At 62.1% G+C, this 56478-nt stretch carries 55 protein-coding genes and 1 tRNA gene (2 of these 56 only partly in view); 39 read left to right on the top strand and 17 right to left on the bottom strand.

Annotated features, from left to right (window positions below):
* From HY30_RS14925 to HY30_RS14900, 6 genes are all read left to right on the top strand, one after another.
* Positions 1-367 carry the 3' portion of a protein-L-isoaspartate O-methyltransferase family protein gene (locus HY30_RS14925; RefSeq protein ID WP_034742367.1) on the top strand. Its footprint begins 287 nt before the window's first position, so the window shows 367 of its 654 coding nt (coding positions 288-654); its start codon lies beyond the left edge, outside the window; its stop codon occupies positions 365-367.
* Between the two features lie 133 nt (positions 368-500).
* Positions 501-1805 carry a TolC family outer membrane protein gene (locus HY30_RS14920; RefSeq protein ID WP_081812271.1) on the top strand — a complete coding sequence of 435 codons (1305 nt, stop codon included), beginning with the start codon at positions 501-503 and terminating at the stop codon, positions 1803-1805.
* Between the two features lie 86 nt (positions 1806-1891).
* Positions 1892-2563: a DUF2497 domain-containing protein gene (locus tag HY30_RS14915; protein ID WP_034742364.1), complete on the top strand. Its 672-nt coding sequence runs from the start codon at positions 1892-1894 to the stop codon at positions 2561-2563.
* Between the two features lie 82 nt (positions 2564-2645).
* The gene (locus HY30_RS14910; protein WP_034742362.1) at positions 2646-5591 is read left to right on the top strand and encodes a valine--tRNA ligase; all 2946 of its coding nucleotides are present in this window, start codon (positions 2646-2648) and stop codon (positions 5589-5591) included.
* 40 nt (positions 5592-5631) lie between these two features.
* Complete coding sequence (locus HY30_RS14905) at positions 5632-6666, top strand: isoaspartyl peptidase/L-asparaginase family protein (RefSeq protein ID WP_034742359.1); 1035 nt, start codon at positions 5632-5634, stop codon at positions 6664-6666.
* Positions 6667-6689: 23 nt separating this feature from the next.
* On the top strand, positions 6690-7724 hold the full coding sequence (locus tag HY30_RS14900) for a DUF3137 domain-containing protein (RefSeq protein ID WP_051615534.1): 1035 nt from the start codon (positions 6690-6692) through the stop codon (positions 7722-7724).
* 11 nt (positions 7725-7735) lie between these two features.
* On the opposite strand, the gene HY30_RS14895 is transcribed toward HY30_RS14900, so the two are convergent.
* The gene (locus HY30_RS14895) at positions 7736-7966 is read right to left on the bottom strand and encodes a hypothetical protein (protein WP_034742356.1); all 231 of its coding nucleotides are present in this window, start codon (positions 7964-7966) and stop codon (positions 7736-7738) included.
* Between the two features lie 229 nt (positions 7967-8195).
* On the opposite strand from HY30_RS14895, the gene HY30_RS14890 reads away from it, so the two are divergent.
* Positions 8196-8573, top strand: a complete 378-nt coding sequence (locus HY30_RS14890; protein WP_155839355.1) for a hypothetical protein — start codon at positions 8196-8198, stop codon at positions 8571-8573.
* A gap of 3 nt (positions 8574-8576) precedes the next feature.
* Here HY30_RS14890 and xth read toward each other — a convergent pair whose 3' ends face one another.
* On the bottom strand, positions 8577-9353 hold the full coding sequence (gene xth / locus HY30_RS14885; protein WP_034742350.1) for an exodeoxyribonuclease III: 777 nt from the start codon (positions 9351-9353) through the stop codon (positions 8577-8579).
* A gap of 87 nt (positions 9354-9440) precedes the next feature.
* Between xth and HY30_RS14880 the strand changes: the two genes are divergently transcribed.
* The 10 genes from HY30_RS14880 to secF all read left to right on the top strand — a co-directional run bounded on the left by HY30_RS14880 (position 9441) and on the right by secF (position 17919).
* Positions 9441-9662: a twin-arginine translocase TatA/TatE family subunit gene (locus HY30_RS14880; protein ID WP_034742346.1), complete on the top strand. Its 222-nt coding sequence runs from the start codon at positions 9441-9443 to the stop codon at positions 9660-9662.
* A 22-nt stretch (positions 9663-9684) separates the two neighbouring features.
* Complete coding sequence (gene tatB / locus HY30_RS14875) at positions 9685-10110, top strand: Sec-independent protein translocase protein TatB (RefSeq protein WP_034742343.1); 426 nt, start codon at positions 9685-9687, stop codon at positions 10108-10110.
* The gene (gene tatC / locus HY30_RS14870; RefSeq protein WP_081812270.1) at positions 10107-10934 is read left to right on the top strand and encodes a twin-arginine translocase subunit TatC; all 828 of its coding nucleotides are present in this window, start codon (positions 10107-10109) and stop codon (positions 10932-10934) included. Before tatB ends, tatC begins: the two co-directional genes overlap by 4 nt.
* A gap of 89 nt (positions 10935-11023) precedes the next feature.
* Entirely contained in the window at positions 11024-11995 is a 972-nt protein-coding gene (locus tag HY30_RS14865; protein ID WP_034742340.1) for an NYN domain-containing protein, read from the top strand.
* 73 nt (positions 11996-12068) lie between these two features.
* Positions 12069-13367, top strand: a complete 1299-nt coding sequence (gene serS, locus HY30_RS14860; RefSeq protein ID WP_034742338.1) for a serine--tRNA ligase — start codon at positions 12069-12071, stop codon at positions 13365-13367.
* A complete protein-coding gene (gene surE / locus HY30_RS14855; protein ID WP_034742333.1) occupies positions 13364-14125 on the top strand; it encodes a 5'/3'-nucleotidase SurE in 762 nt (253 codons plus the stop codon). Before serS ends, surE begins: the two co-directional genes overlap by 4 nt.
* Complete coding sequence (locus HY30_RS14850; protein ID WP_034742330.1) at positions 14113-14766, top strand: protein-L-isoaspartate O-methyltransferase family protein; 654 nt, start codon at positions 14113-14115, stop codon at positions 14764-14766. The genes surE and HY30_RS14850 overlap by 13 nt, the downstream gene beginning before the upstream one ends.
* Positions 14767-14889: 123 nt before the next feature.
* Positions 14890-15261 carry a preprotein translocase subunit YajC gene (gene yajC, locus HY30_RS14845; RefSeq protein ID WP_051615533.1) on the top strand — a complete coding sequence of 124 codons (372 nt, stop codon included), beginning with the start codon at positions 14890-14892 and terminating at the stop codon, positions 15259-15261.
* Between the two features lie 42 nt (positions 15262-15303).
* Positions 15304-16911, top strand: coding sequence for a protein translocase subunit SecD (gene secD / locus HY30_RS14840; RefSeq protein ID WP_034742327.1), 1608 nt, complete (start codon positions 15304-15306; stop codon positions 16909-16911).
* A gap of 18 nt (positions 16912-16929) precedes the next feature.
* Positions 16930-17919, top strand: a complete 990-nt coding sequence (secF, locus tag HY30_RS14835; RefSeq protein WP_034742323.1) for a protein translocase subunit SecF — start codon at positions 16930-16932, stop codon at positions 17917-17919.
* On the opposite strand, the gene HY30_RS14830 is transcribed toward secF, so the two are convergent.
* Positions 17916-18479 carry an LOG family protein gene (locus HY30_RS14830; RefSeq protein ID WP_034742320.1) on the bottom strand — a complete coding sequence of 188 codons (564 nt, stop codon included), beginning with the start codon at positions 18477-18479 and terminating at the stop codon, positions 17916-17918. The genes secF and HY30_RS14830 overlap by 4 nt on opposite strands.
* Positions 18480-18603: 124 nt before the next feature.
* On the opposite strand from HY30_RS14830, the gene HY30_RS14825 reads away from it, so the two are divergent.
* Positions 18604-20451: an ABCB family ABC transporter ATP-binding protein/permease gene (locus HY30_RS14825; RefSeq protein WP_034742317.1), complete on the top strand. Its 1848-nt coding sequence runs from the start codon at positions 18604-18606 to the stop codon at positions 20449-20451.
* A gap of 28 nt (positions 20452-20479) precedes the next feature.
* Positions 20480-21367: a phosphatidylserine decarboxylase gene (locus HY30_RS14820; protein ID WP_034742314.1), complete on the top strand. Its 888-nt coding sequence runs from the start codon at positions 20480-20482 to the stop codon at positions 21365-21367.
* Here the strand turns inward: HY30_RS14820 and HY30_RS14815 are convergent.
* Entirely contained in the window at positions 21364-21570 is a 207-nt protein-coding gene (locus HY30_RS14815; RefSeq protein ID WP_206741481.1) for a DUF2842 domain-containing protein, read from the bottom strand. The genes HY30_RS14820 and HY30_RS14815 overlap by 4 nt on opposite strands.
* Positions 21571-21657: 87 nt before the next feature.
* Here HY30_RS14815 and HY30_RS14810 point away from each other — a divergent pair, with 87 nt between their 5' ends.
* On the top strand, positions 21658-22686 hold the full coding sequence (locus tag HY30_RS14810) for a COX15/CtaA family protein (protein WP_034742308.1): 1029 nt from the start codon (positions 21658-21660) through the stop codon (positions 22684-22686).
* Here HY30_RS14810 and HY30_RS14805 read toward each other — a convergent pair.
* Positions 22683-23618, bottom strand: a complete 936-nt coding sequence (locus tag HY30_RS14805) for a hypothetical protein (protein WP_155839354.1) — start codon at positions 23616-23618, stop codon at positions 22683-22685. The genes HY30_RS14810 and HY30_RS14805 overlap by 4 nt on opposite strands.
* A 68-nt stretch (positions 23619-23686) precedes the next feature.
* On the opposite strand from HY30_RS14805, the gene rplM reads away from it, so the two are divergent.
* From rplM to argC, 3 genes are all read left to right on the top strand, one after another.
* On the top strand, positions 23687-24151 hold the full coding sequence (rplM, locus tag HY30_RS14800; RefSeq protein WP_034742303.1) for a 50S ribosomal protein L13: 465 nt from the start codon (positions 23687-23689) through the stop codon (positions 24149-24151).
* Between the two features lie 3 nt (positions 24152-24154).
* Positions 24155-24640, top strand: a complete 486-nt coding sequence (rpsI, locus tag HY30_RS14795) for a 30S ribosomal protein S9 (RefSeq protein ID WP_034742301.1) — start codon at positions 24155-24157, stop codon at positions 24638-24640.
* An 82-nt stretch (positions 24641-24722) separates the two neighbouring features.
* The gene (gene argC / locus HY30_RS14790) at positions 24723-25670 is read left to right on the top strand and encodes an N-acetyl-gamma-glutamyl-phosphate reductase (protein WP_034742298.1); all 948 of its coding nucleotides are present in this window, start codon (positions 24723-24725) and stop codon (positions 25668-25670) included.
* A 6-nt stretch (positions 25671-25676) separates the two neighbouring features.
* On the opposite strand, the gene HY30_RS14785 is transcribed toward argC, so the two are convergent.
* Positions 25677-27506, bottom strand: a complete 1830-nt coding sequence (locus HY30_RS14785; protein WP_034742295.1) for a PHA/PHB synthase family protein — start codon at positions 27504-27506, stop codon at positions 25677-25679.
* Positions 27507-27577: 71 nt separating this feature from the next.
* Here HY30_RS14785 and HY30_RS14780 point away from each other — a divergent pair, with 71 nt between their 5' ends.
* A complete protein-coding gene (locus tag HY30_RS14780) occupies positions 27578-28012 on the top strand; it encodes a hypothetical protein (RefSeq protein WP_034742292.1) in 435 nt (144 codons plus the stop codon).
* The gene (locus tag HY30_RS14775) at positions 28009-29223 is read left to right on the top strand and encodes an LL-diaminopimelate aminotransferase (protein ID WP_034742289.1); all 1215 of its coding nucleotides are present in this window, start codon (positions 28009-28011) and stop codon (positions 29221-29223) included. The genes HY30_RS14780 and HY30_RS14775 overlap by 4 nt, the downstream gene beginning before the upstream one ends.
* 16 nt (positions 29224-29239) lie before the next feature.
* Here the strand turns inward: HY30_RS14775 and HY30_RS14770 are convergent, their stop codons facing one another.
* Positions 29240-29962 carry an alpha/beta fold hydrolase gene (locus HY30_RS14770; RefSeq protein WP_081812268.1) on the bottom strand — a complete coding sequence of 241 codons (723 nt, stop codon included), beginning with the start codon at positions 29960-29962 and terminating at the stop codon, positions 29240-29242.
* Positions 29963-29998: 36 nt separating this feature from the next.
* Here HY30_RS14770 and HY30_RS14765 point away from each other — a divergent pair, with 36 nt between their 5' ends.
* A complete protein-coding gene (locus HY30_RS14765) occupies positions 29999-30349 on the top strand; it encodes a MerR family transcriptional regulator (RefSeq protein WP_034742283.1) in 351 nt (116 codons plus the stop codon).
* A 9-nt stretch (positions 30350-30358) separates the two neighbouring features.
* Here HY30_RS14765 and HY30_RS14760 read toward each other — a convergent pair whose 3' ends face one another.
* A complete protein-coding gene (locus HY30_RS14760) occupies positions 30359-31234 on the bottom strand; it encodes a MaoC/PaaZ C-terminal domain-containing protein (RefSeq protein WP_034742280.1) in 876 nt (291 codons plus the stop codon).
* 157 nt (positions 31235-31391) lie between these two features.
* Here HY30_RS14760 and HY30_RS14755 point away from each other — a divergent pair, with 157 nt between their 5' ends.
* The 10 genes from HY30_RS14755 (at position 31392) to HY30_RS20065 (ending at position 40039) form a co-directional block, all read left to right on the top strand.
* Entirely contained in the window at positions 31392-32675 is a 1284-nt protein-coding gene (locus tag HY30_RS14755; protein WP_034742277.1) for a homoserine dehydrogenase, read from the top strand.
* A gap of 56 nt (positions 32676-32731) precedes the next feature.
* On the top strand, positions 32732-33685 hold the full coding sequence (gene glpX, locus HY30_RS14750; RefSeq protein ID WP_034742274.1) for a class II fructose-bisphosphatase: 954 nt from the start codon (positions 32732-32734) through the stop codon (positions 33683-33685).
* An 87-nt stretch (positions 33686-33772) separates the two neighbouring features.
* Positions 33773-35566 carry a single-stranded-DNA-specific exonuclease RecJ gene (gene recJ / locus HY30_RS14745; RefSeq protein ID WP_034742271.1) on the top strand — a complete coding sequence of 598 codons (1794 nt, stop codon included), beginning with the start codon at positions 33773-33775 and terminating at the stop codon, positions 35564-35566.
* Between the two features lie 79 nt (positions 35567-35645).
* Positions 35646-35720 (top strand) — tRNA-Glu (locus HY30_RS14740).
* 126 nt (positions 35721-35846) lie between these two features.
* Positions 35847-36377, top strand: a complete 531-nt coding sequence (locus HY30_RS14735; RefSeq protein ID WP_034742268.1) for a cold-shock protein — start codon at positions 35847-35849, stop codon at positions 36375-36377.
* Between the two features lie 57 nt (positions 36378-36434).
* Positions 36435-36890 (top strand): DUF192 domain-containing protein, encoded by a 456-nt coding sequence (locus tag HY30_RS14730; RefSeq protein ID WP_034742265.1) that lies wholly within the window; start codon positions 36435-36437, stop codon positions 36888-36890.
* Positions 36891-36903: 13 nt separating this feature from the next.
* Complete coding sequence (locus tag HY30_RS14725; protein WP_034742555.1) at positions 36904-37317, top strand: PaaI family thioesterase; 414 nt, start codon at positions 36904-36906, stop codon at positions 37315-37317.
* Positions 37318-37410: 93 nt separating this feature from the next.
* On the top strand, positions 37411-38826 hold the full coding sequence (locus HY30_RS14720) for a cytochrome ubiquinol oxidase subunit I (protein WP_034742262.1): 1416 nt from the start codon (positions 37411-37413) through the stop codon (positions 38824-38826).
* A 9-nt stretch (positions 38827-38835) separates the two neighbouring features.
* Positions 38836-39885: a cytochrome d ubiquinol oxidase subunit II gene (cydB, locus tag HY30_RS14715; protein ID WP_034742259.1), complete on the top strand. Its 1050-nt coding sequence runs from the start codon at positions 38836-38838 to the stop codon at positions 39883-39885.
* Entirely contained in the window at positions 39878-40039 is a 162-nt protein-coding gene (locus HY30_RS20065) for a DUF2474 domain-containing protein (protein ID WP_155839353.1), read from the top strand. Before cydB ends, HY30_RS20065 begins: the two co-directional genes overlap by 8 nt.
* Here the strand turns inward: HY30_RS20065 and HY30_RS14710 are convergent.
* On the bottom strand, positions 40029-41183 hold the full coding sequence (locus tag HY30_RS14710) for an alpha/beta hydrolase family protein (RefSeq protein ID WP_034742256.1): 1155 nt from the start codon (positions 41181-41183) through the stop codon (positions 40029-40031). The genes HY30_RS20065 and HY30_RS14710 overlap by 11 nt on opposite strands.
* A gap of 83 nt (positions 41184-41266) precedes the next feature.
* On the opposite strand from HY30_RS14710, the gene HY30_RS14705 reads away from it, so the two are divergent.
* A complete protein-coding gene (locus HY30_RS14705; protein ID WP_034742253.1) occupies positions 41267-41968 on the top strand; it encodes a VOC family protein in 702 nt (233 codons plus the stop codon).
* 103 nt (positions 41969-42071) lie between these two features.
* A complete protein-coding gene (locus HY30_RS14700; RefSeq protein ID WP_034742250.1) occupies positions 42072-42719 on the top strand; it encodes a hypothetical protein in 648 nt (215 codons plus the stop codon).
* On the opposite strand, the gene HY30_RS14695 is transcribed toward HY30_RS14700, so the two are convergent.
* The 4 genes from HY30_RS14695 to HY30_RS14680 form a co-directional block, all read right to left on the bottom strand.
* Entirely contained in the window at positions 42716-43882 is a 1167-nt protein-coding gene (locus HY30_RS14695; RefSeq protein ID WP_051615531.1) for a CaiB/BaiF CoA transferase family protein, read from the bottom strand. The two genes, HY30_RS14700 and HY30_RS14695, sit on opposite strands and share 4 nt — an antisense overlap.
* 49 nt (positions 43883-43931) lie before the next feature.
* The gene (locus tag HY30_RS14690) at positions 43932-45551 is read right to left on the bottom strand and encodes an acyl-CoA synthetase (protein WP_241765741.1); all 1620 of its coding nucleotides are present in this window, start codon (positions 45549-45551) and stop codon (positions 43932-43934) included.
* 99 nt (positions 45552-45650) lie between these two features.
* On the bottom strand, positions 45651-46436 hold the full coding sequence (locus tag HY30_RS14685; RefSeq protein WP_034742247.1) for an SDR family oxidoreductase: 786 nt from the start codon (positions 46434-46436) through the stop codon (positions 45651-45653).
* A 92-nt stretch (positions 46437-46528) separates the two neighbouring features.
* Positions 46529-48433: a CocE/NonD family hydrolase gene (locus HY30_RS14680; protein ID WP_162176957.1), complete on the bottom strand. Its 1905-nt coding sequence runs from the start codon at positions 48431-48433 to the stop codon at positions 46529-46531.
* Positions 48434-48574: 141 nt separating this feature from the next.
* Between HY30_RS14680 and HY30_RS14675 the strand changes: the two genes are divergently transcribed.
* On the top strand, positions 48575-49810 hold the full coding sequence (locus HY30_RS14675; RefSeq protein ID WP_034742244.1) for an acyl-CoA dehydrogenase family protein: 1236 nt from the start codon (positions 48575-48577) through the stop codon (positions 49808-49810).
* A gap of 18 nt (positions 49811-49828) precedes the next feature.
* Here HY30_RS14675 and HY30_RS14670 read toward each other — a convergent pair whose 3' ends face one another.
* From HY30_RS14670 to HY30_RS14655, 4 genes are all read right to left on the bottom strand, one after another.
* Positions 49829-51511, bottom strand: coding sequence for an alkaline phosphatase D family protein (locus tag HY30_RS14670; protein WP_034742241.1), 1683 nt, complete (start codon positions 51509-51511; stop codon positions 49829-49831).
* 104 nt (positions 51512-51615) lie between these two features.
* Positions 51616-53952, bottom strand: a complete 2337-nt coding sequence (locus tag HY30_RS14665) for a TonB-dependent receptor domain-containing protein (protein WP_034742238.1) — start codon at positions 53950-53952, stop codon at positions 51616-51618.
* Between the two features lie 228 nt (positions 53953-54180).
* A complete protein-coding gene (locus HY30_RS14660) occupies positions 54181-55539 on the bottom strand; it encodes a PepSY-associated TM helix domain-containing protein (protein WP_051615529.1) in 1359 nt (452 codons plus the stop codon).
* Between the two features lie 4 nt (positions 55540-55543).
* Positions 55544-56478: the 3' portion of a TonB-dependent receptor family protein gene (locus HY30_RS14655; RefSeq protein ID WP_034742541.1), read on the bottom strand. It continues 1072 nt past the right edge of the window; 935 of the gene's 2007 nt are visible here — the last part of the coding sequence; its start codon lies off the right edge, out of view; it ends in the stop codon at positions 55544-55546.

The following is a 56478-nucleotide window of genomic DNA, read 5'->3' as shown; positions in this document are numbered from 1 at the left end:
CCACCTGTCGGAAACCGTCATCGCACTTGAGGAAACGACCGAGCTGGTCGACGCCATGTCTGAACGCTTTGCGACGCTTGGCCTTGACCGCGCCGTGGCCGTTGAAGGCGGTATTGCGGCTGGCCTGCCTGACCAGGCGCCGTTCGACGTGATTTATGTGTGTGGCATGGTCGAAACCGTTCCGGACGCGTGGACAGCTCAACTGGCTGATGGCGGACGACTCGCGGCCGTTGTCATGGAGCGCGAAGGCCTTGGCCGCGCGAAAGTGTTCACGAAGGCGGGCGATACGGTTGCGGCGCGCGACGGTTTTGACGCCTTCCCGCCCAAGTTCGAGCAGTTCAACCGCAAGCAGGCCTTCGTTTTCTAGGCCGGACTGCGCTGATTGCCCGCATCACCAGAATTATATTCAGTGTTTAAGACTCCAGGAAAGTGAACAGTGTTCACTATCTTTGGGCGTCGCTATATGATGCTGCTGAAACCGGGTTATCAAGGAGCTCAGGATGCGTGTGAAGTATCGTTGCCTTATGGGTGCGGCGGTCGTTGCGATGATTGCCGGAAGCTCTGCATCAGCGGAAACGCTTGATCAGGCGATTGCCTCGGCCTTTGCGACGAACCCCCAGCTCGATATCCAGCGTTATGAGACCGATGTGGCACGCGAAAGCCTGGAGCAGGCCCGGTCCGGGCGGCGCACGACGGTGAACGTCGTTGGCAGCGCCGGTTATGAATATGTCGATACGACGTCGCCATTTGCCTTCGGGCTTGGCGACCGTCCGATTGCCAGCGCGCAGGTCCAGGCCGTGCAGCCGCTCTATACGGGCGGGCGTGTCAGTGCCGGGATCCGTCAGGCCAAAGCGGGAATCAGTGCGGCCAAGTCGCAATATGATGCCGCCCAGCAGGACATGATCCTGCAGGTCGTGACGGCCTATGTGGACGTGCGTCGCGACCGAGAGGCGGTTACGATTCGCAAGAACAATGTCGACGTCACCGGCGAGCAGGTCCGCGCCGCAGATGACCGATTCGAAGTGGGCGTTGTCACACGGACCGATGTCTCGCTGTCCAATGCGCGCCTTGAAGGGGCCCGTGCCGCGCTGGCCGGGGCCGAGGCGCAGCTTGAGGCGAGCGAAGCCAATTACCAGTTCCTCACCAGCCTGAAGCCGGGCGACCTGCCCCCGCCGCCACCCGTGCCGCCCCTGCCGGGTTCCATTGAAGAGGCCATTCAGATCGCGCTGGACGGCAATCCCGACATCCAGGCTGCCCGGCATTCCGAGCGCGCCGCGAACGAGGCTATTTCCGTCGCCAAGTCGCAGTACCGGCCACAGATCAACCTTGTCGGCACAGCCGGTGTCGAATCGACCTATGGCGATCCGGAGCAGCGCAACACGAGCGTTTCGGCCGTCGCGCAGGGCTCGATACCGATTCTCTCGGGTGGCCTGATCAAGAGCCAGGTCAGCGAAGCGCGCCTGCGCCGCGACCAGGCGCGCCAGCAGATCGACGTGCTTGAGCGCCAGGTTCGCGCACAGATCGCACAGGCCTGGTATGGCTATGATGCGTCGCTACGCTCGATTGAGGCCTCCAAGCGCCAGGTCGATGCGGCCGAAATTGCCTATGATGGCGCCAAGGAAGAACTCGCCGTTGGCGTTCGCACCACGCTGGACGTTCTGGACCAGGAACAACAGCTGTTCGAGGCGCGTCTGGCGCTCGTGCAGTCCGAGCGTGACGCGTATGTTGCCGCGTTTCGACTTCTGCGTGCGGCTGGCGAGCTGGACAAGCCGGTTCCCACTGGCGCCGCGCCGGAAATCGAATAAGGTTAACATCGTCAAGCGGTTGTTAACCGATACATCTTACCCATTAACCTGTACTGATTCTGATGGGTAAAGAGTAAGGGGCTGACATGGCCAACGAAGCGCACAAGGAACCGACGATGGAGGAAATCCTCGCGTCGATCCGCAAGATAATCTCAGAGGACGATGCCAGCACGGCCCGCCGTCCCGGTGCGCCGACTCCCGTTCGCGAGGAAGCACTCGAAGAAGCGGATGATGGCGGTTTCTCCGACATGACGTTCGACCCGGTTGAGGAAGATGCCGATGACAGCATCTTCGAGGCTGAGGAAGATGACACGTTCGTTCTCGAAGAGCCGGAACAGGTTGCCGAGGAAAGCGAGCCGGAGCCTGCCGATTCCTTCGAGGACCTGCTCAGCGCGGCCCGCTCTGTCGAAGAGCCTGAGCCGGCCCCCACGTTCCGTCATGAACCTGAACCCGAGCCGGAACCCATTCCGGCACCTGCCCCCCGTCAAAAAGCCTATGCTCCCGTGGAGAATGAAATGCCCGCCAGCGCCCGCTACCAGCAGACCGTCCTGACTGACGAGTCGACATCCGATGCCGCCGCCGGCGCGCTCGGCAAGCTGATCTCCCGGATGGATTTCGGCGGCGACAACACGATCGAGGGCCTCGTTCGTGAGCTGCTCAAGCCGATGATCAAGGACTGGCTCGACGCCAACCTGCCCGGCATTGTCGAGGAAAAGGTCGAAGCGGAAGTACAGCGCATCGCCCGCATGGCGCGCTAGCCTCTCCCGCCAAATTGTTTATAGGGAAGGGCGCGCTGCCACCGGCGCGCCCTTTTCTTTTGCCCTGGAATACGCCTGACCCATGCTCGACCAACGATTTGACCCCGCCGAAGCCGAAACACGCCTCTACAAGGCCTGGGAGGCGCGCGGATGCTTCAAGCCTTCGGGCGACACCAGCGCACAAGCCTATTCCATCGTTATCCCGCCGCCGAACGTCACCGGCGTGCTGCACATGGGCCACGCGCTGAACAATACGCTGCAGGACGTTCTGGTCCGCTTCGAGCGCATGCGCGGCAAGAACGTGCTCTGGCAGGCGGGCACCGACCATGCGGGCATCGCCACGCAGATGGTCGTCGAGCGCCAGCTGGCCGAGGCAGGCAATGAAAGCCGCCGCGAGATGGGCCGTGACGCCTTTGTTGATCGCGTCTGGGCGTGGAAAGAGGAATCCGGCGGTGCCATCGTTGGCCAGCTGAAGCGCCTTGGCGCCTCTTGCGACTGGTCGCGCCTCGCCTTCACGATGGGCGACCGGGCCGAGCCCGACAACAATATGATGCGCGCCGTCACCAAAGTGTTCGTCGAACTCTACAAGAAGGGCCTGATCTACCGCGACAAGCGCCTCGTGAACTGGGACCCGCATTTCCAGACGGCGATCTCGGACCTCGAAGTCGACCAGCGCGAAGTCAACGGCCATTACTGGCACCTGCGCTATCCGCTCGCAGACGGCGTGACCTATGAGCATCCCGTCAAGGACGAGGACGGAAACGTCACCGGCACCGAGACGCGCAACTATATCGTCGTCGCCACCTCGCGCCCTGAAACCATGCTTGGCGATACGGGCGTGGCCGTGCATCCGGATGACGAACGCTATGCGGGCCTCGTCGGCAAGTTCGTGGAGCTGCCCATCGTTGGCCGCCGCGTGCCGATCATCGCGGACGACTATGCGAACCCTGAAAAGGGCTCCGGCGCGGTGAAGATCACGCCTGCGCATGACTTCAACGATTTCGAAGTCGGCAAGCGCGCTGGACATACGCCGCTGAACATCCTGAACGCCACGGCGCACATCGTTGATGGCGCGGATGCGGACGCGGCTGGCATACCGGCGGACTATCGCGGGCTTGACCGGTTCGATGCACGCAAGAAAGTGGTGGAGACGTTCGAGGCGCTTGAAATGCTGCAGGAAATCGAGAACCTCAAGATCGAACAGCCCTTTGGCGACCGCTCCAACGTGGTCATCGAGCCGTGGATGACCGACCAGTGGTATGTCGACGCCAAGACCATGGCCCAGCCTGCCATCGCTGCGGTAAAAGAGGGCAAGACCCGTTTCGTGCCCGAGAACTGGGAAAAGACCTATTACAACTGGATGGACAACATCCAGCCATGGTGCGTCAGCCGCCAGCTCTGGTGGGGACACCGGATCCCGGCATGGTTTGGTCCAAACGGATCGATATTTGTTTGCAATACCGAGGGTGATGCTTGGGCTTCTTTGCTGCGGGAGGAAGAACGTCCATTTACTCAGGACCCATCGTCACGAGAAGTGACAATTCCCCACTCGGAACTGGCTTGGGTTCTTTCGAGATTCTCGCCATCGGCACGGTCGCTGCTTGAGGAAAACGAATCTGATCCCGATGCTTCGGATCCAACCGACCTCATGTTGAATTCTGCAATTCTACGATCGTCGGGGCGAATTGAGGAGTTTCGCAAAGAAGTGCTGAAACAGGACGAAGACGTCCTCGACACATGGTTCTCCTCCGCGCTCTGGCCGTTCTCGACCATGGGCTGGCCAGACAAGACGCCTGAGCTGGAAACCTTCTACCCGACTGCCACGCTCATCACGGCCTTCGACATCATCTTCTTCTGGGTTGCCCGGATGATGATGATGGGCATTGAGTTCATGGGCGAAGTTCCGTTCAAGGATGTCTATATCCACGCCCTCGTTCTCGACGAGAAGGGCCAGAAGATGTCCAAGTCCAAGGGCAACGTGATGGACCCGCTGGAACTGGTGAACGAATATGGCGCCGACGCGCTGCGCTTCACAATGGGCCGCATGGCCGGTCAGGGGCGCAATATCCGCCTCTCGAAACAGGCCGTCGAAAGCAACCGCAACTTCGCAACCAAGCTGTGGAACGCGGCGCGCTTTGCCGAGATGAACGAATGCGGCGCGCCGGGCGAGATCGATTTCGCCAAGGTGACGAGCCCCGTGAACCGCTGGGTTCTTGGCGAGCTTGACGCCTGCGAAGCCGAAGCCACGAAAGCCATTGAGGAATACCGTTTCAACGATGCGGCGGGCGCGCTCTACAAGTTCATCTGGAACGTACTGTGCGACTGGTATCTCGAACTCATCAAGCCGCTGCTGATGGGCATGGACGATACGGCCAAGCAGGAGACGCGCGACGTTTGCGGCTATGTGCTGGACGAGACGCTGAAACTGCTCCACCCGTTCATGCCGTTCGTGACGGAAGAGCTGTGGGAGCGCCGCGCCGCGGGCCGTGTGGACGAACAGGGTTTCCTGATGCTCCAGTCCTGGCCGCAATATGATATCGCGCGCGATGCGGGAGCCGATGACGAGATCCAGTGGGTGATCGACCTGATCACGGAAGTGCGCTCGCTGCGCAACGATCTTGGCGTGCCGGCAGGCTCGAAGATTCCGCTGTCGCTGGTCAATGCCGGGCCGGTCATCGAGGATCGCGCTTACCGACACGAAGATATCCTCAAACGCATCGCGCGCCTTGAAGACATTGTTGTCAGTGAGGCGGTTCCGGATGGCGCCGTCTCCACGGTTGTTGGCGAAACGGTCGTGGCGCTCGGTATTGCCGATCAGATCGACGTGGCCGAAGCGCGCAATCGGCTCGACAAGGAGATCGGCCAACTCGACAAGGATATCATGTCCACCGAGAAGAAGCTCGGCAACGAGGCCTTCGTTTCGAAAGCGCCGCCCGAGATCGTGGAAGAGAACCGCGAGCGTATCGTCGACTGGACGGGCCGCCGTGAAAAGCTCAAGGCCGCCCGCAAAAGCCTTGAAGACCTCTAGGTAATCAGTCCATCCTGCCTTCAGCAAACTGGAGGCGGCGATGACACTGAAATCCCTGACGATCCTGGCGGGTGCTGGCCTGTTCCTGGCGGCGTGTGCAACTCCGGTTGAACCTGAGCCCGTTGCGGCCCCCAAATGGCATCTTGCGATCCATGGCGGCGCAGGCGTGATCCTGCGCGAGAACATGACGCCGGAAGAAGAGGCGGCCTATACTGCGGGTCTCAACGCGGCGCTGGAAGCCGGGGCGGCCGTGCTGCGTGAAGGCGGCAGCGCGGTGGACGCGGTGCAGGCCGCTGTCATTCCGATGGAAAACAATCCGCTGTTCAATGCCGGTTATGGCGCCGTGTTCGCGGCCAATGGCACACATGAGCTGGACGCTTCGATCATGGACGGACGCGACCGTGATGCGGGCGCCGTCGCGGGCGTCATGCGGGTCAAGAACCCGATCCTCGCGGCGCGGGCCGTTATGGACAAGTCAGAGCATGTCATGTTCGCCGGGCCGGGCGCGGATGCCTTTGCTGACGGGCAGGGGCTTGAGATGGTTGTAAACACCTATTTCGACACTGACAGGCGGCGTGAGGCGCTGGACCGGCTGCTTGAAGCGCGGGAGGCCAAGCCGCTCGCCGCACTGCGCTCGGATGAAGAGCGCTTCGGTACGGTTGGCGCGGTGGCAATAGACAGCGAAGGCAATTTGGCGGCGGCGACCACGACGGGCGGCATGACAGCCAAAGCGCCGGGCCGTGTGGGCGATGCGCCGCTGATCGGTGCGGCGACCTATGCCGAGAATGGCGTCTGCGCCGTGTCAGCCACAGGCCATGGCGAGTACTTCATCCGCGTCGGTGTTGCCAAGACGATCTGCGACCGTGTGAAGTTCCGGGACGAACGAGTGGGGACAGCCGCTGGTGTGGCGCTAGGCGAAGTCGCTGCGCTGGGCGGCGATGGCGGCGTGATCGTTATCGATGGGGCCGGGAATGTGGACTTCGTATTCAACTCGGCCGGCATGTATCGCGGAGAGATCAGCCCCTCGGGATCATCAACGGCCATATTTCGTGATCCGCCAGCAGGAGACGAATAGATGCAGACGCGAAACGACGACCTATGACGGACGAGACACCTGACCTTCCCGGCGGCGAGCCGCCACGGGTGGATCCCGAAATCACGGTGGCCCTTGCCGGCCTGCCGGATGGCTTCCATCATTTCGGACAAGTCTTCCAGGACGAGATCCGCCCCGCGCTGCAGGCGCGTGAGGGTGACCGTCTGGCGGCCGTCGGCAAGGCGCGGCAGGCGCGCTATGTCGGCGGGGCGATCGGTGTCGTCGGCGTTTTGGTTGGGCTCTTTGTGGCCAAGATGCCATTTGTTGCATTCATCGCGGCCATTGTCGGGTTCGGCTATGTCTGGTGGGGCTCGCGGGACGTCACGCAACTCGCCAAGGAGGCCAAGACGCTTCTGGTCACGCCCGTCGCGCGCCAGTTCGAGCTCAGCTTCACGGCCGATCCCGGGCAGGTGGATGCGATCCACAAGCATCGGGAAATCGGTCTCGTGCCCAGCTGGGACAGGGCCAGCTATGAGGACCTGGTTACCGGTGCGCGCAAGGGCGTGGAGTTCGAGCTGTTCGAGGCGCACCTTGAAGAGCGGCGGCAGACAACCGATTCCAAGGGCCGTTCACGCACGCACTGGGTGACCGTGTTCAAGGGCCAGTGCCTGCGCTTCGAATTCGACAAGACCTTTTATGGTCGCACGCTGGTGACGCGCGATGCGGGATTCTTCAACCGGTTCGGCGGTGGCAAAGGCATGCAGCGCGCGAGCCTTGAGGATCCGGTCTTCGAGAAGATCTTTGAAGTCTACACGACAGATCAGGTCGAGAGCCGCTACTTGCTGACGCCCGACCTGATGCAGAAGCTGGTCGACATGGAGACGACTTTCCATGGCGGCAAACTGAAATGCTGCTTCGATGGCGGCGACATGTTCATCACGGTGCAGGGCGGCAACCTGTTCGAGCCGGGCACCATGTTCAAGCGCCTTGATGATCCCGACCGGGTGCGCGAGCTGCTGAGCGACTTCGCGGCCGTGTTCGACATCATCGACTCGGTCGTCGCCAACCGCCGCGCACAGGACCCGCGCGCAGGCGGCTGACGGTTGACCGGTCAGGCCACATGCGTGGCGGCTGTTCCAGTCGGGGCGTTTGCGTCCACGGGCAGGGCAGGGATGGTGAAGGCTGCCAGCATGGCGATGGGCAGGATCAGCGTCCATTTGGGGGCCCAGCGGGCGCGGCTCAGGTCAGCGGGTATTTCGAGCGGGGCGACAAGTTGATCCAGCGTGACAGCGACGTCCAGTGCGGGATGCTTTGAGGCGGTGTCGATCTTCGGGGCAGTCATTGGTCTATCTCCTGAATGTGCGCTATGTGAGCGAGCAATCACAAAATCATCTCGGAATGCGGCAAAAATACGGCGAAGTGAGCATTTGATCATTTTTAATTTGCGGCACGTGCCGTCGCTTGAACGATGGCGGAAATGGACCCAATTGGGGCCAGTCTGTGACGGCTTCATTCAGGTTTGCTTCAGTCGCCATCGGGCATTAGGCAGGAAAATGAAGAAGGACCCCGCCATGATCCGTTTGCTCCTTGCCTCGCTCGCTTTGACCGTTGCCACGCCGGCGGCCGCCGATTCGCTCTCGCCGAAGCAGGTGGAGCGCTGCAAGGCCATGCAGGTGACGCTGGCGCCGAAAAAGGCCGAGCTGGAAGAGGCGACGGCCAAGCGGGACGCACTCGCGGCCAAGGCCGAGGCGCTCGGCGAGGGATATGAAGACGCGCAGGTCATGCGCCTCGCTTCGGCGTCAAATGCCGAGGCCGCCGATTCTGCGAAGGCGGAGTTCGATGCCGCCAAGCGCGCCTTCGCGCAGGCGGAATTCGCGCTGCAGGCCAATGCGCGGCAGTTCAATCAGGACGTCGCTGACTACAACCAGTCCTGCACGCCTAAAAAATAGGCATCAGTCCTGAAAAATGCCGATCACGGGAACGTGGTCTGAAGGTTTTTCCAGCTCGCGCGCCTTGCGGTAAATCTCGACGCCGCTGAGGCGGTCTGCCGCCTGGGGCGAGCAGAGCAGGTGGTCAATCCGGATGCCGTGATCCTTCGGGAAGGCGCCGCCCTGATAATCCCAGAACGTATACTGGTGCGCACGTCCGTCGCACATGTCGAACACATCGGTCAGGCCGAGATTGCGCAGGCGCCGGAAGGCTTGCCGCGTTTCAGGCAGGGCGAGGGCGTCTTCGGCCCAGACCGTTTCGTCCCAGCTGTCATTGATACCGGGGATGACGTTGTAGTCGCCGCAGAGAACAAAGGCCTCTTCCTGCTTCAACAACTGGCGCGCATGGCCTTCAAGGGCCTCCATCCATTCCAGTTTATAGTCATATTTCACGCCCGGCGCAGGGTTGCCATTGGGCAGGTAGATTGCGCTCACGCGGATCGGCGTCTCGGCCATAACCAGCGCCTCAATATAGCGTGACTGGTCGTCTTCCATGGTCGAGAGACCCTTCTGGACGTCGTCCAGCGGGTATTTCGAGAGGATGGCGACGCCATTATAGGATTTCTGCCCGTGAACGGCGCAGGTCCACCCCAGTTCCTCAAGCTCCATATAGGGAAAGCCGTCAGTCTCACACTTGAGTTCCTGAAGGCAAACGACGTCACATTCGATTGCGCCCAGCACTTCCAGAACAGTGGAAAGGCGGGCCTTGATCGAGTTGACATTCCAGGTCGCGATACGCATGCCACTTCCTTTAACAGCTTCGCCCCATTGTTCCAGCAGGAACGGAGCGCTATGCTGCAATGCGAAACACCTAATCAGGAGGCCCCAATGGGCTCAGTCGGACCTCTCCAGATCGTTCTCGTCATCGTAGTGGCATTGCTGCTGTTCGGGGGGCGTGGACGGATTTCTTCCATCATGGGCGATATGGCCAAGGGTGTGAAATCGTTCCGCAAGGGTCTTGCGGATGATGATGAGCCCAAGGCCGTCGACAAGGATGACCTCGTCGACGTGACCCCGAAGAAGAAAGACGAGTCGAAAGTCTCGTCATAGTGTTCCTGGTGGAGGGCGCATAATGCTGCCCGGCGTCGGATTTTCCGAACTCCTTGTCCTGGCCCTTGCGGCGCTCATCATCGTGGGCCCGAAGGACCTGCCCTTGATGATGCGGAAGGTTGGCCAGATGGTCGGCAAGGGCCGTGCCATGGCGCGTGAATTCCAGGCAGCATTCGAAGACATTGCCCGCCAGAGCGAGCTGGAAGAGCTGCGCAAGGAAATCGAAGATCTCAAGCGCACCAACATGATGACCGAGGCGCAGGCCGACCTCGCCAATATGGAAGGCGAGATCAATTCCGCCGTCATGAAGAAGACAATGGCCGAGGAAAAGGCCGCGGCTGAGGGTGCTGCAAAGCCTGCTGCACCAGCCCCCGAAGCGGCCGAGGCAACGGCGGAATCTGCATCGCCTGAAGCGCCTGCGCCCAAGTCCAAGGACGATGCTGCGTGAACACCACCCCGCCCAAGGACGAACAGCCTGAAATCCTGGATGATGAAGTTGAGGCGAGCCGCGCCCCGCTGCTCGAGCACCTGTCCGAGCTGCGCTCCCGCCTGATCATTTCGCTGAGCGTGCTGGCCATCGCCTCGCTTGGCTGCTTCTTCGTCGCCCAGCCGATCTATGACTTCCTGCTCGCGCCCTTTGCCGCCAAGGCCGAAGCGCTGCGCGGCGCGCCGCTGGAACTGATCTTCACGGCGCCGATGGAATTCTTCTTCGCCAAGGTGAAGCTCGCCTTGTTTGCGGGCATCTTCCTGTCCTTCCCCGTCATCGCCTGGCAGATTTACGCCTTCGTTGCGCCAGGCCTCTACAAGAACGAGCGGGGCGCTTTCTGGCCCTTCCTCGTCTTTGCGCCGTTGCTGTTCACTGCTGGCGCGGCCTTTGTCTATGTGCTCATGCTGCCCATGCTGGCGCGCTTCTCGATCTCGCAGGAGCAGATCAACAGCGGCGTCGCGACGATCAAGCTGCTGCCCAAGGTCTCGGAATACCTGTCGCTGGTTATGGCCCTGATGCTGGCCTTCGGCATCTCGTTCCAGCTGCCGGTGATCCTCACGCTGCTGGCCAAGATCGGGCTCGTTTCCGCGCAGACGCTGATCAGTGGCCGCAAGTATGCCATCGTCATCATCCTCCTGTTCTCGGCGGTGTTCACGCCGCCGGATGTGATCTCCCAGCTCCTGCTCACGGGGCCGGTCTATTTCCTGTATGAGATATCGATCTTCTGCGTGAAGCTGATCGAGAAGAAACAGGCCGAACTGGACGCCGACTCTCCCGCTGAATAGTTAATTTTGGTGCGGTGCAAGGTTGCTTTCCGACCTCGGATGTAGAACATCTGTCACTCGCTCCGTCCGCGAATCAGGGAGAAACCCTTTTGTCACGCGTTAACAGCGTCCTGCTTGTCGATTTCGACAATATCCACGCTGCGACGGGCGAGGCCTTCACCGAAAAAGTGGCGAACTGGGTACTCTGGCTGGAGGATGGCGCGCTGTCGCACCGCCAGAAACGGCGCAAGTTCCTGAGCAAGCGTGTCTACTGGAACCTGCAGCACGATATACACAGGCAGACATTCGAGGCCGCCGGTTTCGAAGCCTTCAACTGCCGGGCCTTCGCCAAGAACAAGATCAATTCCGGCAAGAGTTCGGCCGATATCGTGCTGACTATGGATGCGGTCGAGATGGCCCTGCAGCGCAAGGGTCTCGAGGAAATCATCGTTCTGACGACCGACTCCGATTTCGTGCCTGTGGTGAATCGTATCCAGTCTCCCCGGTTGCGTGTCGTTGTCGGCGGCAAGGAAACCGACCCGACTTACGACCTGTACAGCCAGCATGCCGATGCGGTTGTGCACATGTCGGCGCTAAAGGCCGCATGCGACTATGAGCGCACCAAGCGCAAATGGTATCGCTTCCGCAGTCCGCCGCCCGAAGTGCCCGAACCGCGCCTGGTTCACGAGCGTCGCTCGCCCCTGATGATGCGGGTGCGCAGTGCTGTGCGCGACGAAATGGATTCGCGCAGCGACGAGCCCCGGTCGGACGACGCGCACCCGCACCTTACCCGCGCTGCGGAACTCGTCATGCAGCTCGGCGCCCGCACGCCGGATCAGCCCATCGCGCGGGAGAAGATCATCAAGGCCCTCGGCGCCATTCCGGATTTCACGCCAACGCCTCAGAAGGGCAAACCGGCCTGGTTCGGCCTGCGCAATTTTGCCGTGATGATGATGCGGCTGCGCGCCCTTGAGCCCTGCATTGAGGTGCGCCCGCAAAAGCGCAACGGCACGCAGGTCATCTGCCGCATGCCTGACAAGGCCGTGAAGTCGGCCGTGACACAGGCCGAAGCGCGCGCCTGAGACCACTTCGAGCAGTGGACGCCGCGCGCCGCGCGCATTAGAGCGAGTGGCAAAGCCAACTCAGGACCGATCCATGTTCGATATCCGTGCCATCCGAGACAATCCGGACGCTTTCCGCGCCGCCTGGAACCGCCGCAAGCCGGGCCTTGGCGACTCGGTCGCCGAAATCCTCCGGCACGACTCGGCGCTGCGCAAGGCGGTGACCGACAAGCAGGATGCCGAGAAGGTCCGCAACGAGAATTCCAAGCTCATCGGCCGCGCCAAGGCGGAGAAGAACGAGGAAGAGGCCGCCCGCCTGATGGCGCTGGTCGCCGAGGCCAAGAGCACGATTGAAACGGCCGGTGAACAGGAAGCCGCCGCCAAGGCGCTGCTCGACGATCTGCTGATGGGCCTGCCCAACCTGCCGCTGGCCGAGGTGCCGGAAGGCAGCGACGAAGAGGGCAATGAGGAACAGCACCGCTGGGGCGATCCTGCGCGCATCAACAACCCGAAAGACCATGCCGATCTCGGCGAGGCGCTGAAGAGTGATCTCGGTTTCTCGCAGATGGATTTCGACAGCGCCGTGAAGATGAGCGGCGCCCGCTTCGTCGCCCTGCGCGGCAAGCTCGCCCGGATGGAACGCGCGCTGGCCGCGTTCATGCTCGACCTGCAGACGGAGGAGCATGGCTATGAGGAAGTGAGCCCGCCGCTATTGGTGAAAGATGATGCCCTTGTCGGTACGGGACAGCTACCGAAGTTCGCTGAAGATCTCTTCAAGACAACGCTGGACCATTACCTCATCCCCACCGCCGAAGTCCCGCTCACAAACCTTGTCCGCGAACAAATCCTAGACGCATCCCGTCTTCCCCTCCGCTTCACCGCGCACACGCCTTGCTTCCGTTCGGAAGCGGGTAGTGCGGGGCGCGATACGAAGGGCATGATCCGGCTGCACCAGTTCAACAAGGTCGAACTCGTCTCCATCGTGGAGAACGAAGAGGCGGGCCTCGAAGAGCTGGAACGCATGACCGGCTGCGCCGAGGAAGTGCTGAAGCGCCTGAACCTGCCGTTCCGCCGCATGCTGCTCTGCACCGGCGATATGGGGGCAGGGGCCCGCAAGACCTATGACCTCGAAGTCTGGATCCCCAGCCAGAACACCTATCGCGAGATCAGCTCGTGCTCCTATTGCGGCGACTTCCAGGCCCGCCGCATGGACGCGCGTTTCCGTAAGGAAGTCGGCGCCAAGCCCGAATTCGTCCACACGCTCAACGGCTCCGGCCTCGCCGTCGGCCGCACGCTGGTCGCCGTCATCGAGAACTACCAGAATGAAGACGGCTCCATCACGGTGCCGGACGTGCTGCGCCCCTACATGGGCGGGCTGGAGGTGATTTCGTGAGAATCCTCCTCACCAACGATGATGGCATCAACGCGCCGGGCCTGTCGGTGCTTGAAGACATTGCCAAGGAACTCAGCGACGATATCTGGATCGCCGCGCCGGAAGAGGAACAGTCCGGCAAGGGCCGCGCCATTTCGCTGACCCAGCCCGTGCGCGTGCGAAAGGTTGGCGCCAAGGCGTGGGCGATTGCCGGCACGCCGTCCGACTGCGTGCTGCTAGCAACGCAGGACCTGATGCCCGATGCGCCGCACCTTGTGCTCTCCGGCGTCAATCGCGGCCAGAACATTGCCGAGGACACGAGCTTTTCCGGCACGATTGCGGCCGCCATGTTCGGCATGCAGCTGGGCATTCCGTCCATCGCGCTTAGCCAGGCGCAAAGCTTCCGGGAGCGTGGTTCACTGCCCTGGGATACGGCGCGCGCATGGGGCGCCAGGACACTGAAGCCGCTGCTCGCGCAACCCTGGCCGAAGGACGTCGTCATCAACGTCAACTTCCCCGACCGCGAGCCGGAGGACGTGGCGGGCATCCAGATCACCCGTCAGGGCTTCCGGGACGAGAGCATTATCCATACCGACCGCCGCGAAGATCTGCGCGGAAACGACTATTACTGGATCGGCCACAAGGCGAGGCTGTCCAAGCCCGATAATGGCACGGACCTGCGTGCCATATATGACGGCTATGTCTCCGTATCGCCGCTGCATGTGGACCTGACACATGAGGCCTATCTCACGAAACTCCGCGAGACATGGCAGAGCTGATCGCCGATCCCTTCCGGGCCGCGCGCCTCGTGTTGCACCTGCGCCAGGAGGGCATCACCGACGATGGCGTGCTTAAGGCCATGGAGACGATCGATCGCGGCGCTTTTGTAGACACACCCGGCCTCGACAAGCTCGCCTTTGAGGATTGTATCCTGCCGATTCCGTGTGGGCAGATCATTCCACGCCCAGCTGTGACCGGCCAGCTGCTGCAGGCGCTACAGATTCGCCAGATGCGGGAAGCCCGTATCCTGCTGATCGGCATGGGCAGTGGCTACACGGCCGCGCTGGCGGCGCAGCTCGGCGCGGATGTCTTTGCGATGGATCGCTTTCGCCGCCTCTGCGACGCGGCGCGCATGCGGATGCTGGACCTCGGCCTCGGCAATGTGGCCGTGCGGCATGGCGATGGTCTGGCCGGCTGGCCTGAGCGGGGCCCTTATGACCGGATTCTCCTGACAGGTGCCGTGGACGAAGTGCCGGATGTCCTGTTGCAGCAGCTGGCCAAGGGCGGTGTGCTGATCGCGCCCTATGACACGGCCGACGGTCAGGTCCTGTTGCGCATGGGTGCGGACGGCTCTCAGGAGCGGCTTGCCATCGCCCACCCGCTCGCGCCGCTGATGGAGGGGCGCTCGCGGGCGCTCTAGGACAGATTCGCGCGACCTGCAGGGCTTGTTTGCCAAGGCTTGCGGCCACAGCTATAGGGGCATGACTTTCGCGGGTGCCTGTGGGCGCCATTGCGGACAAGGGTTACAGGGAGTTGGACCATCATGCTGAACAAATTCGCCGCGGCTGCCGTAGTTTTCGCGGGCCTGTCCCTGCCGGCCCTCGCGCAGGCCACACCGCCAGCCGCAGGCCCAGGTGTCCTGACGCAGGTCATGTTCTTCCTGCCACTGATCCTGATTTTCTACTTCCTCCTGATCCGCCCGCAGCAGCAGCGTGCCAAGAAGCACAAGCTGATGATCGAAGCCGTCAAGCGCGGCGACACGGTGATCACCTCGGGCGGCCTGATCGGCAAGGTGGTCAAGGTCGGGGAGACGGAAGTTTCGCTTGAACTGGCCGAAAACGTCCGCGTCCGCGTGATCAAGGCCATGGTTGTTGACGTGAAGGGCAAGAACGAGCCCGTTGCTGCCAACGACTAGGCCGCCGCTTTCCGGCTGTTTTACCGTCTCAAGGACTAGACCATGCTTCAGTTTCCAGCCTGGAAAATCTGCCTGATCCTCGGCATCATGTTGTGGGGCACGATGATGGCGCTGCCCAATGTCGTGAACATGTCCGGCGCGCCTGCCGGTGTCCCCAAGCAGGGCGTCAATCTCGGGCTCGATCTTCAGGGCGGCGTGTATCTCATGATGGAGATCAACCCGGACGAAGTGGTCGCCAACCGGCTGGAAGTGTTCGCCATCGATGTGCGCAATGCGCTCGGCAACAAGGATGGCAAGCCGCTGATCGGGCACCTGTCCACGGTCGAAGGTCGCACGCTGAATATCGAACTCACCCGCCCGGATGCCGACGGCAAGTTCCCGATGGACGAGGCGCTCACACGCATTCGCAAACTGAACAGCAGCGTTGAAGGCGCCATTGGCGGCGCCAAGACCTATGAGGTTGAGCCTGCGGGTCCGGCGCTGATCAAGGTCACGGTGCCGGCAACGGCCGAAGAAGCGCTGATGAAAGACGCCTTGGCCAAGACGATGACCATCGTGCGTCGCCGCGTTGACCCGGAAGGCGTCAGTGAAATCTCGATCACACCGCAGGGTAATAGCCGGATTATCCTGGAAGCTCCCGGTGAACCCGACGCGACCCGCCTGAAAAACCTGCTCAGCCGTGACGGCAAGATGACATTCAACCTGGTCGAAAGCAGCCCTTCGGCGATTGCCGCGGCTGAAAAGGGCGTTGTGAAGCCGGGCTATCGCCTGCTCAGCGGCCCGCAGACAGGCCAGCTCCTCGTCCGCAACATTCCTGAAGTGACCGGCGCTGATATCGCCACGGCCAGCCAGGGCTACGATGACGGCAACCGTCCGCAGATCAATTTCCGCCTGAATGGCAATGGCGCGGCGAAGTTCTACCAGACCACCCGCAACAATTCCGGCAAGCTGTTCGCCATTGTGCTCGACGATACGATCATGTCTGCGCCCCGCATCAACGAGCCGATCCCGGGCGGCAGCGTTCGCATCACCGGCGATTTCACGCTGGAAGAAGCGCAGGATCTCGCCGCCATCATCGAAGCCGGCGAAATGCCTGCCAAGGTCCAGTTTCTCGACCAGCGCACGGTCAGCGCCACGCTGGGGCAGGACTCAATCCGCGCCGGTATCCGGGCCTCGCTGATCGGTCTGGCCCTCGTCGCCATTTTCATGATCCTGGCCTACGGCCTGATGGGCATCTTCGCCGTCGGCTCGCTCGCTGCCAACATCATCCTGATTGTCGGCGCACTGTCCGGCCTTGGGGCGACGCTGACCCTGCCGGGTATCGCGGGTATCATTCTCACTATCGGTATGGCCGTGGACGCCAACGTGCTCGTGTTCGAACGCATCCGGGAAGAACAACGCGCAGGCCGCTCGCCGCTGACGGCCGTACAGGCGGGTTATGAACGCGCCCTGTCGACCATCCTCGATGCCAACATCACGACCTTCATTGCGGCTGCAATCCTTTACCTCCTCGGTTCGGGCCCGGTGAAGGGCTTCGCAGTGACGCTGGCCATCGGTATCGTCACCTCCGTGTTCACCGCATTCGTGCTGACACGCTGGTTCACGGTCATGTGGCTCAAGGGCTTCAAGCCCAAGAAATTCGCGCTTTAGGCGGACAGGAGAGAGACAATGCTACTCAGATACTGGCCTGAAAGCACGAACATCAAGTTCATGAGCCTGCGCATGGGCGGTGCGCTCCTGTCGGTGATCATGATCACGGCGTCGATCTTCTTCCTCGCCTCACGTGGCCTGAACCTTGGCGTCGACTTCGCCGGCGGCACCGTCATGGAACTGCAGCAGACCGAGACCGTCACGGTTGAGTCCGTGCGCGCAGCCATGCCCTTCAATGCGGAAGTGAACACCGCTGTGGGCACAGATGCCCGCCCCATCGTGGTGGTGAAGTTCGGTGCGGCAGATCCCGCACAGCTCGGTGACGAGTTTGCCAATCTGGCTCCTGCCGCACAGGCAGAGCGTGCCCAGCAGGTGACGAACGACATTGTCGCCAGGACGCTGAAAGACAAGCTCGGCCTGACGGATTCGGATTTCCTGCGCGACGATTCCGTCGGCCCGAAAGTCTCCGGCGAACTCTTCCGCTCAGGCATCATGGCGCTGGTCGTCGCGCTTGGCCTGATGCTCGCCTACATCTGGTTCCGGTTCGAGTGGCAGTTTTCGGTCGGCGCCGTTGCAGCACTGGCGCACGACGTCATCATCACGCTCGGCGTGTTCTCGTTGCTTCAACTTGAGTTCAACCTGACCACGATCGCGGCCCTGCTGACCATTATCGGTTACTCGATGAACGACACGGTCGTCGTGTTCGACCGGGTGCGCGAAGAGCGTCGCAAGTACAAGAAGATGCCCGACCGGCAAGTCATCGACCAGTCGCTGAACTCCACCCTGTCGCGGACGCTGCTGACCTCGGGCACGACACTGCTCGCCCTGTTCGCCATCTTCTTCCTTGGCGGCCCGGTCCTGCGCGGCATGAGCTTCGCGCTGATCTGGGGCATCTTTATCGGTACTTACTCGTCCATCTTCATCGCGTCCGCGATCGTGTTGTCGCTTGGCATGGACCTGAACAAGAAGCCGGCTGAGGAAGTCACCGGCTTTCAGGGCATACGCTAGACGTCGATAACCACCACGCGGTCGTCGAGGGCAGCAATGGCTGTCTGGGGTGAGTCCGAGTGAACGAGCAGCGACCGGAAGCTTTCCGGCGTGAACCCGCCGTCGATGATCTTTTCCATCAGGTCGAAGAAGGGCTCCCAGAACCCGTCTTCATCAAGGAAGGCCATTGGCTTCTGGTGCAGGCCAAGGCGCGCCCATGACAGGATCTCGACGGCTTCTTCCAGCGTGCCGATGCCGCCCGGAAGAACGATAAACGCGTCCGATTCGTCAAACATCATCTGCTTGCGCGTGTGCATGTCCTCGACAATGCGGTGCTCCACGTCTTCGAAGATACGCTCTTTCTGCAGCAGGAAGCGGGGCATGATGCCCAGCACTTCGCCAGCTGATTCGTGGGCCGCGCGGGCGCACGCACCCATCAGGCCGACGCCACCGCCGCCGTAAACCAGGCGGATGTCTCGCTTGGCAAGTTCCCGGCCAAGCTCAACGGCCAGCGCAATATATCCAGGGCTTACGGCATCCGACGCGCCGCAATAGACGCAGATCGATTTCAACTTCTTCATGGCAAATCCGGCTCTTTTCTCGACGCGCAGAGATAACGACTGAGGCGCCCGGGCGCCAGTTCCAATGTCTGTGCGGTTTCGGGAAGCGCATTTGGCGTTTTGTCTTCAACCGATTCCGCCCCATATGGCGCCAATGAGCCCTCCCACAGATACACAAGCCAATCATGACAAGATCGACAGTGCCGACGGCGGTATTGGCGTATCGATCCTGCGAATCCTGAAACTGCTCGGCCGGTCGGAGCTGGCCAAGTGGCGTCCTGTCATGGCCATCGCCGTGATCGTCACGTTGGCCGCTTCCGTGCTTGAGGTTGTCTCGCCACTCGTCCTTGGCCACGCGATCAACCGCGCCGCACCTGAGGGCGGTGAGCCACCGGCCTTTGCGGCCGCTGCGATGTGGCTAACCATCGGCATAAGCGTGCGATTCCTTGCTGCCGCTCTGCCGCAGATGCGGGACTTCCTGTTCGCGCCGGTCAGCCAGGATGCTCAGCGCGTCGCCAGTGTCGATGCCTTCGGCCATGCCCAGCTCCTGTCGCTGAACTTCCACCAGACGCGCCGCACCGGCGCGCTCAACCGCGTCATTGAGCGCGGCGCCGGCGCCATCGACTACCTGATCCGCTTCCTTGCGTTCAATATCGGGCCGACTTTCATCCGCCTTGTGCTCGCGTCCATTGCGCTTGGCGTTGCCTATGATTATCGCCTCGCGCTGATCGCGATCAGCACGATCATCATCTATGTAATCGCCACGGTCATCATCACCGAATGGCGCGTGCGCCAGCGCCGGCGCATGAACGAGGCCGACACGCATTTCCGCGCCATGGCCGTCGATATCCTCACCAATTTCGAGACGGTGAAATCCTTCGCTGCCGAGCGGCGCGAGACCGGCCGCTTTGACAAGGCCATGGGCAACTATAACGACCGCTACGTTGAAACCGTGCGCAGCATGTACGTGCTGAATACGGTCCAGGCGCTTGTCATGAATTTCGGCTTGCTGGCGGTCATGGTCCTGTCGGCATGGAACGTCATCGACGGCAGGATGCAGATTGGCGACCTGACGGCCGTCATGTTGATGCTGCTATCGCTCTATGCGCCGCTGAACATCCTCGGCTGGGCCTGGCGTGAGATCAAGCAGGGCGCGGTCGATCTGGAAAAGCTCTTTGGCCTGCTCTCGATGACGGCCGACATTTCCGACGCCCCCGATGCGGTTCCGCTCACGTCGCCCAAGGGCGAGGTGACCTTCGAGCATGTCGGCTTTTCCCATGAAGGCCGCGCCGTCGGCGTCAGCGATGTCAGCTTCCATCTGGCGCCGGGGCGCAAGATCGCCTTTGTCGGCACATCGGGCGCCGGCAAATCCACACTGCTCAAACTGCTGTTCCGCTTCTATGAAGTGGATTCCGGCCGCGTGCTGGTCGACGGCAAGGACGTGCGCACGCTGACGCAGGAATCGCTGCGCAAGGCGCTCGGCCTCGTGCCCCAGGATGTCGTCCTCTTCAACGACACGATCCGCTACAATATTGGCTATGCCCGCCCGGATGCGAGCGAAGAGGAGCTTCGCGATGCCGCCCGCCGCGCCCAGCTGCTCGACTTCATCGACAGCCTGCCGGACGGCTGGAACACCCGCGTCGGCGAGCGCGGCCTCAAGCTTTCCGGCGGCGAGAAGCAGCGTGTCGGTATTGCTCGCGTCATTCTTGCGGACCCGGCTATCCTCGTACTGGACGAGGCCACGTCTGCGCTGGATAGTGCCACAGAAGAAGCTGTTCAGGACGCCCTCGAAGAGGCCGCCAGCGGCCGTACCACGCTGATGGTCGCGCACCGCCTGTCCACGGTGAAATCTGCAGACGAGATCATCGTACTGGAGGCAGGACGTGTTATCGAGCGTGGCAACCATGCGACCCTGCTGGCCAAAGACGGCAAATATGCTGATATGTGGGAACGTCAGGCCAAGAATGCCGATTTGGCGTTGGTAGACGAATAGGAATTGCCCGGGGAAGGGGCCCATTTGAATGTCTGAAGACCTTGATCGCAGAAGCACACCCTGGCTCACAGTCGGTCTGGACTGGGAAGGCGTCGCCGCCGCGCTCGGCGCGCTTCTCGTTGCGCTGTTGCTGGGCCTGATCTGGTCACCGCTGTTCTGGATCGGATTTGCCGGCGTTATCCTGGCGCTCATGGCCGCGCGCTGGTCGCACCGGACACCGCCTGATCTCGCCAATGGCATCGTATCGCCCTGTGACGGCGTGGTCGTTTCGGTCGAGCGCGTTGAGGCGCCTTCAGAATTGCGCCTCACCGAGTCTGCCACGATGCGGATTCGGGTCTCATCGGCGCCATCGGCCACGAACAAGGTTTATACGCCGATCGCGGGCAGCCTCGAATCCCTGATCCTCGAAGCTGGCGAAAACGGCGTGCCGCTGGCCACCCGCCCTGAGGATGACGGCCTGACGCGCGCCTATCTCACCTTTGAAAGCCGCGGCCAGCAGGTCGGTGTGCGGCTCGCCTCAGGCGGCTTCGGCCCGCGCATCGAACTCAGCACTGAAGCTGGCGATATCGTCCGCCTTGGCCGCCCCTTCGGGACGCGGCGTCTTGGTGGCTGGTGCGATATCTACGTGCCAAGCAATACGGGCATTCTGATCTGGCCCGGTCAGACCCTCATTGGCGGTGAAACTGTCCTCGGCCGGCTGAAATCGCAGGGCGATCCCGACCTGTTTGACGGCATGACAGCCGAGGAGCAGGAAGAGGCGCCCGTCCTTCAGGTCGAAACGGAGGCGGAACCCGAGATCGAGGAAGAGGAAGACGACGATTACCCGTCGCCTGACGAAGTATCCGTTCCCGAAGATCCCGCCGAAATCTTCGCTCGCCTGCGCGAAGCTGCCCGCAAGCATGGCGAAGAGGACTAGTCGTCGGTTTCTTCCTGCGGCCCGCTGTTCATCCATGCGAACAGCGGTTTCAGCGGGATGATCCAGCCAAACCCTGCCACGATATAGAACACCAGCTGTGCCCAGCGCGGCCATGTGCCGATCATGCCGGACAGGGTGCCCACGATCACGATCCACGCGACAATGAAGGCAAGAAGGATCAGGCTGGCGATCGGTTTGCGCATGGTCTGGCGGGCTTTCATTGGGCGGGGGCAGGGCTCTGCGACACGGTTGCCTCTTGCCGTCCCGCCTGAATAGGCCATTTAGGCCGCATGTCCCATACAGGCAAATCCCCGCAGGCGACGCGCTGGATGCGCAACTGGCTCGTGCTCGTTGGCCTGCTCGTCTACGCCATGATCCTGATCGGCGGCGCCACGCGCCTGACAGACAGCGGCCTGTCGATCACCGAATGGGACCCGATCAAGGGTGCCCTGCCGCCACTGAGCGATGCGTCCTGGGCTAGCCTGTTCGCGAAGTACCAGCAGACCGCCGAGTACAAGCTGCAGAATTCCGGCATGTCACTGGGCGATTTCCAACAGATTTTCTGGTGGGAATGGAGCCATCGCCTGTTCGGCCGCTTGATCGGCCTTGTGGCCATGGGCGGCCTCGCCATTTTCGCGATTCGCGGCTGGCTGACACGCGGCCTCGCAACCAAATTCGTAATCCTTATCCTGCTCGGTGGCCTTCAGGGCGCCATCGGCTGGTGGATGGTGTCCAGCGGCATCGGCGAGACAACCCGTGTGGATGTCGCGCCCTACCGCCTTGCCACGCATTTCATGCTGGCTTTGCTGATCATCGCCTACACGTGCTGGCTCTGGCTGGACCTTGGCGGCAAGTCGCGCCCGGTAGTCGCGCCGGCAATTCGCACAGTCGCGGTTGTCCTGCTCGGCCTCATCTTCCTGCAGATGGCAGCAGGCGCACTCGTCGCCGGGCTGGATGCCGGGCGCACCTATAATGACTGGCCGCTGATGGCGGGCGAGTTTGTGCCTCACGGTTATCTCGGGGAGGGGCTTGGCCTGCGTAGCCTGTTCGAAGGCCGGGCAACGACCCAGTTCAACCACCGCATGCTCGCCTATGCTATCTGGGCCCTGTCGCTGGGGGCCGCATGGGCTTTCCGCTCAACGCCGCTCAAGGGCGCCTTTGCAGGCCTTGCGGTGTTGGTCAGCCTTCAGGCCTGCTGGGGCATTCTTACGCTCATGAACGCCGCCCCGATGAACCTGGCGCTGCTGCACCAGGCCATCGGTGTGATTGTCACGCTGGCGGCGGTCCGGCTTGTCTGGCTGACGCGCCGACCAGCCTAGTTGGTCTCCAGAGTCAGCGGGCTCGGATCCACGAACACGGCGTGATATTCGCCAGGCTTGGTTTCGCCCGCGATCACGATCAGCCCACCGGGATAGCCACCCGACATCATCGTGCCCATCGCGGCCATCGCATCCGGCGTATCGGGCGCCACGACGGTTATGCCGTCCTTCACGTCGATTTCGGCATTTGTCATGCCCATGTCGGTCGAAATGCCGAGCTTGCCATTCTCCAGCGATACGAGCGCGTCGAGCGGGCCGCGTACCAGAGAGGCGGCATCAGACGCGCGCGGCGAGGCGACGAGCGTATCGCTCGTGAAGGCGCACGACTTGATCGGAAAGTCCGTGAAGGTCGATTCGCCGGGCACCCAGCGCAGGTCGCCCTCATCTGTCTTGATGATTCCATTCTGGAGCACGCTGCTGTTCACGTCGGTCCAGAAGGCAAGGCGCATCAGGCCCGTTCCCGGGGCCGGGCCGGAGCAGACGCCGACAACCGCATGGTCACTCGTGACGGGCAGGTCGATCTGCGCCGGGGCAATCAGGCCTTCGCCATAGATATAGCCCTTGAGCTCGCCCTCGCGGGTGATTCCCGGAAAAACGGTGATCGACCGGTCATCAATGACGGCAGACTCGCCGCTGCCTAGTGCGGAGAGGCGGAAATTGGCTTTTTCGCCAAGCTTTTCAGCCTCCATATCGAAAAATTGCACGCCGCCTTTCTCATAGGCGATGGCCAGAATGCCACGTAGGCCGCCAGACAGGCCTATGGACGAAACCTGGCCTTCCAGAGGGCGTGTGGCCCAGACGGCAGGTAGCTGTGTCCCTGCAGCAATGACGGGGGTTTCAGGCTTGGTTTCGGCCTGTTTGTCTTGTTTTGAACACGCCGTTGCTGTAAAAAGCAGGGCAAGTCCAAGCCCGGCGTTGACAAGGGGGGACACGGCGCTTAAACGCCAGCGCTTGAATTGCATTCCATGAACTCCGAAGTCGAGAGGCTCTGATTAGAGCGATGAAAACCTATAACGCACCAGCAGATGTGGAGCACAAGTGGGTCGTGATTGATGCGACTGACGTCGTCATCGGACGCCTTGCTTCTTACGTCGCAAAACGTCTTCGCGGCAAGCACCGCGTCGATTTCACGCCGCACATCGATACGGGCGATCATGTCGTCATTATCAATGCGGATAAAGCAAAATTCACAGGCAAAAAGATGACGGACAAGATCTACTACCGTCACACCGGCTACCCGGGCGGCATCAAGTCGACCACGCCTGAGAAAATCCTCAATGGCAAATTTCCTGAGCGCACCATCCAGATGGCTGTGAAGCGGATGATGCCAAAGGAAAGCACGCTCGCTCGCACCCAGTTCGGCAAGCTGCGCGTCTATGCCGGTGCAGAGCACCCTCACACGGCCCAACAGCCTGAAGTCGTCGATTTCAAATCGATGAACCGCAAGAACATCAAGGCAGCGTAATCCATGACCGATACTGCAAATTCCCTCCAGGACCTCGGCACCATGTCGGGCACGCCAGCCGCTGAAGCGCCTGCCGCGAAGATCGAACCAAAGATCGACGCTCTTGGCCGCGCCTACGGCACAGGCCGCCGCAAGGAAGCCACGGCACGAGTCTGGATCAAGCCGGGTTCCGGCAAGATCACGATCAATGGCCGCGACCAGGAGCAGTATTTCGCACGTCCGGTCCTGCGCATGGTTATTGCCCAGCCGCTGATCGAAGCCGGTCGCGACAGCGAATTCGACGTCATCGCGACTGTCAAAGGTTCGGGCCTCATGGGTCAGGCCGGTGCAGTGCGTCACGGCATCTCGCGCGCGCTCGTCAACTATGAGCCAGGCCTGCGCGCCGTGCTCAAGCCATTCGGCTTCATGACCCGCGATCCACGCGTCGTCGAGCGTAAGAAGTACGGCAAGGCTAAAGCCCGTCGTAGCTTCCAGTTCTCCAAGCGCTAGGCCGTATTCCGGTTTACCAATTCCGGCGGGCGCTTCGGGAACGAAGCGCCCGTTTTTTATTGTTCTGTGGTGGGAGGCGGCCATGCTGCCAAAAGTTTTCATTGATGGCGAAGCCGGCACGACCGGCCTTCAGATTGCCGACCGGCTGCGGGCGCGCGACGATATCGAGCTGATCTCGATTGATCCGGCCAAGCGCAAGGATATCGATGCCCGCGCCAGCATGATGAACTCGGCCGATGCCGTCATCCTCTGCCTGCCGGATGATGCGGCCCGGCTCGGCGTGTCGCTCGTCACCAACAAGAACACGATCATCATTGACGCCTCCACGGCGCACCGCACGGCGCCGGGCTGGACCTATGGCTTCCCCGAGATGGACAAGGGGCAGCGCGCCGCCATCCGTGCCTCCACCCGTATTTCCAATCCCGGCTGCTATCCGACAGGCGTGATCGCGCTCGTGCGGCCGCTTGTGGTGCGGGGCTTCGTGCCGCCGTCGTATCCGCTCACCGTGAATGCCGTTTCCGGCTACACCGGCGGCGGCAACGCCATGATTGCCGAGTTTGAGGACGCATCCGCCGCGAACCATACCAGCGACAATTACCGCATCTATGGTCTTAGCCAGAAGCACAAGCACCCCCCGGAAATGATGCGGCACGGGCGCCTCGCAAACCTGCCCATGTTCATGCCGGCCGTTGGCCGCTTTGCGCAGGGCATGATCGTCGAAGTGCCGCTCACTCTGCGCATGTTGCCCAACACGCCGCGCAGGACAGACCTGCACGCCGCCCTGACGCAGGCCTATGAGGGCGAACGCTTCGTCAAGGTCGTGGCACTGGCGGAGTCCGACAAGCTGACAGGCCTTGAGCCTGAAGCCTGCAACGGCACGAACCGGCTCGAACTCTTTGTCTTCGGCAATGATGAACAGGCGCGCCTCGTCGCCCGCCTCGACAATCTGGGCAAGGGTGCCTCAGGCGCCGCCGTCCAGAACCTGAACATCGCCCTCGGCCTTGATGAGTGGACGGGGCTGGAGGCCTGAGCCGGTCTATTTAAGCGGCAGCTTGATATGCTGAAGGCGCACTTTGACATAAGTGCCCGGCGCCGCGCCGAGTCCCATGTCTTTCGGTTGCACGGCCTTCTTCTTGGCGCCCGACTTCGGCTTCAGCCAGTCCCACCAATAGGGCCACCATGAGCCTGGGGCCTCTTGGGCCGTCTCCAGCCATTCCGCGCCCGTCTCTGTGATCTTGCCGCCCGTCCAGTGCTGGTATTTCTTCGCGTCCGGGTGGTTCACCACGCCCGCGATATGGCCCGAGCTCGACAGCACGAACTTGGTATCGCCGCCGAAGACGGTTGCCGTGCGATACACGCTCTCGAACGGGCAGATATGGTCGTCGCGGCTGGCCTGGACCATCACGGGTATGGTCACGTTCTTCAGGTCCACGGTCTCGCCCAGCAGTTCGAACTCGCCCTTCGACAGCTTGTTGTCGTAATAGCAGTCCTTGAGATAGCGCTGGTGCACCTTGCCCGGAATATTGGTCTGGTCGGCGTTCCAGTAGAGGAGGTCGAACGGGCGGGGCGACTTGCCCAGCATGTACTGGTCGATCACATAGCGCCACACGAGGTCGATCGGGCGAAGCCAGTTGAAGGTCTCGTACATCATCGCGCCCGGCATCACGCCGCCGCTCTTCTCGATCAGGCTGTCGATATAGCTGCGGCCCGGCCCGTCGGTGAACACTCTCAGGTCGCCGGCGAGTTCGAAGTCCGACTGCGACGCAAAGAAGGTCGCCGAGTTCACCCGGTCGTCGCCATTGGCTGCCATATGCGCCAGCGTGCCCGACAGCAGCGTGCCGCCGATGCAGTAGCCGACGGCATTGAGCTTCTTGGCGCCGGAGGCCTGCAGCGCGGCCTCAACGGCGGCATAGACGCCATTCTTGCTGTAATCGTCCCAGGTGTAGTCCTTGGTCACGTCGTCCGCCGACCGCCACGACACGACGAACACGGTCAGGCCCTTGTCGACCAGCCAGCGGATCATCGAATTCTCTTCGCGCAGGTCGAGAATATAGAACTTGTTGATCCAGGGCGGGAAGATCAGCAGGGGCCGCGAGTACACGGTTTCCTGTGTCGGCGCATACTGGATCAGCTCGATCAGGTCATTGCGGAACACAACCTTGCCGGGCGCGGTGGCGATGTTCTCGCCGATCTCGAAGGGCGTCTCGTCGGTCTGGCTGATGTGCAGCTTGCCGCCGGCTTTCTTCACGTCGGCGCGCGCAAGGCGGATGCCGTTCAGCACGCTCTCGCCGCCGCTTTCCATGAAGGCGCGCAGGGCTTGCGGGTTGGTGCCGAGGTAATTCGTCGGCGACATGATGTCGGTCAGCTGCTGGGTAAAAAACTTGGTCCGCAGGTGCAGGTTTTCCGGCAGGTCCGTGGCGTGGTCAGCGAGGCCCATCAGCCATTTGGTATTCACCTCATAGGCCTTGCGGATAAACTTGAAGCCCGGATTGGTCTGCCATTCAGGATCGGAAAACCGCTTGTCCGTTTCCGGGGCAGGTTCGGCGCCCAGCGCCTCCTGGGTCATTTCATTCCACAGGCCCATCCATCCGCGCATCAGTTCCATATTGGCACGCATAAGCGCTGCCGGATTCTGCGCGAGGTTCATGCCGACGGCGCGAAAGGCTTCGCCAGCGCCCATCGGGTCGCCTTGTGCCATCGTGCCGACCGGCCCTGAGCCCATCAGGACATCGCTGATCAAGGCCTGTGATTCCGTATTGGCGAGCGCGAGCGTTGTCATCAACACCTGCATCTGCAGTGGATTCTGCTCAGCCATCAGCGATTGAAGTGAAGGAAGTGCAGCCTTTTCTTTTTTATTGCCGCTCATCTGTCCCAATATCGCCTGTTTGTAGTTGCGTAACTATTCATGAGAATGTTTGTGATTTAATGAGTTTAACGATGAAAAACACGACGATTCCCCTCATAGGCGTTTCATGCTTGCTTCTGGCAGGCTGTACCGGCTCGTATTCAAAGATGCGTGACGCCGTAAACCAGGCTCCGGACTGGTATGAGACCCGTCGTGCCGAAATTCGGGGTGAAGGGTATCCAAAGCTTGTCGAGGTGCCCACGATTGCAGAGGACGACCTGCCCGGCAAGACGCTGCCGGCATCTGCTGAACGTGTGAATGAACTTACGGCGGCATTCGCGGCCAACGCGCGAGCGGAATTGCCGGCCAATGGGCCGGCCGAAATCGCAGCCGTTGGGGCCGAGATCCGCCAGCAATTTGCTGGCCTGGACCTGTCCTCGAATTTTTTGACTGACGCCGAGATCACAGCCATCAGGGAATCCTTCAACGTCCCGCGCGTCACCCAAGGTCTGAAAGGCCAGAGATGAACACCGATTTTCACAAGATCCGTCGCCTGCCACCCTATGTGTTTGAGCAGGTGAACCGGGCTAAGGCGGCTTTGCGCGCTGAGGGCGCTGACATTATCGACCTCGGCATGGGCAACCCCGATCTGCCGACACCGACGCACATTGTCGACAAACTGGTTGAAACCGCCCGCAAGCCTGACGTTAACGGCTATTCCGCCTCGCGCGGCATTCCGGGCCTGCGCCGCGCGGTCACCGATTATTACAAGCGGCGCTTCGGCGTCACGCTCGACAAGAACAAGGAAGTCATCGTCACCCTTGGCTCCAAGGAAGGCTTTGCCAACCTGGCGCAGGCTATTTCCGCGCCCGGCGACGTGATCCTGTCGCCGGACCCGTCGTATCCGCTGCATTCCTTCGGCTTCATCATTGCCGGCGCGTCGATCCGCGCCGTGCCGGCGCCATCGCCGGAACAATACCTGCGCAACCTTGAAAAGGCCGTGAAACATTGCGTTCCGCCGCCAACCGCCATGGTGCTCTGCTATCCGTCAAACCCGACGGCGGACGTCTGCGACCTCGAATTCTACAAGGATGCGGTCAAGTTCGCGAAAAAGCATGATCTCTGGATCCTGTCCGACCTCGCGTACAACGAAATCTACTTCGAGGAGCCGACCCCCTCGATCCTGCAGGTTGACGGCGCGAAAGACATCGCGGTCGAGTTCACCACCATGTCCAAGACCTATTCCATGGCCGGCTGGCGCATGGGCTTTGTCGCAGGCAACGAGACGCTGATTGCGGCCTTGGCACGTGTCAAATCCTACCTCGATTACGGCGCCTATACGCCAATCCAGGTCGCAGCCGTGGCTGCGCTTGATGGCCCGCAGGACTGCGTCGAGGAATTCCGCCAGATCTACAAGCAGCGCCGTGACGTGCTGGTTGAGAGTTTCGGCCGGGCAGGGTGGGATATTCCCAGCCCGAAGGCTTCCATGTTTGCCTGGGCGCCCATTCCGGAGCCGTTCAAGGAGCTTGGCAGCCTCGAATTCTCGCTCATGCTGATGAACGAGGCTCATGTCGCCGTCGCGCCCGGCGCCGGCTTTGGCGAGCACGGCGACGGACACGTCCGGATTGCGCTCGTCGAGAACGAGCAGCGTATCCGGCAAGCTGCCCGCAACATCAGGAAATTCCTGGAAAAACGCGGCGTGAAGGAGATCAAGCACGCGGCCGCCGCGGCGGAGTAGGCGCCTTGCGCGGCGACTAGCTGATCAGCTCTCTCAGCAGGTCGGCCATCACCTCCGGTTTTTCTATCGGCGGCAGGTGGCCGCAGTCCGGGATTATATGAAATTCCGAATGTGGAATGGCGTCGTGGATTTCGCGCGACTGGTCCATAGGGGTCATCATGTCCTCTTCGCCGACGATCACCTTCGTGCGCAGAGGAGCATTGGCCACGAACGGGCGCAGGTCGCGGCGTTCGATCACGGCGGTGTTCTGACGGACATAAATGTCGACCGTGATCGACTTCGACATGCCCAGCAGCTCTTCGCGAACATCTTCGGTGGCAGAGGAGTGAATCAGGAATTTCATGCCCTCGACGGACATGTATCGTCGTTCCTCCGGGCTCGCAGCCGAGAGGGCGGCATTCTGCGCCTGGCGCCTCGAGATCTCATCCGGCGCATCGGGTCGGATGCGGGTATCGACCAGCGCGAGGCCTTTGAGCCGGGCCGGCGCCAGATTCAGTATCTCAAGCGCGATCATGCCGCCCATTGAGACACCCGCCAGCCAGAATTCCTGCGGTGCCTGATCCAGAATGCGCCGGGCCATCGCAGTCAGGCTGTCATCCTGCAGTGTGTCGCCCACCAGGCAGTTTACCTCGTCGCCCAGTGCAGCGATTGTTCTTTCCCAGACGGCCCGGTCGCTTGCGAGGCCCGGAATCATTACCAGCGTTTCCATCATGTGTGCCTTTACTCGTCCTGAAGGCATGGTCTACACCTTCAACTACGGTTGAAGGTCAAGCACATGCGGATCGGCGAACTGGCAAGGCGGGCGGGGGTCAGTACATCCCGCATCCGTTTCTATGAATCACGGGGAATTCTCAGCCCTCCGGAACGGCTGCCGAATGGGTATCGGGTCTATGGAGATTATGACCTGAAGGTACTCGTGTTCATCAGCCGCGCCCAAAGCCTCGGCTTCACCCTGGAGGAGGTTACCCAGCACCTGCGCTCTCCGTCTGGGGCAGCACGGAAACCCCGATTCCTTTCCCGGCTCGAAGTAAAACTAGTCGAGATCGACGCGCATCTTGAAGAGGTGCGCGCACGACGGCAGGCGATTGCTGAAATTATCTCGCAACTGAAAGAGGCAGGTTACTGACGGGAGACCTCAACTGTAACTAAACCCGCCATTGTTCAGCACGACACGTCCGTCGCCGCCGACGGTTTGGAAGATGGCTGTTCCCGCGTCCCCTTCACCGGTCCATATGCGGATGGTGAGGGCTTCACCGGGCAGGACAGGCGACGAGAACCGTCCCTCCATCGCCTTGAAGCGTGCAGGCTCGTTCCCGCACAATGCCGACAGCAGCGCGCGCCCTGTGAAGCCATAAGTGCACAGGCCGTGCAGGATGGGCTTTGGAAAGCGCCCCACATCGGAGAATTTCTTGTCCGAATGCAGCGGGTTACGATCGCCGCTCAAACGGTAGAGCAGGGCCTGGTCCTCACGCGTCTGGTACGTAACGGAGTGATCCGGCGCGCGCTCCGGCGCGACATTGGTCTTGTCCGATGGCCCCCGGTCGCCGCCAAAGCCGCCTTCGCCCACAATAAACACCGATGAGGTCAACTCGAATAGCGGTTGGCCGTCGGCGGTCAGCGTCGCTACCGCTTTGGTTGCCACCACCGCGCCTTTTCCCTTGTCATAAATGCCTGTGATTTCGTCCACGAGCGTGATCTCGCCCGCGACAGGAATGGGCCGATGGAGCCTGATTCCCTGTTCGCCGTGCACCAGCATGCGCGGATCATAGGTGCCGATGCCGGACATGGCGCTTTTCCCGCCCTGTGCATTGAATCCCGCCAGAACGCCAAAGGTCGGCAGCACCTTCTGGTCGACGCCCATCGTGTTTTCAGTCGTGAACTCAAGCTCGCTCCCAACCGGGTCTGCAACGCCGCAGCCGACACCCAGCGCGTAAATCAGCGCGTCCCGTGAATCCCACGCCCACGTGCGTGCTGACCCCTTTGATCCTACGGCATCCTTGTTGATTGGCATTGCGACGGTGCTCCCTTGGTTTCCATTATTGGCATCGATTAAACACGACTTTCCGATCCACTGTAATGATACGGGTTTGGGCTGTCTGCCCCTTCCACACGAGCGCCAAACCCGCTAGGCACCTGCCGGAATACTCAGAACCGTGAAGGGGAGGACTTTGGGACCTCTAAAGATAGGCATCGCAGGTCTCGGCCATGTTGGCTGTGGATTGATCGAACTGGTCGAACGCCAGGACAAGCTTCGCTTGCCCGGTGTTGTCGAGATTACAGGCGTGAGCGCGCGCAGCCAAAGCCGCAACCGGCCGGTCGATACCGACAAGTATCGCTGGTTTGATGATGCGGCCACGCTCGCTGAAGACCCTGATGTCGACGTGTTCGTCGAGCTGATCGGCGGGTCTGATGGCCCGGCCAAGTTCGCCGTCGAAAGCGCCCTCAAGGCTGGCAAGCATGTCATCACCGCCAACAAGGCCCTGATGGCCAAGCATGGCATGGCGCTCGCCGCGCTAGCCGAGGAAAAAGGCGTCGATCTCCTGTTCGAAGCCGCGGTCGCTGGCGGCATCCCGGTGGTGCGCGTCCTGCGTGACAGCCTCGCCGGTGTCGAGATCAAGCGCGTTGCGGGCATCCTCAACGGCACCTGCAACTACCTCACGACCAGCATGCTCGAAACCGGCCGGTCCTATGACGAGGTGCTCGCCGAGGCCCAGAAGCTCGGCTATGCCGAAGCGGACCCCACGCTCGACGTTTCCGGCATGGACGCGGCCCACAAGGCCGCCATCCTCTCCGCCATCGCCTTTTCCGCCGATCTAGACTTCTCCAAGGTCAAAGTGTCTGGCGTCGACGGGATCGACCTGCTCGACCTCAAACTGGCTGATCGCCTCGGCCTGCGCATCAAACTGATCGCCGAAGGGCTCCTCACCGAAGACGGCGTCGTCTGCCGCGTTGAGCCCATGGCCCTCTCGGCTAATCATCCGCTCGCCCGAGTCAATGGCTCGCTCAACACGGTCCGCATCGAGGGCGACCCTGTCGGCGCGATCACGCTGACTGGCCCCGGGGCAGGGGCTGGCCCGACGGCCAGCGCCGTCATGGGTGATGTTGCCAAGCTTTTCCGTCCGGCGATCCGGCCGGCCTTCGGCCGTGCCGAGCACCATGTCGCGCGTCCCTTCGTGGCCGCAATGGGTGACGAGACGTCGGCCTTCTTCCTGCGGGTTCGTCTGGCTGACCAGCCAGGCGCGCTCGCTGCGCTTACGGAAGCGCTGGCCGCCGAGGGGGTTTCGGTCAACCAGCTGGTTCAGGATTCTGCGGATGATTCCGGCGCCAGCCCGGTCGCAATTGTCACTCACAGATGCCCGCGCTCCCACATGCAGGCCGCCCTAACGCGGCTCGGTAAGCTAACAATGCTGATTGACGCGCCGCGCCTGATCCGTATCGAAACTGCAAGCTAAAGTGTGAAACACGCCGTACTAGCCATGGAGTCAGTACGTTTGGGGGCAATAAAACGATGAAAAACAACGTTCTTACGCCAGGTCTTGCAGATGCCATGGTCCGTGTGACCGAGCTTGCGGCCATCGCGGCTGCCAGCGAAGTCGGCCGGGGCGACGAGAAAAAGGCCGATGCTGCCGCGGTTGATGCGATGCGCACCGCCTTTAATGCTGTTGAATTCAAAGGCCGCGTCGTGATCGGCGAAGGCGAGCGCGACGAAGCCCCCATGCTCTATATCGGCGAGGAAGTCGGCACAGGCCGCGGTCCCGAGATCGATATTGCACTGGACCCGCTTGAAGGCACGACACTCACGGCAAAGGCCATGTCCAATGCGCTGGCCGTGCTTGCCATCGCCCCGCGCGGCGGCCTGCTGCACGCCCCCGATACGTATATGGACAAGGTCGCGATTGGCCCGGGCTATCCGGAAGGCATTATCAGCCTCGATGCCACGCCTGCCGAGAACATCACGGCCTTGGCTGAGTTCAAGGGTGTCCCCGTGTCCGACATGACCGCTTGCGTGCTCGACCGCCCGCGCCATGAGGCCATCATCGCGGGCCTGCGTGAAGTCGGCTGCCGTATCGCCCTTATCACGGACGGCGATGTCGCAGGCGTTATCGCGACGACAGACCCGCAAACGGGCATCGACTTCTATGTCGGCTCCGGCGGCGCGCCTGAAGGCGTTCTGGCGGCCGCAGCCCTCAAATGCGTTGGCGGGCAGATGTTTGCACGTCTCGTCTTCCGCAATGATGACGAAAAGAAGCGGGCCACCCGCGTCGGCATCACCGATTTCGCGCGCACCTATTCGCTGAACGAACTCGCGTCCGGCGATACCGTCTTCTGCGCAACCGGCGTCACCAGTGGCAGCCTGCTGAGCGGCGTGAAGTATGCTGGTGGACGTGTCCACACGCACACGCTGGTGATGACCTCGGTGGATGGCATGGTCCGCCACGTCCGATCCGACCGCAAGGTCTGACACAGACGCTGCCAAGCCGGGTCACAGCGCCCGCATTCTGCGCTAGGATGGGCTTTCCGATTCTCTGAATGAGGAAGCCCGCTCCGCATGGCCCAAGCCGCTCAACAGTCCAGTCCCCACCTGTTCGAGGTTGACCAGTCGGCCTCAGGCCGCTTCTGGACGCTGGCTGACGCGGACGAGGCGCTGGTCCGGCGGCTTGCTCCCAGTGTCGGCGGTTCTGACCTGCTTGCCCGCCTGCTGGCCTCACGCGATGTCGATCCGGTACAGGCGGCGAGCTATCTCGCCCCCACACTGCGTGACTATTTCCCTGACCCCTCCAGCTTTGCTGACATGGACAAGGCCGCGGGCATCATCCTCGATGCCATCCTTGCCAAAAAGCGCGTCACCGTCTTTGCCGACTATGACGTCGATGGCGGCACGTCCTCGGCCATCCTCGCACGCTATTTCCGCGCGTGGGGGCAAGATCTCGGCCTCTATGTGCCGGACCGTCTGGAAGAGGGCTATGGGCCATCGCCCGCTGCCTTCCGGCACCTGAAAGACACCGGCTCGGACCTCGTCATCACCGTCGACTGCGGCGGCGCGGCCGTGGATGCGCTCAACGAGGCTGAAGCCATTGGCCTGCCGGTCGTCGTGATTGACCACCACCTCATGTCAGCCGAACTCCCGCCTTCCGCCGCGCTCGTCAATCCGAACCGCCTCGACGATACATCCGGCTGCGGCCACCTCGCGGCGGCGGGCGTCGTCTTCGTCTTCGTCGCCGCCCTCAACCGCCTCGCTCGCGAGCGCGGTCTCGCGCCAGCCGATGGCCTGCCGGACATCATGCCCTTCCTCGACCTTTGCGCGCTCGGCACGCTCTGCGACATGGCCCCGCTGCACGGCGTCAACCGCGCCTTCGTGCGTCAAGGGCTCACCATCATGGCGCGTGACCAGAACCCCGGCCTGCGCGCCCTCGCCGATGTTGCTGGCATCGGCAAGACCGAGACCGTCTATCACGCCACCTTCATGCTCGGGCCCCGCCTCAATGCTGGTGGCCGCGTCGGCGACCCATGGATCGCCGCCAAGCTGCTCGCCACGGATGACCGGCAGGAAGCGATTGAACTCGCCGAACGCCTCCACGCTCTCAACGAGGAACGCAAGGAAGTCGAAAGCGCCATTCTCGACCTCGCCATGGCACAGGCTGAACAGGCGCTGGCCCGCAACCCTGATCGCGGCATAATCATCGCCAGCGGCGAAGGGTGGCATCCCGGAGTCATCGGCATCGTCGCCGGCCGCCTCAAGGAACGCTACCACCTGCCCAGCATTGTCATAGGCTGGGGGGAGGGGCTCGGCCCCGTCGCCAAGGGCTCCGGCCGCTCGGTGAAGGGCGTCAATATCGGCGACGCCATCTCCATGGCCGCGCGGGAGGGCGTGATCCTCTCAGGCGGCGGCCATGCCATGGCAGGCGGCCTCAGCCTGGAGCCCGATCAGGTCCAGGCTTTTGACGACTGGATGGTCGCCCATATGGCGCAATTTTCGGCCGAGCGTACCGCCGCGCTTGAACTCGCCATTGATGCTGTGCTCGCCCCCGGCGCTGCCAGCCCGGCACTTGTCGACCAGATCGCGCAGATCGGCCCGTTCGGCATCGGTTCGCCGGAGCCGGTGTTTGCGCTGAAATCCGTGCATGTCACAGGCGTGCGGCAGGTCGGCGTCAATCATCTGCGTTTCATCGCCGAAGATGCCGGGGGCCGGATTGAATGTATCGCCTGGCGCGCCGCCGACACGCCCATGGGCGATGTGTTGCGAAACGGCGCGCGTGTACATATTGCGGGCAAACTGAAAGCTGACGAGTGGAATGGCCGCCGCAGAGTCCAGCTGGATGTTGCCGACGTGGCGGCTGACTGAATATTCTGCATATACCCATCAAAGACGGGTTGCTCTCGTCCGAAACAGCCGCTATATCGCCTCTTCTTCAAACCGGTGCGGTCCCTTCGTCTATCGGTTAGGACGTCAGGTTTTCAACCTGAAAAGAGGGGTTCGACTCCCCTAGGGACTGCCAGGTTTTTTTCATCCGACAATCAATGGCTTAAATCCATAAATGCCGATGTTTCCGGCATTTGTTGTGAAGATCGCGTGACAAGCGCGCCATCGCATTTTAGGTTGCTTCCTTGGGGAATTTGGGTTGATGGCGAAAGCAGTGGCGACATCCGAATCAGATATGCCTGCGGCTGAGCCCGTGGTGCGTGTGATCGGCCGCGTTAAGTGGTTCGACAGCGCCAAAGGCTATGGCTTCATCGTGGCCGACTCCACGTCGGACGCTGCCCTGACGGGTGATGTGATGCTGCATGTCTCTTGCCTGCGCGACTATGGCGAAACCTATGCTGACGAAGACGCTCGCATCGTCTGCGACGCCGTGCAGCGCGAGCGTGGATGGCAGACCGCCCACATCATCGAGATGGAGCGCCCGCGTGCGGTCATCGCTCGCGAGAAGGGCGTCGATTTCGAGTACACGCCCGTCACGCTGAAATGGTTCAACCGCACGCGTGGCTATGGCTTCGTGCAGCGCGACGGTGTCGAGATCGACATCTTCGTTCATGCCGTGGCGCTGCGCCAGGCCGGCTATGAGGATATCGAGCCCGGCACCCGGATCGAGGTCGTTCTCGGCAAAGGCTCCAAGGGCGAAAATGTCACCCTCGTGAAGCCCCGTCAGGGGTGAGCGGCAAACAGCCAAGAGCGCTTGCTCCGCCTCGCATGCGCGGCTAAACCAACCCGCATGACCCGTTTGATTGCCAGTCTTTTTGCCGCCGCTCTTTTCCTTGTCCAGGGCGCTTTCGCCCAGCTGGAGACGGGCCCGCTCGCCATTGATACAGGCGACTCCGTCCACAAGTTCACGGTGGAACTGGCCAATGATCCGGAAGAGATCCGCATCGGCCTCATGAACCGCCCTGAAATGGCGCCCAATGCCGGCATGCTGTTCGATCTGGGAGAGCCGCGCGAAGCCAGCTTCTGGATGAAGAACACCCTCATCCCGCTCGACATGCTGTTCCTCGACACTGACGGCAAGATCATCGCCATTGCCCGCAATGCCGTTCCTGGCTCGCTGCGCTCCATCGGCCCCGGCGTTCCGGTCAAGGCCGTGCTGGAGCTGAACGGTGGCCGCTCCGAAGCGCTTGGTATCGAGCCGGGCGATGTGGTCGAGCACGCGCTGTTCGGCAATCTCGCGCAATGATCTGCGCGGCCTCATGAAGCCGCCGCCATCGGGCTTTGCGCCAAATCCCTCACGCGGCAAGTTCACCCTGCACAATGGCCCCACTTATCGGGCCAGCGCAGAGGGCGACATGCGCACAGGCATGTGGGTCCTCGACCGCCACTGCAACGGCATGGGCTTCATGCATGGCGGCATGACCTGCGCTTTCTCTGACAGTGCGCTGGCATGGGCCGTTTGGACGGTCACAGGCCGCATGTCCGTTACCCTGAAACTCACGCTCGAATTCATGGATATTGTGCCCGAGGGTACATGGCTCGAAGCGCATCCCGAAGTGACCGCCGTGGACGGCGATATTGTCCACGTCACGGCCCGCCTTCTCAAGGAAGATGGACATATCGCGGCCCGCGCCGATGCGGTGTTCCGGTCCCTGCGGCGGCGCACCACATGAGGCAGGATGGCGCGCGACAACGCTAAACGCGCGCAAGACCGCAAACTATGTTATCCCGGCGCTAAGTGAAGTTGCCGTAGGGATACCTGGCCGATGGAATTTGACGCCCTTCTCCTGTCACGCATCCAGTTTGCGTTCGTCATTGCCTTCCACATCATGTTTCCGGCTTTCACCATTGGCCTCGCGGCGTTTCTCGCCGTTTGCGAGGGTCTGTGGCTGAAGACGGGCCATGAAGCATTCAAGCGGCTCTACCTGCACTGGGTGAAGATTTTCGCGCTGGCCTTCGCCATGGGCGTCGTGTCCGGCGTCGTCATGAGCTACCAGTTCGGCACCAACTGGAGCGTCTTCTCCGAAATCGCCGGCAGCGTTATCGGTCCGCTCCTTGGCTATGAAGTGCTGACGGCCTTCTTCCTTGAGGCGACCTTCCTGGGCGTCATGCTGTTCGGCTGGAACAAGGTCGGCCGCAAACTCCACTTCGTCGCCACCTGCGCTGTCGCCATCGGTACCACGATTTCCGCCTTCTGGATCATCTCGGCCAATAGCTGGATGCAGACGCCGCAGGGGTTCGCGGTCGATCCGGTCACGGGCAACTTCTACGCCACCGACTGGATCAAGGTCATCTTCACGCCCAGCTTCCCGTCGCGCCTCGCGCACATGCTGGTCGCCGCCTATATCACCACGGCTGCAGTCGTTCTTGCGGCCGGTGCCTGGCAGGTGATCCGTGGACGCGTCACCAAGCCGACGCGCTGGCAGATGCGCATGGCCTCGGGCACGCTCGCCATTCTTCTGCCCCTGCAGATCATGCTCGGCCACGAGTCGGGCCTTGTCGCGCACGAGCATCAGCCCGCAAAGATCGCCGCTGCCGAAGGCTGGTGCGAAACAGCGCCCATCCAGGGCACGATGCTGCTCGCCTGGCCCGCCGACAATGCCTGCGGCCATGCCGGCATTACCATCCCGGGCACCAGCCCCTATCTGTTCGCCGGCAAGCCCGAAGGTGAAGACCTGAAAGGCCTCGACCAGTTTGCAGCGGAAGACACGCCGCCCATCTGGCCCGTCTTCTACGGTTTCCGCATCATGGTCGGCGCAGGCCTCGTCATGCTCGGCATAGGCCTCTGGGGCTGCTTCCTCTGGTGGCGCGGCCGACTGGACGAGAAGGGGCTCTTCCACTGGGTCGCTGTTCCCGGTGGCGCGCTTGGATTTATCGCCGTCATTACCGGCTGGATCGTCGCCGAAGTCGGCCGCCAGCCCTACACGGTCTATGGCCACCTGCGAACGGTCGACAGTATCTCGCCCGTCTCGACGGCCCAGGTCGCCACATCGCTCCTCGTCTTCATGGTCACCTACGCGATCATCTTCACCGCAGGCACGGTCTACATGGCGCGTATCGCCACCCGTGGCTTCGATGATGATCCGACGGGTCCGAAGGAAGGCCGCCGCGCGCCCGGTTCGCCGCTTGGCTCCGTGGAGGATCCTGCCGAGTCCGGCGACGATATTGTGGCAGCGGAATAGGAGAGGCCCATGACACTCGACCTTCCAATGATCTGGGGTTTCATCCTCGCTATCGGCGTCTTCATGTATGTCATGCTCGATGGCTTCGATCTTGGCGTCGGCATGCTCACCTTCCACGCCAGCTCCGATGAGGAGCGCAACATGATGACCGCCACGATCGAACCTGTCTGGGACGGCAACGAGACATGGCTCATCATTGGCGGGGGCGGCCTCTTCGCCGCCTTTCCAAAAGCCTATTCCATCATCATGCCCGCCTTCTATCTGCCGGTCCTTATCATGCTGGCCGCGCTCATCTTCCGGGGCGTTGCTTTTGAATTCCGCCACAAGGCCGTCCGGGTGCCCACGCGCCTATTCTGGAACGGTGCCTTCTTTGGCGGTTCTGCCATCGCTGCCTTCGCGCAAGGGCTCATGCTCGGCGGCATGATCCAGGGTATCAATGTCGAGGGCGGTGCCTTTGCCGGCGGCGCGTTCGACTGGCTCACGCCATTCTCCATCCTTGTCGGTGTCTCCGTCGTGATTGGTTACCTGCTGCTCGGCTCTTGCTGGCTGGTCCTCAAGACGGAAGGCGAGCTCTACAAGCGTGCCCGCAACTGGGCGCGCATGTCCCTTATCGGCGTAGCCATCGCCTTCCTCGCCGTCAGCCTCGCCACGCTTGCCATTGATCCGGCGGTTGGTGATCGCTGGGGCTTCACCATGACCAGTATCGACTTTTCCCGCCTCCTGCCGCTTGCTCCCGCACCGGTCGCCGGCATGGCGCTTTGCGCCTGGCTGTGGCGAGACTTGTCGATGAAGCCGGGGCAGGGCGCCGCGCCGGACTGGCGCCCCTATCTGCTCGCCATCGGAATCTTCCTCAGCGGCTATATCGGCCTCGGCGTCAGCATTTATCCTTACATCGTACCGTTCGAGTTCACGCTGCACGAGGCCGCCGCGCGCGACAACGCTCTTGCATTCATGCTGGTCGGTGCGGCCATCATGCTGCCGATCATCCTGCTGTACACGGCTTATGTGTATTCACTCTTCTGGGGCAAGGTGAAGCCCGGCGATGGCTACCATGGCTGATCCCGTCTTCCGCCCGACCGAGCCGCTGCCGGAAGATCAGCCGGAAGGCCCACTCGTCAAGCGCCTCGGCTGGTTCGTTGGTATCGCGCTGGTATCCATGCTGGTCGTAGCGGCTGTCGCCTATGCCCTGAGGGCCATGCTCTTCATTGGCTGAAGCGTGCCGCCATCCAGTCGGTCACTTCCTTGACGGCCTTCGGCAACAGGTCCGGTCGCTCAATATAATAGTGATCAGCGTCCTTGATCGTCACCATCTGCTTGTCCTCTGAGCCGACAGCCTCGAACAGGCGCTGCGCATGGCTCGGCGTGCACGCCAGGTCAGCCGAGTTGCTGATGACCAGCACAGGGCAGGAAACGCGCGAGGCATTCCCGGTACCGTCCGCCCGGCTCTTGTCATAGCTCCACTGCGACAGCCAGGAACGCAGCGTCGTGAACCGCCCGAGCCCGACCGGCCCGTCATTGGCAATGCGCGGATCGCCGAGGTAACATGTGCCCGGTTTGCGGTCTGACGGGTCCTGCGTGGGGTCCAGCCAGCGCACATCGCTCATCGTGCCCTGCACCACAAAGCACCGCTCGGCATCCGGGTCATCGCTCGCCTTGATGGCTGCCAGTTGCGTCAGCACGCGGTCTGTAATGCGCCGGTTGCGCGCGACCTGCGCTGCGCGGAACCGCGTCACGAATTCATGGGAATAGGGCGGCTGGTTCGGGCAGTCCGCCGCATAGATGTTCAGCTCCCTGTCGCGTTCGAACGGCTTGTCCTCGTCAAGGATCGACGGGTCGATCCATTCCGTCATCGTGTGCGACCGGCTTATATGGGCCGCCAGCAGAAGGATCGCATCGGCCGCGATCAGGCCCGCGCCGGCAATGTCCACTGGGTCGCCCGCCGGCGTTTCCGTGATCGTCGGGTTCTCGGCCTGGTCCTGATAGAACAGCGACAGCGATCCGCCGCCGGACCATCCGCCCAAAACAACCTTCTCATAGCCGAACCGCTTCTTCGCGTCGGCAATGCACGCTCCGAGGTCCAGCACGCATTTTTCCATGATCAGCGCCGTGTCATTGCCGCGATAGCGCGGATTGCAATAGATGACATGATGGCCTTCACGGGCGAGCGCCGTCACCAGCGGCAGGAAGCTCCCGCCGCCAATCGGATGGCTGAACAGGATGACCGTTTTCGATTCCACATCGTCCGGCCGGATGCGCATGCACTCCACGAAAACCTGCCCCGCCGGTCCGCCATACGTCTCCTTCAGCCGCCCCGAATCCGCGTGCACAAACCCGTAGGGTTCCCTTGCGATAGCCATTTGCGTGTTTCCTTGCCCTTGTTTTTTATGAGGCGCATACTTGCGCAAACACTCTCAAGGGGAAAGCAGGAAAGGCCCGAGGAATGACTGAACAGTCCCGGCCGCAGCCAAGCGGCATACACCACATCGCCATCATGTCGTCCGACATCAAGAAACATATCGCCTTCTTTTCGGAGGTCATGAACTTCCCGCTGGTCGCCCTGTTTGACATGCACGGCGTGCCGGGCGGGCTGCATGCGTTCCTGCGCATGAACGATCACAGCTTCTTCTCGATCGTCCAACTGCCGGATGTCGACAAGATTCCGGTCACGCTCGGCGTCACCCATTCCGGCAATGGCGCATTGCCCAGCGCCGCTGGCACGATGCAGCATCTGGCTTTCCGCGCTGATGATGAAGAAGGCCTCCTCGGCATGCGCGACCGTCTGCGCAGCCACGGCATCAACGTCATCGGCCCGCTCGATCACGGCTTCTGCAAGTCGATCTATTTCGCCGGCCCCGACCAGATGACGCTCGAAGTCGCCGCGCCCGCAACGCCTGTCGACCCGAAACAATGGATCGATCCGACCGTGCTCGAAAAGGCCGGCATCTCGGCCGCAGAAGCGGAAAGCTACAAGGCGCCAGCGCCTTATGCAGGGAAGGGCAACGAGCCGCAGCCGCCCTACGACCCCGCCAAGCCGCACATGGTCTACCCGCCGGAAATGTACCAGGCGATGCTGAAGACGCCTGACGATGTCATCGCCAATGCCGCCAAATTCCCCGGCCCGCCGGTGCCCGTTCCGGCCTAGGCCTCTTTTGGACTCGTACTCGGATCGCGTTCTCGCAATATAATGCGGTTATTCCGGGAGAATCGTCCTGCCCAACAAATGGCAAAACAAGGCTGAAAAGAAGGTGGAGCGAGACCCCGCGCTCACCGAGAAGATCGCCCTCATTTTCGATCATCCTGAGGGTGTAGACTGGCACTGGGAAGATGCAGCAGATCGGATTGCGGCCGGAGTGCCGGTTGAGCCAGAATCCTTCGATATTCTGGAAGCGGTATTTGTTCACTTCGCGACATACCTCGCTCCCTATTCACCTTGGCAAATAGCCATGGGAACGTCGTTCCTGTTGGACTCCATCCTGTCACCCCATGTCTCTCTTTTTTCTGACGAACGGCTGGCTATCGAAAGGCGTGTTGCAGTCGTAAGGGGGATCCGAAACATCTTTGCCGACACGTTCAAACTGCATGCAGAGTGGGAATACGACGGCGGGGCTGGCGTGCAGAAAGACATCAACAACAAGTGCTACATGTTTTGGGAAACCTGCCCTTTACCATTTTCGCCGTCCCGGCCAATTGCTGAAGCCTGTATCGATGTAATGGAATCCTGCCTGACGATCCCGAACATGGCAGTGATCGAAAGTGGGCTTCACGGTCTTGGGCATTCTGCACGCAGCTATCCCCGCGCGGCTCAGATCGTCGAACAATACATTGCCGCGGGAAAGTGTCCTGCTGATCTAGTCGAGTATGCTCAGACGGCAGCAAAGGGTCGCGTGCTTTAGGCGGGGCGGCCCAGCCAGCGCTCAAGGATCGCCGCCGTATCCTCGCCCACACGGTGCGGCGCCTGCTTGCGGATGGAGCCGGGCGTCGCCGAGAATTTCGGGAACGTGTTCTGCATCTTCACCGGGCCCAGTTCCGGGTCATCAACTGTCACAATGGCCTCACGCGCCGCGTAATGCGGATCGCTCACCATGTCTGCGGCCGTATAGATCTTGCCCGACGGCACCGCGTGTTCCAGCAGCAGCGATTCCAGCTCCGCCACGGTCAGCGTGCGAGTCCAGTCGCTGATGATTCCGTCCAGCTCCGCCTGGTGTTCGCCGCGCGCCAGATGCGTCGCATAGCGCGGGTCAGACGCAAGATCCGGTCGCCCCATCGCATCGCACAGGCGCTTGAAGATCGGATTCTGGTTGCCGCCAATCAGGAATTCTCCATCCTTGCACGGATAGACATTCGAGGGTGCAATCTTCGGCAATATCGCGCCGGTCCGCGTCCGCATGAAGCCGCTCGTCGAATAATCCGCCACATAGCTTTCCATCACCTGCAGAACGCTCTCATACAGCGCCACGTCGATGATCTGTCCTTCGCCACTCTGGTTGCGGTGATGCAGCGCCGCGAGAATGCCCATGGCGCCATAGGAGGCCGCCAGCGTATCCCCGATGGAAATGCCCACGCGTGACGGCATCCGGTCCGGCTCGCCGGTAATCCCGCGCAGGCCGCCAAAGCCCTCGCCAATCAGGCCGAAACCCGGCCTGTCTGCATAGGGCCCCGTCTGCCCATAGCCCGACATGCGCGCCACGATCAGCCCCGGATTGGCCTCGCGCAGCTTGACCGGATCAAGTCCCCATTTTTCCAGCGCGCCCGGCCGGAAATTCTCGACCAGCACATCGGCCTCGCCGATCAGGTCGCGCGCCAGCTGCTGGCCGTCTTTGGTGCGCAGGTCCACCGCCACCGAAAACTTGTTGCGCCCGATCACGCGCCACCAGGCCGGCTTGTCGCCCTGGCCCCATTCGCGCATCGGGTCGCCCTTGCCGGGCGGCTCGATCTTGACGACTTCCGCGCCCATGTCGCCCAGCAACTGGCCGCAGAACGGGCCCGCAATCAGCTGGCCCATCTCCACGACGCGCAGGCCATGCAGCGGCCCATTCGGTTTCGGTGTATCGGTCATGCCTGCCTCTAGCGCATTCGCTTACGCCACAACAAGCGCGCCGTCGGCCTCAAGCCTTCTCGGCCTGTTCCACCGCAAACGCCTTGATCGTCTTGTAGTCGGCTTTGCCATTCACGGCGCGGCCAAGGTCCGGCTTGAAGAAGATGCGCTTGGGCGCCTTGAAGCGGGCAATCTTGGTCGCCACAAACGCGCGCAGCTCATCCTCGCTCACCTCGCCGTCCGTCGACACAACCGCCGTCACGGCCTGTCCCCACTTGTCGTCCGGCAGGCCGACGACCAGCGCATCGATCACCGCATCGTGCAGCTTCAGCGCCTCTTCAACTTCCTCGGGATAGACCTTCTCGCCAGCGGTGTTGATACAGTTCGATCCGCGCCCCAGCAAAGTCATCGAGCCATCGGCTTCCACCGTGCACCAGTCGCCCGGAATGGAATAGCGCATGCCATTGATCGTCGGGAAGGTCTTCGCGGTCTTCTCCGGGTCCTTGTAATAACCGAGCGGCACCGCGCCGCCGCGCGCCACAAAGCCCGCTTCGCCGCTGCCCGGCTGGATCTCGCGATGGTCTTCGCTGAACACCCTGCAGTTCGGGCCGAGTTCGAACTTGGACGTCTTCACCTCGCCGTCCGCCGTCATCGCGGAGGAGCCAAAGCCCACAGCCTCAGACGCGCCGAAACTGTCCATCATCGCCGCCTGAGGCATATGCTTCAGCAGCCCGCGCTTGATCTCGACCGACCACATCACGCCGGATGACACGACCGCCACCACCGTCGAGAGGTCATACTTGCCCGGGTTCTCTTCCAGTTCCTTCAGCATCGGCTTGCCGAACGCATCGCCCACGATGGCCATATTGGTCACGCCATTCCTGTCGACCGTCTCCCACAGGTTCTGCGGGCTGAAATTCTTGTTCTCGGTCAGTGTCACCACGGTGCCGCCATTCAGCATCACGCCCATGGCCGTGAACAGGCCCGTGCCGTGCATCAGCGGGCAGGCCGGAATGATCCGCGCGTGCCGGCCAAGCTCCAGTGCATTGGCGACATGCTCTTCAAGGTCCTTCGGCACAACGCCGCCTGCCTTGGCGACGCCCTCCATGCCCGCCTGCCGCCATATGCCGTGCGACCACATCACGCCCTTCGGCATGCCGGTCGTCCCGCCCGTGTAGAGGAACAAGAGGTCGTCGCCGGACCGTTCAATGCCCAACGGTGAGGCATCGCCCTTACTGGCAAGGTCTTCATAGGCCACCGCAAAGTCCGGCACGCTGTCGCCGCCAATTTGCACCCAGGCGATCACGCCGGGCAGGCGCCCGCGCACGCGTTCCACCTGCTCGATGAACTCCACATCGTAGAACACGACCGTCGAATCGGAATTGTCGAAAATGTAGACCAGCTCGTCGTCGAGATAGCGGTAATTGACGTTCACATGCGTCAGCCGCGCCTTGAAGCACGCGGCCAGCGCCTCGATATATTCCGGCTGGTTGCGCAGGTAGAAGCCGGCCTTGTCGCCCGTCTTCGCGCCCATCTCGCGCAGGTTCCGCGCCAGCCGGTTGGAGCGCGCCGTCATCTCCGGCCAGGTCACCACCCGGTCACCATGGATCAGGGCAGGGGCATCGTCACCGAGCACCTCGCCCAGCGCATCCAGCATATCCCCGAAATTCCAGTCAAAAGCCTTGGTCACGGTGTTTCTCTCCCTGAATGTTATTATTTCGCGCGACTCTACGACCTTGCCGCTGGGGCAGCAAAGCCTGAAAAGTCGATGGACGCAGCGTCCGTGCGATCAGCGCGGCGCCATCCGGATCGCGCCGTCGAGGCGGATCGTTTGGCCGTTGAAATAGCCGTTGCGCGCAAACTCCATCGCTAGCGAGCCGAACTCCTTCGGATTGCCGAGGCGCTTGGGGAAGGGCACCGAGGCCGCGAGGCTGTCCAGCACGTTCTGCGGCGCGCCCAGCATCAGCGGTGTCGCAAAAATGCCCGGCATGATCGAGTTCACGCGAATGCCAAGGTCCATCAGGTCACGCGCCAGTGGCAGCACCAGCCCGTTCACGCCCGCCTTGCACGAGCCATAGACCACCTGGCCAATCTGCGCGTCCATCGCTGCCACGGAGGCCGTCAGCGTGATACAGCCGCGCTCGCCATCCTCGGTGATCGGCTCGGCATTCGCCATGCCAAGCGCAGAGATGGAAGCAACGCGATAGGAAGAGATCAGGATGCCTTGCGCGCCGAATGCGTAGTCTTCCGTCGGCAGGCGCTTGAAGGCATGCGTTTCCTTGTCGAAGCGCAGCGTCTTGCCGCCCTTGGCCGTCATCGCGCAATGCACGGTCACGCGCTCCTGCCCATGCGCCGCGCGGGCTTTCTCGAACCCGTCCAGCACGGACTGCTCATCGAGGATGTTCACCTTGCAGAACAGGCCGCCAATCTCCTTGGCGACGGCTTCGCCCTTTTCCTCATTGATGTCGAAAATGGCGACAGGCGCGCCAGCCTCGGCAAAGGCTTCGGCCGTGGCCCGGCCAAGGCCGGATGCGCCGCCGGTGACAACGAGCGGTGTGGTTTTACTGATCTGCATGGGGTCTTCCTCCGGTTCATGTTTTACCGAATTAGTAGACCCACTCCCACGTCCTGAAAACGCCTGCCGCAGCGACAGGCCGTAGCGTCAGCTCATTCCGGCAGCGCCACCACGGGCAATTCGATCCGAGACAGCGCCATGGGTCCGTGATGAACCGCATTCGTCGCCACAGCCGTTTCGGTCGTGGTGTACTGGTCGCCCGCGGTGTTCAGGCTGCGCGCGTAGGATGGGAAATTGCTCGACGAGACTTCAATCCGCACGCGGTGTCCCTTGAGGAACACGTTCCCGGCCAGCATCGGGGGCGGCGTGATCGCATAGGTCTCGCCCTCCGTCATGAACACCGCATGGTCCATGCCGTCGCGATAGCGCATCCGCAATATCGTGTCGGCAATATTCCAGGCCGTTCCGTCGGGCGCGACATCCACCAGCTTCACCGTAAAATCCGTGTCCGGCGCATCGGATGAGACAAACAGCTCCGTATTGATAGAGCCGAACACCGGCAGGTCTTCTTCCAGCACGTCGCTCGTATAGACCAGTACATCCTCGCGGGCCTCGATTTCGCGCTGGTCATAGGCCCCGTCTTCCTGGTCCGGTCCCATGCCGGAAATCTCGCCGCCATGGGAGATCACCGGATCAGCCGGATCATATTCAAACGTATCCGTCGCTGCGGCGTCCGGCGCATCCGTCAGCAGCGCACCATCGCCTTCCAGCGTATTCGCCGCGCCGCCGCCCGAAAGATAGAAGGTCTTTGTCTCGCTCGTCCCGGCCTTGGGCACCGCATCGAATGACACCCAGCGGTTCACGCCCGCCATGTAAACCGTCACAGGCTGCGCGGGCAGGGGCGCCTCGGCGTCGCCCTTCATCCAATGGTTCAGGAAGGACAGCTCACGTGCGTCATAATCAAACCGCATGTCACCAATCGGCCGCTCGCCAATCGTGCCGTCTTCGTTCTGCCGCCGGTAGGAACAATGCTGCCCATTGATCAGCATCAGCGCCTGCGTGCCGGGCGCGCTCGCCGCACGCGTCTGCTCGAAGCGCGCCGTGCCCGACCGGGCCGAAATATCGTAGAGCGCCTCGGCATAGAGCCCCGGCACTTTCGGCGTCTCGCCATTGGTGATCCGGTCATCGTCCCAGGCCGGGTCAGACGGCCCACGCCTCAGATAGTCTTCCAGCTCCGTCTGCGGCGCGCCCAACACTTCGCCCAGCTCGATCACCGGCAAGTGCATCCGTGCCTTGAGGTAATCTTCCTGCGTGATGGCGGAGTCCTGCTTTATCGAGAAATCCCGCATCAGCCGCTGGCGTTCCTCATCCGACAGCCCGGCGGGCAATTGCGGCTGGTTCACCTGCATTTCCCCGAAGAAATAGTTGGCCCAGCCCATCTGCCACACGCCACCGCGCCAGAAATTGCCCTGCTCGCGGAAGGGGCCAGCCTCTGCAATCCCCACACCCGAGGAATAAGCAATCATGGCTTTCAGCGCCGGGTGGCCGAGTGTCGACAGCTTCAGCTGGTTTTCCGCCGATGAGGAACAGCCGGACGTCGCCACGCTTCCGTCAGACCAGTCCTGTGCTGCAATCCAGCTCAGCGTGTCCCAGCCATCCTCATCGGCATTGCCCAGCATGTGCATCTCGCCTTCCGACAGGAAGCGCCCGCGCTCATGCTGTTGCACCACGGCATATCCGGCATCGAGAAAGGCATCATACTGGTTGCCCTTCAGGCTCAGCTCACGTTCATAAGGCGTGCGGATCAGAACGGTCGGGAATTTGCCCTCCGCCTCTGGCAGGTACACATCCGTATCCAGCCGTGCCCCGTCGCGCATCGCCACCTGCAAATGCTCCATCCGCACCTTCGCAGCGGGCAGCAGCTCCGTCGCCATCGCAGGCGCCGCAGCGGGTTCGGGCGCTTCAGGCGCAACCGCTGCTTCCGGCGCCGCGACGCAAGCGCCCAGGGCGAAGGCAGAGCAGGCGGCCATCAACCAGCGAAGACGGATATTTTGCATCAGGTCAGCTCCCACCAGTTCACCCATAAAACCCTAGCGGCAGTCGGTAATCAGCGTCCAGTGCCTGACCATGCGGCACCCATAGGCAAGCGCTCACATCCGCCTTAGCCTCTGCGTCAGAAAAACAGGGAGTAAATGACAATGGCCATCGATTTCACCATTCCGGACGACGCAAAGGAAGTCCGCGAGCGCGTGCGCCAATGGGTGCAGGATGAATGCATCCCCGCCGAAAAGGAAATGTCCGCCGGCAAGCCGTACAAGACGGTCCTCGCCGAACTGCGCAAGAAGGCCCGCGCGCAGGGCCTCTGGCTGCCCTTCATCCCGACGGAGCATGGCGGCATGGGACTCGGCCCCCTTGCCAACGCCTTGGTCCAGATGGAACTCGGCCAGAGCCACCTCGGCGCCCTTTCGATGAACTCGCAAGGCCCCGATGACGCGACAATGCTGACGCTGCTCGCCCACGGCACCGATTTCCAGAAAGAGAAATATCTGAAGCCGCTCTTCAATGGCGAGAAGCGCATCTGCTATTCGATGACCGAGAAGGCCGCAGGCGCCGATGCCACCGGCATGCAGACCACGGCCGTGAAAGACGGCAAGGGCAACTATGTCCTCAACGGCGAGAAATGGTTCTCCAGCGCCGCCAGCGCTGCCGATATCGCCGTCGTCATGGCCAAGACCAATCCCGACGCCCCGCGCCACCAGCAATACTCCACCTTCATCGTGGAGCTGCCAAACCCTGGCTACAAGATCCTCCGCGACATTCCCACAATGGCCGTGCACGGCGCACATTATGAAGAGATGGGCGGCGGTCATGCCGAGGTGAAAATCGAAAACCTCATCGTGCCGGAAGAAAACCTGCTCGGCGGCGAGGGCGGCGGCTTCTCCATGGGGCAGCACCGTCTCGCCTATGGTCGCCTGCGCCACGGCATGCACAATGTCGCCATGGCCCAACGCGCGCTCGACCTTGCAACAGAGCATGTCACCAAGCGCTCAACCTTCGGCAAGGGCCTCGAAGACCGTCAGGGCGTCCAGTTCATGCTCGCCGAATGCGCCAGCGAACTCTACATCGCCCGCCTCATGCTCATGCATATCGCCTACAAGGCCGAGAATGGCATGGACCTGCGCCAGGAGAACGGCATCGCCAAGGTCTTCCTTGCCAACATGGTGCACAAGGTCGTCGACACGGCCATCCAGCTCCACGGCGCCCTCGGTTACAGCCTCGATACGCCGCTCGCCGCCTGGTACACCCACATCCGTTCGCAGCGTCTCGTCGACGGCCCGGACGAAGTGCACAAATGGATCACCGGCAAGAACGTCATCCGCGCCTACAAGAAGGACGGCACGACCGCCGCAGCCGCCGGCGGCGACCTGCTTTAGGCCGAACCCGGGCGATCGTCAGGCGTCGGTGAACTTCAGTGTCTTTCCGTCCCTGATGATCGTTTCCGTACGGATAACGTCCGTGCGGTAATCGGGCAGCAGCACCGTGTCCATGGCCACAAAGGCCACGTCCGCCTTGTCCGGCGTCAGCACGACGCGCACATAGCCCTGGTGCATGTTGTCGGTCCAGCGCACTTCGTCCAGCGCCTGCGCAAACACATGGTCCAGTTTCACTGCGCTGTCGGCGTCCCAGCCTGTATCGTCGAAATCACCCGGTGAGGTCACGCCCGCCGTGCCGAGTTCCAGCCCGGCCGGCCGGCCCTCATCGTCAAACAGCTCATTGGCCCAGAAGCTGTGGCTGTCACCGGTCAGGAATAGCAGGTCACCTGCGCCCGCCTCGCGGCTCAGTGCATAGAAGGCCTCGCGCGCCGCCGGATAGCCGTCCCATGTATCGGTATAGAAGGGCAGGTTCCATTCGGCCTTCCAGAGCATGTTCGGCCCGTCGCCCGGCGCCTCACCTTTCGGTGCCTTCGCGGCGTCTACGCCCATAGCCACCAGATCCGGCACCAGCATCCGCGCAATCGGGCTCGGATTGCCGATCAACCGCCAGGGCTGGCCAGCTGCCACAGACTGCGAAAGCCCCTTGGCCAGCGCCGCTTCCATATGCGGCGAGATCATCTTCCGGCTTGGATCATTCATCACGTCCCGCATGAACGCATCGCGCGTTTGCGCTGAGGTGATCGTGCCGTAATATTTGCCATAGTCCACCTGTTCGCCCCGCGCCGTGTGGCGTGTTTCCAGCGTCACAAGCGTCGCCAGGTCGCCGAACACGTAAGTCCGCCAGAATTCCGAACGCGTGAAGCCCGGCTCCGGTTCGCGGATCGGCATCCATTCATAATAGGCGCGGATGGCCCCCGTCCGCCGCGTCGGCCAGTCGCCTTCGGTCTCGGGCTGGTGGTTCGCCGCGCCGCCGATCCACGGATTATTGGCACTCTCATGATCGTCCCAGCTGGCAATGAAGGGGTGGGCGGCATGCATCGCCCGGCTTCCGGCATCCGTCTTGTACTGCGCATGGCGCTGGCGATAATCGCTCAGCGACAGAATCTCATTGGCTGGCGCATGCAGCCGCCCGATGCTCGTGCCGGTCTCACTGCCCCAGCCATCGGCGCCATATTCATAGATATAGTCGCCCGTGTGCAGCACCACATCCACGTCCGGGTCTTTCGCGATCGCGTCATAGGCGTTGAAATAGCCGAACGGGTAGTTCGAGCACGAGATCAGCGCGATGCCCAGTTTATCAAGCTTGCCAACGGGCAGCGTCTTCGTCCGGCCCACCGGCGACACGGCTCCATCAAAAATGAAACGGTAATAATAGGTCGCGCCGGGTGTCAGGCCGTCCGGAATAAACTTCACCGTATGGTCCGCATCGGCAAAGGCCGTCACAGACCGCTCGGCGACGATGTCGTTGAAGCCATTGTCCCGCGCGATCTGGCACGTGCCAGCCATATCCGCTGCATCCGTCGTCACGCGGGTCCACAGCACCACGCTGGTCGCCCGCGGGTCGCCACTTGCCACGCCATGCGCGAACAGGGGGGAGGGCGGCGAGGCGATGTCCGGCGCCTGTTCCTGCGGCGTCGCGCACGCGCCCAGCGTGCTGGCGGCCATCAGGGCCAGGGTCTGTCGGCGGTCCAGTTTCGGCATATCGGCCTCCCAAGGCTTTGCCGCACACTGCGGCCATACAGTCTGATTGTGAAACGGAAAAAGGCGGGCCCTCGCGAGCCCGCCTTCTCACTCTACGTACGTGACTAGAAGTCCGCCGTGACCGTGAACACCACGGTCCGCGGGGCCGAGATCCAGGCGCCATTGCCCGAGATGCCGGCGAGGTAGTCCTGGTCGAACAGGTTGTTGACGGTCAGTCTGAAGTCGACATTCGACAGGTCGTCCGAGATCGCGGAACCGGAGACGCCCGCATAGAGGTCCGCCTCGTAATGGCTGTCGGCCACCCAGGTGTTCGACAGGTTCACGAACCGGTCATCGACCCATTTGGTCGACAGGCCTGCATTGAAGTTGCCCTGCGTATAGTCGGCGCTGAGCACGAACATGTTCTCCGGAATGTTCGGCACCTTGTTGCCGACAAAGATGCCCGCAGCCGCGTCGAGGGCCGTGTCACCCGTGCCGAGGATCGTGGCGTCATTGTAAGTGTACGATGCAAACAGCGACAGGGCGTCCGTGGCCCTGAACTCGCCAGCCACTTCCACGCCGCTCGAGTCGATACCGCCACCATTGATGAAGCCGCCATTCGACGATTCCAGGTAGTCGATGCCGCCAACCGACTCGGTCGGGGCAGGGAAGAGACGGTTTTCAAACTTGGATTCGAAATAGGTCACCGAACCGCGCAGGCGGTCGCCGACATAGCGCACACCGGCTTCCATGTTCTTCGATGTTTCCGGGTCCGGCACGCCGGTACCCCCCAGCACTTCCAGAACGCCGTCCGGAATGGCCTTGAAGTTCTCGGCATAGCCCGCAAACAGTTCCACGCCTGGCATCGCCGACGGGGTCCATGCTGCGCCGCCCGAGAACAGCACGTCGGAATCGCTCGATACCTTGAAGTTTAGGGTCGGATCATTCGGCGTGAAATTGTCGACGCGTTCCAGCTCGTTGGAGAATTGTTTCATGCCGACACGGAAGGTGAAGTCAGAAACTTCCACCACGTCCTCGACATACCACTTGAACGTGGTTTGCGGGAATTCGCGGTTATACTGTGTCCAGTAAGGCGTGCTGTCATAGCTGTCGCCGATACGGGCATCGATCAGCTTGTGCCAGTCGCGATATTCGTACCGTGTCGCGTCTTCATACCAGAGGCCGCCGCGCACCGTGTTGGCAAACATGTCGCTGATCGGCGTCAGCCATTCGAAGTCGCCGTAAACGCCGGTCCGCTCTTTCTGGTAATGCGTGTGGCGGTAGGACTGCACCGGCACAGCGCCGTCCGCGTAGCAGGCCGGGTCATATTCCGGGCCCGCGCCGCCATAAGGGAACGTGATTGACGAAACGCAACCTGGCGTCGGGTTCAGCGGCGTGCCGCTCGCATCGACATAATAGACCAGCGGATTGGTCGAAGCACCAAACTGGCCGACATTGACGAGGTAAGGCGGCACCCAGTCGCCGCGGCCATCATTGTCATGACGGTAGACGCCAACTTCCAGGTTGAAGCCGTCGAACAGTTCCTTTTCGCCCTTCAGGTAGAACAGGCTGTTCGTGCGCAGCGTGCCCCAGGCCTGGCGATACAGCTGGTCGATATAGGGAATGCCCGTCCAGTCGGCGGTCAGCTGGTCCGAGTTCGGATCGGCCGCATAATCGGCTGGCGAGAACAGGCGCTGGTAGTTGTTCTCGTGCGTGTCGTCATAGGAAAAATAGCTCGTCCAGTCCACGCCGAACTGCTCGGTCTGCAGCTTGGCGGCGAGGTGGTCGCGGTTATTGTCAGCCGACTGGTTCACATGGTCTGTGGCCGACTGCGTCGACAGCGAGATCCAGAACTTGGTCTTGTTGTCGGCCAGGAAGCCACTGTCATAACGGCCATAGAAACGCTGGGCATCATAGTCGCCCAGTGAGGCCGAAACACGCACGCGGCGCTCGTCGAGCGGGTTTTGTGTTGTGAAGTTCAGCGTGCCGCCGAGGGCTTCGTTCGAGCGCGAGGCAATGTCGGCCGTGCCCTGCGCCACTTCGATTGACCCGGCATTCTGCGTGTCGATAAAGCGGTTGGCTTTCGAGCCGCCACCATAACCCGAACCACCGTTCGGAATGCCGTCAACCGTAATGCCGACCTGTTGTTCGCCGAGGCTGTTCTGGAAGCCGCGAACGGCAACGCCAGTCGACCAGTCGTCAAAGCCGAACGCGTCGCCTTCCGTCACCAGCACGCCCGGCAGGTTGTCGATCTGCGCCAGGAGGCTCGTCACGGGCGACTGTTGCAGCGCCATGGCTTCGGTCGATTCGGCTGACGAATAGGTCTGCTGCGAACCGAGTACGATGATCGTGTCGAGTGACCGCGACTCGTCCTCTGTCGGTGCGGCGTCGTCGGCATAGGCGCCCAGTATCAGGCCCATGCTGACCCCGGCCAGAAGGCCGGCTTTCCAGTAAGTATTCATCACTATTCCCTCGTTTAAGACGTATGACCCGCGCACGCACGTTCCCGTTCACGCAGACCACTGGCCTGCGCGTGGGAGTCCCCGCCGCGACTCTGCGACGGGGATGATCTGTGCTGCTGATCGGGTCAGCTACGACCTCTTGGTGACGAAGGCGTGACAGTTAGCTTACAAGTATCTGTCGCCACAATTTATTGTCCGTTCCGTCACGAAACTTCCGCTGATCGGGCCTCAGCGTTTCGCAGTCGCCGCGCGCCATGCCGTGTCCAGACCAAGTGCCGCTAGCAGTGTCACGCCCGCCATCGGCAGGAACAGGGCAAGCGCAACAATCAGTATAATGACGCCTGCTGCGATCCGCCGGTCCGCCGGCATGGGCGGCACGCCGATATGGCCTTTCGGGCGCCGCTTCCACCACATAACGCCGCCGGTCACGCTCAACATCACCACGCCTAGCGCCGCGATCACGCCCAGCACCTGGTTTGCCCAGCCGAACAGCGCTCCCTCGTGGAAGGCCACGCCATAGGCCACGGTCCGGTCCGCCACATTCTGGTCGGCAAATCGGATGCGCATCACTTCATCGCCCGTCCATTTGTCATAATGGACGGTCTCATAGCGCGGGCGGAACTGCGGCATCGCCCGCACCGTCCACACGCCATTCTCGCCGCGCGGCGGCTGAATGTTCACCGGCGCCCACAGGCCCTGCGGCACCACCTTGTCCACCACGTCCTGCAGCGAAATCCCGGCAGGCGCCATCTCGCCCATCCCGGCGATCATGGCATTCTCGTCTGCCTCACTGCCGGTCTTCCAGAGGGCTGCACCGCCCATGTCGTGCCCCGCATGGGCCCCGCCGGACTGCAGCGTCACGAACCATTCCTGCCCGGGCGTCTTCAGCCCCGCCAGCGCCTTCGCCCGCGTGAACCCTGCGCCCCATACCTGTGTCCACGGCAGGCCCGACAGCAGCATTACCAGCACCAGCGCGCCGATCCACGCACCCGCACTACCATGCAGCTTCTTCCACATGTCCCGCCGCCCGAGGCGCACCGAAAAGTCCGGAACAAACACGCGCCACCACGCGACACCGCGCGGCCACCAGAGATACAGGCCCGTCACGATCAGGATGATCGTCCACGATGCCATCGTCTCCACCACGAGCGAGCCGCGATTGCCCCCCAGCAGCGTGCCATGGATGCGCGACACAAATGTCATGATGCGCCCATCGGATTTCACGTCATGCAGGATGGCGCCCGTATGCGTATCGAGCCAGAGATAGCGCGCCGGCCCGTCGCCAACGATCTCCACTTCCGCCGTCAAATCCTCCGGGCCGTCCGGCAACACATAGCGTTTGAGAACATAGCCCTCATGGGCAGCGAGCGCAGTCGCGACCAGCGCGTCGGCGGGCAGCATCGCGCCCGCCGCCCCTGACGCCTTTGCATTGATCCCGGCCTCCACGGCGGCCTCCACCTGCGGCTTGAACAGGTAGGTCGCCCCCGTCAGGGCCAGGATCACAACAAAGGGGATGACCACCAGGCCGGCCATGAAATGCCAGCGCCAGACGCGGTGCTGCAGCCCTGATCGGAATGCGCTCGCCATGGTCCTAGAACCTCGCCCGGATGCCGCCGAACACGGCCCGGCGTTCCACAGGATAGTAGATCGCCGACGCATCGGTCGCGGTGATCGCCGCGCTGACATCGCCGATGGCCTTCTCGCCGCCGAGGTTCCTTGCATCAAGGAACAGGTCCATGCGGTCATTCACACTCCAGCTGGCTGTCGCGCCCAGCAGCACGTAGCCGTCGACCTGCTTCGTGTTGTTATAGTCGGCATAGGGCCCCTCCGGAACCCATTCCACACTCGGCGCCACATGCAGCCGGTCCGTGCCCACGCGCAGCTCGGCGCGGTAAACATGTTCCGGCACAACCGGCAGCCGGTTGTCGCCATATTGCACATCGTCATCGAACCTGAAGTCCGAATAGGTGTAGACCTGCCGCAGGCGTAGCCAGTCGTTCAGCTGCAGCGACAGCCCGGCCTCGACGCCCTGATGCACCGTCTGGTCACCATTGAACGTGGAAGCGGGAATGTCCGCATTCACCGTATACTGAAGCAGCTCGCCATCAATCTCGGACCGATAGACAGACACGTCCCATTCCGCGATGCCCTTCCTGCCGCGCGTACCGGCCTCCAGGGTCCACGCCGTCTGCTTCTCCACCGGCACGAACGCCGCCACCTGCGCCAGCTCACCATAGCCGGGGAATTCGGCCGACTTGCTCAGGTTGCCATAGACCTGAATGTCCGGCGTCGCCGCATACAGCACGCCAAGCTTCGGCGAGAAGGCATTGAATTCCTTCTCCCCCTTCACGCCGGTCGCGCCACCCGAGAACAGGTTGAACTTCTCGAACTGCTCGCGCTTGCCATTGGCATAGATGCCGCCACCGATCAGCGTCAGCCTGTCGGTCGCGTGATAGCGCAGTTCGGAATAGACATTGCGCGTATAGGCCTTCTGGTCCGCATCGAAGGCCAGCGCGGCGCTCGCGC

Source organism: Hyphomonas chukchiensis (assembly GCF_000682695.1).
Lineage (GTDB): Bacteria > Pseudomonadota > Alphaproteobacteria > Caulobacterales > Hyphomonadaceae > Hyphomonas > Hyphomonas chukchiensis.
This window is presented reverse-complemented; position numbering and strand designations above follow the sequence as displayed.

What these genes read in the sequence shown, in the direction of transcription:
- HY30_RS14920 (WP_081812271.1), top strand. Translation starts at nt 501, where the DNA reads ATGCGTGTGAAGTATCGTTGCCTTATGGGTGCGGCGGTCGTTGCGATG.
- HY30_RS14915 (WP_034742364.1), top strand. Translation starts at nt 1,892, where the DNA reads ATGGCCAACGAAGCGCACAAGGAACCGACGATGGAGGAAATCCTCGCG.
- HY30_RS14910 (WP_034742362.1), top strand. Translation starts at nt 2,646, where the DNA reads ATGCTCGACCAACGATTTGACCCCGCCGAAGCCGAAACACGCCTCTAC.
- HY30_RS14905 (WP_034742359.1), top strand. Translation starts at nt 5,632, where the DNA reads ATGACACTGAAATCCCTGACGATCCTGGCGGGTGCTGGCCTGTTCCTG.
- HY30_RS14900 (WP_051615534.1), top strand. Translation starts at nt 6,690, where the DNA reads ATGACGGACGAGACACCTGACCTTCCCGGCGGCGAGCCGCCACGGGTG.
- HY30_RS14895 (WP_034742356.1), bottom strand. Translation starts at nt 7,966, where the DNA reads ATGACTGCCCCGAAGATCGACACCGCCTCAAAGCATCCCGCACTGGAC.
- HY30_RS14890 (WP_155839355.1), top strand. Translation starts at nt 8,196, where the DNA reads ATGATCCGTTTGCTCCTTGCCTCGCTCGCTTTGACCGTTGCCACGCCG.
- xth (WP_034742350.1), bottom strand. Translation starts at nt 9,353, where the DNA reads ATGCGTATCGCGACCTGGAATGTCAACTCGATCAAGGCCCGCCTTTCC.
- HY30_RS14880 (WP_034742346.1), top strand. Translation starts at nt 9,441, where the DNA reads ATGGGCTCAGTCGGACCTCTCCAGATCGTTCTCGTCATCGTAGTGGCA.
- tatB (WP_034742343.1), top strand. Translation starts at nt 9,685, where the DNA reads ATGCTGCCCGGCGTCGGATTTTCCGAACTCCTTGTCCTGGCCCTTGCG.
- serS (WP_034742338.1), top strand. Translation starts at nt 12,069, where the DNA reads ATGTTCGATATCCGTGCCATCCGAGACAATCCGGACGCTTTCCGCGCC.
- HY30_RS14850 (WP_034742330.1), top strand. Translation starts at nt 14,113, where the DNA reads ATGGCAGAGCTGATCGCCGATCCCTTCCGGGCCGCGCGCCTCGTGTTG.
- yajC (WP_051615533.1), top strand. Translation starts at nt 14,890, where the DNA reads ATGCTGAACAAATTCGCCGCGGCTGCCGTAGTTTTCGCGGGCCTGTCC.
- secD (WP_034742327.1), top strand. Translation starts at nt 15,304, where the DNA reads ATGCTTCAGTTTCCAGCCTGGAAAATCTGCCTGATCCTCGGCATCATG.
- secF (WP_034742323.1), top strand. Translation starts at nt 16,930, where the DNA reads ATGCTACTCAGATACTGGCCTGAAAGCACGAACATCAAGTTCATGAGC.
- HY30_RS14830 (WP_034742320.1), bottom strand. Translation starts at nt 18,479, where the DNA reads ATGAAGAAGTTGAAATCGATCTGCGTCTATTGCGGCGCGTCGGATGCC.
- HY30_RS14825 (WP_034742317.1), top strand. Translation starts at nt 18,604, where the DNA reads ATGGCGCCAATGAGCCCTCCCACAGATACACAAGCCAATCATGACAAG.
- HY30_RS14820 (WP_034742314.1), top strand. Translation starts at nt 20,480, where the DNA reads ATGTCTGAAGACCTTGATCGCAGAAGCACACCCTGGCTCACAGTCGGT.
- HY30_RS14815 (WP_206741481.1), bottom strand. Translation starts at nt 21,570, where the DNA reads ATGCGCAAACCGATCGCCAGCCTGATCCTTCTTGCCTTCATTGTCGCG.
- HY30_RS14810 (WP_034742308.1), top strand. Translation starts at nt 21,658, where the DNA reads ATGTCCCATACAGGCAAATCCCCGCAGGCGACGCGCTGGATGCGCAAC.
- rplM (WP_034742303.1), top strand. Translation starts at nt 23,687, where the DNA reads ATGAAAACCTATAACGCACCAGCAGATGTGGAGCACAAGTGGGTCGTG.
- rpsI (WP_034742301.1), top strand. Translation starts at nt 24,155, where the DNA reads ATGACCGATACTGCAAATTCCCTCCAGGACCTCGGCACCATGTCGGGC.
- argC (WP_034742298.1), top strand. Translation starts at nt 24,723, where the DNA reads ATGCTGCCAAAAGTTTTCATTGATGGCGAAGCCGGCACGACCGGCCTT.
- HY30_RS14785 (WP_034742295.1), bottom strand. Translation starts at nt 27,506, where the DNA reads ATGAGCGGCAATAAAAAAGAAAAGGCTGCACTTCCTTCACTTCAATCG.
- HY30_RS14780 (WP_034742292.1), top strand. Translation starts at nt 27,578, where the DNA reads ATGAAAAACACGACGATTCCCCTCATAGGCGTTTCATGCTTGCTTCTG.
- HY30_RS14775 (WP_034742289.1), top strand. Translation starts at nt 28,009, where the DNA reads ATGAACACCGATTTTCACAAGATCCGTCGCCTGCCACCCTATGTGTTT.
- HY30_RS14770 (WP_081812268.1), bottom strand. Translation starts at nt 29,962, where the DNA reads ATGCCTTCAGGACGAGTAAAGGCACACATGATGGAAACGCTGGTAATG.
- HY30_RS14765 (WP_034742283.1), top strand. Translation starts at nt 29,999, where the DNA reads ATGCGGATCGGCGAACTGGCAAGGCGGGCGGGGGTCAGTACATCCCGC.
- HY30_RS14760 (WP_034742280.1), bottom strand. Translation starts at nt 31,234, where the DNA reads ATGCCAATCAACAAGGATGCCGTAGGATCAAAGGGGTCAGCACGCACG.
- glpX (WP_034742274.1), top strand. Translation starts at nt 32,732, where the DNA reads ATGAAAAACAACGTTCTTACGCCAGGTCTTGCAGATGCCATGGTCCGT.
- recJ (WP_034742271.1), top strand. Translation starts at nt 33,773, where the DNA reads ATGGCCCAAGCCGCTCAACAGTCCAGTCCCCACCTGTTCGAGGTTGAC.
- HY30_RS14735 (WP_034742268.1), top strand. Translation starts at nt 35,847, where the DNA reads ATGGCGAAAGCAGTGGCGACATCCGAATCAGATATGCCTGCGGCTGAG.
- HY30_RS14730 (WP_034742265.1), top strand. Translation starts at nt 36,435, where the DNA reads ATGACCCGTTTGATTGCCAGTCTTTTTGCCGCCGCTCTTTTCCTTGTC.
- HY30_RS14725 (WP_034742555.1), top strand. Translation starts at nt 36,904, where the DNA reads ATGAAGCCGCCGCCATCGGGCTTTGCGCCAAATCCCTCACGCGGCAAG.
- HY30_RS14720 (WP_034742262.1), top strand. Translation starts at nt 37,411, where the DNA reads ATGGAATTTGACGCCCTTCTCCTGTCACGCATCCAGTTTGCGTTCGTC.
- cydB (WP_034742259.1), top strand. Translation starts at nt 38,836, where the DNA reads ATGACACTCGACCTTCCAATGATCTGGGGTTTCATCCTCGCTATCGGC.
- HY30_RS20065 (WP_155839353.1), top strand. Translation starts at nt 39,878, where the DNA reads ATGGCTGATCCCGTCTTCCGCCCGACCGAGCCGCTGCCGGAAGATCAG.
- HY30_RS14710 (WP_034742256.1), bottom strand. Translation starts at nt 41,183, where the DNA reads ATGGCTATCGCAAGGGAACCCTACGGGTTTGTGCACGCGGATTCGGGG.
- HY30_RS14705 (WP_034742253.1), top strand. Translation starts at nt 41,267, where the DNA reads ATGACTGAACAGTCCCGGCCGCAGCCAAGCGGCATACACCACATCGCC.
- HY30_RS14695 (WP_051615531.1), bottom strand. Translation starts at nt 43,882, where the DNA reads ATGACCGATACACCGAAACCGAATGGGCCGCTGCATGGCCTGCGCGTC.
- HY30_RS14685 (WP_034742247.1), bottom strand. Translation starts at nt 46,436, where the DNA reads ATGCAGATCAGTAAAACCACACCGCTCGTTGTCACCGGCGGCGCATCC.
- HY30_RS14680 (WP_162176957.1), bottom strand. Translation starts at nt 48,433, where the DNA reads ATGCAAAATATCCGTCTTCGCTGGTTGATGGCCGCCTGCTCTGCCTTC.
- HY30_RS14675 (WP_034742244.1), top strand. Translation starts at nt 48,575, where the DNA reads ATGGCCATCGATTTCACCATTCCGGACGACGCAAAGGAAGTCCGCGAG.
- HY30_RS14670 (WP_034742241.1), bottom strand. Translation starts at nt 51,511, where the DNA reads ATGCCGAAACTGGACCGCCGACAGACCCTGGCCCTGATGGCCGCCAGC.
- HY30_RS14665 (WP_034742238.1), bottom strand. Translation starts at nt 53,952, where the DNA reads ATGAATACTTACTGGAAAGCCGGCCTTCTGGCCGGGGTCAGCATGGGC.
- HY30_RS14660 (WP_051615529.1), bottom strand. Translation starts at nt 55,539, where the DNA reads ATGGCGAGCGCATTCCGATCAGGGCTGCAGCACCGCGTCTGGCGCTGG.